53 protein-coding genes (2 of these 53 cut by a window edge) are annotated in these 57671 nt (G+C 63.9%); 35 read left to right on the forward strand and 18 right to left on the reverse strand.

Features of this window, described 5'->3' with window-relative positions; translation table 11 throughout:
- The 6 genes from F3H96_RS00570 to F3H96_RS00595 all read left to right on the forward strand — a co-directional run.
- Positions 1-564: the 3' portion of a glutathione S-transferase family protein gene (locus F3H96_RS00570; RefSeq protein ID WP_149789997.1), read on the forward strand. 198 nt of this gene lie to the left of the window's left edge; only the last 564 of its 762 coding nucleotides appear in the window; the start codon falls outside the window, past its left edge; its stop codon occupies positions 562-564.
- Between the two features lie 70 nt (positions 565-634).
- Positions 635-1198 (forward strand): urease accessory protein UreE, encoded by a 564-nt coding sequence (locus F3H96_RS00575; protein ID WP_149789998.1) that lies wholly within the window; start codon positions 635-637, stop codon positions 1196-1198.
- Complete coding sequence (locus F3H96_RS00580) at positions 1191-1862, forward strand: urease accessory protein UreF (protein WP_149790626.1); 672 nt, start codon at positions 1191-1193, stop codon at positions 1860-1862. The genes F3H96_RS00575 and F3H96_RS00580 overlap by 8 nt, the downstream gene beginning before the upstream one ends.
- Positions 1859-2299 (forward strand): DUF3995 domain-containing protein, encoded by a 441-nt coding sequence (locus F3H96_RS00585; RefSeq protein ID WP_149789999.1) that lies wholly within the window; start codon positions 1859-1861, stop codon positions 2297-2299. The genes F3H96_RS00580 and F3H96_RS00585 overlap by 4 nt, the downstream gene beginning before the upstream one ends.
- Positions 2296-2928 (forward strand): urease accessory protein UreG, encoded by a 633-nt coding sequence (gene ureG, locus F3H96_RS00590; RefSeq protein WP_149790000.1) that lies wholly within the window; start codon positions 2296-2298, stop codon positions 2926-2928. The genes F3H96_RS00585 and ureG overlap by 4 nt, the downstream gene beginning before the upstream one ends.
- Positions 2929-3063: 135 nt before the next feature.
- A complete protein-coding gene (locus F3H96_RS00595) occupies positions 3064-3831 on the forward strand; it encodes a class II aldolase and adducin N-terminal domain-containing protein (protein ID WP_149790001.1) in 768 nt (255 codons plus the stop codon).
- Between the two features lie 76 nt (positions 3832-3907).
- On the opposite strand, the gene F3H96_RS00600 is transcribed toward F3H96_RS00595, so the two are convergent.
- Positions 3908-4540: an HAD family phosphatase gene (locus F3H96_RS00600; protein WP_149790002.1), complete on the reverse strand. Its 633-nt coding sequence runs from the start codon at positions 4538-4540 to the stop codon at positions 3908-3910.
- 206 nt (positions 4541-4746) lie between these two features.
- Between F3H96_RS00600 and F3H96_RS00605 the strand changes: the two genes are divergently transcribed.
- Entirely contained in the window at positions 4747-5706 is a 960-nt protein-coding gene (locus tag F3H96_RS00605; RefSeq protein WP_149790003.1) for a sugar-binding transcriptional regulator, read from the forward strand.
- 39 nt (positions 5707-5745) lie between these two features.
- On the opposite strand, the gene F3H96_RS31475 is transcribed toward F3H96_RS00605, so the two are convergent.
- Entirely contained in the window at positions 5746-5877 is a 132-nt protein-coding gene (locus tag F3H96_RS31475; protein ID WP_280177765.1) for a hypothetical protein, read from the reverse strand.
- Between the two features lie 164 nt (positions 5878-6041).
- Here F3H96_RS31475 and F3H96_RS00615 point away from each other — a divergent pair, with 164 nt between their 5' ends.
- From F3H96_RS00615 to F3H96_RS00655, 9 genes are all read left to right on the forward strand, one after another.
- Positions 6042-6950 carry a LysR substrate-binding domain-containing protein gene (locus F3H96_RS00615; RefSeq protein ID WP_149790005.1) on the forward strand — a complete coding sequence of 303 codons (909 nt, stop codon included), beginning with the start codon at positions 6042-6044 and terminating at the stop codon, positions 6948-6950.
- Between the two features lie 172 nt (positions 6951-7122).
- Complete coding sequence (locus F3H96_RS00620; protein WP_149790006.1) at positions 7123-8433, forward strand: sugar ABC transporter substrate-binding protein; 1311 nt, start codon at positions 7123-7125, stop codon at positions 8431-8433.
- 143 nt (positions 8434-8576) lie between these two features.
- Positions 8577-9449 (forward strand): sugar ABC transporter permease, encoded by an 873-nt coding sequence (locus tag F3H96_RS00625; RefSeq protein ID WP_149790007.1) that lies wholly within the window; start codon positions 8577-8579, stop codon positions 9447-9449.
- 209 nt (positions 9450-9658) lie between these two features.
- A complete protein-coding gene (locus F3H96_RS00630; protein WP_149790008.1) occupies positions 9659-10483 on the forward strand; it encodes a carbohydrate ABC transporter permease in 825 nt (274 codons plus the stop codon).
- A gap of 46 nt (positions 10484-10529) precedes the next feature.
- Entirely contained in the window at positions 10530-11534 is a 1005-nt protein-coding gene (locus F3H96_RS00635) for an ABC transporter ATP-binding protein (RefSeq protein WP_149790009.1), read from the forward strand.
- Entirely contained in the window at positions 11531-12301 is a 771-nt protein-coding gene (locus F3H96_RS00640; RefSeq protein ID WP_149790010.1) for an L-iditol 2-dehydrogenase, read from the forward strand. Before F3H96_RS00635 ends, F3H96_RS00640 begins: the two co-directional genes overlap by 4 nt.
- Before the next feature lie 159 nt (positions 12302-12460).
- Complete coding sequence (locus F3H96_RS00645) at positions 12461-13939, forward strand: mannitol dehydrogenase family protein (protein WP_149790011.1); 1479 nt, start codon at positions 12461-12463, stop codon at positions 13937-13939.
- A 22-nt stretch (positions 13940-13961) separates the two neighbouring features.
- A complete protein-coding gene (locus F3H96_RS00650; RefSeq protein ID WP_149790012.1) occupies positions 13962-14645 on the forward strand; it encodes an HAD family hydrolase in 684 nt (227 codons plus the stop codon).
- Positions 14642-16228: an FGGY-family carbohydrate kinase gene (locus F3H96_RS00655; RefSeq protein ID WP_149790013.1), complete on the forward strand. Its 1587-nt coding sequence runs from the start codon at positions 14642-14644 to the stop codon at positions 16226-16228. The genes F3H96_RS00650 and F3H96_RS00655 overlap by 4 nt, the downstream gene beginning before the upstream one ends.
- Here F3H96_RS00655 and ugpC read toward each other — a convergent pair.
- From ugpC to F3H96_RS00690, 7 genes are all read right to left on the reverse strand, one after another.
- Positions 16221-17315: a sn-glycerol-3-phosphate ABC transporter ATP-binding protein UgpC gene (ugpC, locus tag F3H96_RS00660; protein ID WP_149790014.1), complete on the reverse strand. Its 1095-nt coding sequence runs from the start codon at positions 17313-17315 to the stop codon at positions 16221-16223. The genes F3H96_RS00655 and ugpC overlap by 8 nt on opposite strands.
- 3 nt (positions 17316-17318) lie before the next feature.
- Positions 17319-18365: an NAD(P)-dependent alcohol dehydrogenase gene (locus tag F3H96_RS00665; protein WP_149790627.1), complete on the reverse strand. Its 1047-nt coding sequence runs from the start codon at positions 18363-18365 to the stop codon at positions 17319-17321.
- Between the two features lie 14 nt (positions 18366-18379).
- Positions 18380-19192, reverse strand: a complete 813-nt coding sequence (locus F3H96_RS00670; protein WP_149790015.1) for a carbohydrate ABC transporter permease — start codon at positions 19190-19192, stop codon at positions 18380-18382.
- A gap of 11 nt (positions 19193-19203) precedes the next feature.
- The gene (locus F3H96_RS00675; protein ID WP_149790016.1) at positions 19204-20070 is read right to left on the reverse strand and encodes a sugar ABC transporter permease; all 867 of its coding nucleotides are present in this window, start codon (positions 20068-20070) and stop codon (positions 19204-19206) included.
- A gap of 114 nt (positions 20071-20184) precedes the next feature.
- Positions 20185-21459: an extracellular solute-binding protein gene (locus F3H96_RS00680; RefSeq protein WP_149790017.1), complete on the reverse strand. Its 1275-nt coding sequence runs from the start codon at positions 21457-21459 to the stop codon at positions 20185-20187.
- 227 nt (positions 21460-21686) lie between these two features.
- Positions 21687-22604 (reverse strand): AraC family transcriptional regulator, encoded by a 918-nt coding sequence (locus tag F3H96_RS00685; protein ID WP_149790018.1) that lies wholly within the window; start codon positions 22602-22604, stop codon positions 21687-21689.
- A gap of 55 nt (positions 22605-22659) precedes the next feature.
- A complete protein-coding gene (locus F3H96_RS00690) occupies positions 22660-23004 on the reverse strand; it encodes a hypothetical protein (RefSeq protein WP_149790019.1) in 345 nt (114 codons plus the stop codon).
- 129 nt (positions 23005-23133) lie between these two features.
- Between F3H96_RS00690 and F3H96_RS00695 the strand changes: the two genes are divergently transcribed.
- Entirely contained in the window at positions 23134-24537 is a 1404-nt protein-coding gene (locus tag F3H96_RS00695) for an MATE family efflux transporter (protein ID WP_149790020.1), read from the forward strand.
- A gap of 418 nt (positions 24538-24955) precedes the next feature.
- On the opposite strand, the gene F3H96_RS00700 is transcribed toward F3H96_RS00695, so the two are convergent.
- On the reverse strand, positions 24956-26818 hold the full coding sequence (locus F3H96_RS00700; RefSeq protein WP_149790021.1) for an adenylate/guanylate cyclase domain-containing protein: 1863 nt from the start codon (positions 26816-26818) through the stop codon (positions 24956-24958).
- Positions 26819-27063: 245 nt separating this feature from the next.
- Between F3H96_RS00700 and F3H96_RS00705 the strand changes: the two genes are divergently transcribed.
- From F3H96_RS00705 to F3H96_RS00715, 3 genes are all read left to right on the forward strand, one after another.
- Complete coding sequence (locus F3H96_RS00705) at positions 27064-28419, forward strand: epoxide hydrolase family protein (RefSeq protein WP_348530040.1); 1356 nt, start codon at positions 27064-27066, stop codon at positions 28417-28419.
- A gap of 638 nt (positions 28420-29057) precedes the next feature.
- Entirely contained in the window at positions 29058-29684 is a 627-nt protein-coding gene (locus tag F3H96_RS00710; RefSeq protein ID WP_149790022.1) for a L,D-transpeptidase, read from the forward strand.
- 802 nt (positions 29685-30486) lie between these two features.
- Complete coding sequence (locus F3H96_RS00715; protein ID WP_244619868.1) at positions 30487-32676, forward strand: adenylate/guanylate cyclase domain-containing protein; 2190 nt, start codon at positions 30487-30489, stop codon at positions 32674-32676.
- 43 nt (positions 32677-32719) lie between these two features.
- On the opposite strand, the gene F3H96_RS00720 is transcribed toward F3H96_RS00715, so the two are convergent.
- Both F3H96_RS00720 and F3H96_RS00725 read right to left on the reverse strand, forming a co-directional pair.
- Positions 32720-33232: a YHS domain-containing (seleno)protein gene (locus tag F3H96_RS00720; protein ID WP_149790023.1), complete on the reverse strand. Its 513-nt coding sequence runs from the start codon at positions 33230-33232 to the stop codon at positions 32720-32722.
- 22 nt (positions 33233-33254) lie between these two features.
- Positions 33255-33926 (reverse strand): ankyrin repeat domain-containing protein, encoded by a 672-nt coding sequence (locus F3H96_RS00725; protein WP_244619869.1) that lies wholly within the window; start codon positions 33924-33926, stop codon positions 33255-33257.
- 613 nt (positions 33927-34539) lie between these two features.
- On the opposite strand from F3H96_RS00725, the gene F3H96_RS00730 reads away from it, so the two are divergent.
- Complete coding sequence (locus tag F3H96_RS00730; RefSeq protein ID WP_149790024.1) at positions 34540-35364, forward strand: methyltransferase domain-containing protein; 825 nt, start codon at positions 34540-34542, stop codon at positions 35362-35364.
- Between the two features lie 474 nt (positions 35365-35838).
- Here F3H96_RS00730 and F3H96_RS00735 read toward each other — a convergent pair whose 3' ends face one another.
- The 4 genes from F3H96_RS00735 to speB form a co-directional block, all read right to left on the reverse strand.
- Positions 35839-36486, reverse strand: coding sequence for an amino acid ABC transporter permease (locus F3H96_RS00735; protein WP_149790025.1), 648 nt, complete (start codon positions 36484-36486; stop codon positions 35839-35841).
- Positions 36483-37151: an amino acid ABC transporter permease gene (locus tag F3H96_RS00740; RefSeq protein WP_149790026.1), complete on the reverse strand. Its 669-nt coding sequence runs from the start codon at positions 37149-37151 to the stop codon at positions 36483-36485. The genes F3H96_RS00735 and F3H96_RS00740 overlap by 4 nt, the downstream gene beginning before the upstream one ends.
- A 77-nt stretch (positions 37152-37228) precedes the next feature.
- On the reverse strand, positions 37229-38029 hold the full coding sequence (locus F3H96_RS00745; protein WP_149790027.1) for a transporter substrate-binding domain-containing protein: 801 nt from the start codon (positions 38027-38029) through the stop codon (positions 37229-37231).
- 116 nt (positions 38030-38145) lie between these two features.
- Positions 38146-39201, reverse strand: coding sequence for an agmatinase (gene speB / locus F3H96_RS00750; protein WP_149790028.1), 1056 nt, complete (start codon positions 39199-39201; stop codon positions 38146-38148).
- Between the two features lie 226 nt (positions 39202-39427).
- Between speB and gcvA the strand changes: the two genes are divergently transcribed.
- From gcvA to F3H96_RS00795, 8 genes are all read left to right on the forward strand, one after another.
- Positions 39428-40411: a transcriptional regulator GcvA gene (gcvA, locus tag F3H96_RS00755; protein ID WP_149790029.1), complete on the forward strand. Its 984-nt coding sequence runs from the start codon at positions 39428-39430 to the stop codon at positions 40409-40411.
- A 269-nt stretch (positions 40412-40680) separates the two neighbouring features.
- Complete coding sequence (gene pncB, locus F3H96_RS00760; protein ID WP_149790030.1) at positions 40681-41985, forward strand: nicotinate phosphoribosyltransferase; 1305 nt, start codon at positions 40681-40683, stop codon at positions 41983-41985.
- Between the two features lie 195 nt (positions 41986-42180).
- The gene (locus F3H96_RS00770) at positions 42181-43620 is read left to right on the forward strand and encodes a hypothetical protein (protein WP_149790031.1); all 1440 of its coding nucleotides are present in this window, start codon (positions 42181-42183) and stop codon (positions 43618-43620) included.
- Positions 43621-43766: 146 nt separating this feature from the next.
- Positions 43767-45071, forward strand: coding sequence for an ABC transporter substrate-binding protein (locus tag F3H96_RS00775; RefSeq protein WP_149790032.1), 1305 nt, complete (start codon positions 43767-43769; stop codon positions 45069-45071).
- A 160-nt stretch (positions 45072-45231) separates the two neighbouring features.
- Complete coding sequence (locus F3H96_RS00780) at positions 45232-46113, forward strand: branched-chain amino acid ABC transporter permease (RefSeq protein ID WP_149790033.1); 882 nt, start codon at positions 45232-45234, stop codon at positions 46111-46113.
- Positions 46110-47072: a branched-chain amino acid ABC transporter permease gene (locus F3H96_RS00785; protein WP_149790034.1), complete on the forward strand. Its 963-nt coding sequence runs from the start codon at positions 46110-46112 to the stop codon at positions 47070-47072. Before F3H96_RS00780 ends, F3H96_RS00785 begins: the two co-directional genes overlap by 4 nt.
- Positions 47069-47797, forward strand: coding sequence for an ABC transporter ATP-binding protein (locus tag F3H96_RS00790; RefSeq protein WP_149790035.1), 729 nt, complete (start codon positions 47069-47071; stop codon positions 47795-47797). The genes F3H96_RS00785 and F3H96_RS00790 overlap by 4 nt, the downstream gene beginning before the upstream one ends.
- Positions 47790-48503 (forward strand): ABC transporter ATP-binding protein, encoded by a 714-nt coding sequence (locus tag F3H96_RS00795; protein ID WP_149790036.1) that lies wholly within the window; start codon positions 47790-47792, stop codon positions 48501-48503. Before F3H96_RS00790 ends, F3H96_RS00795 begins: the two co-directional genes overlap by 8 nt.
- Positions 48504-48660: 157 nt before the next feature.
- Here the strand turns inward: F3H96_RS00795 and F3H96_RS00800 are convergent, their stop codons facing one another.
- Together F3H96_RS00800 and pncA are read right to left on the reverse strand one after the other, a co-directional pair.
- Complete coding sequence (locus F3H96_RS00800) at positions 48661-50061, reverse strand: sodium:proton antiporter (protein WP_244619890.1); 1401 nt, start codon at positions 50059-50061, stop codon at positions 48661-48663.
- Between the two features lie 58 nt (positions 50062-50119).
- Positions 50120-50734, reverse strand: a complete 615-nt coding sequence (gene pncA, locus F3H96_RS00805; protein ID WP_149790038.1) for a bifunctional nicotinamidase/pyrazinamidase — start codon at positions 50732-50734, stop codon at positions 50120-50122.
- Between the two features lie 247 nt (positions 50735-50981).
- On the opposite strand from pncA, the gene F3H96_RS00810 reads away from it, so the two are divergent.
- The 6 genes in view from F3H96_RS00810 to F3H96_RS00835 are tightly spaced (at most 44 nt apart) and all read left to right on the forward strand, a layout consistent with a single transcriptional unit that may run on beyond the window.
- The gene (locus F3H96_RS00810; RefSeq protein WP_149790039.1) at positions 50982-51839 is read left to right on the forward strand and encodes a xanthine dehydrogenase family protein subunit M; all 858 of its coding nucleotides are present in this window, start codon (positions 50982-50984) and stop codon (positions 51837-51839) included.
- A gap of 44 nt (positions 51840-51883) precedes the next feature.
- A complete protein-coding gene (locus F3H96_RS00815) occupies positions 51884-54631 on the forward strand; it encodes a molybdopterin-dependent oxidoreductase (protein WP_244619891.1) in 2748 nt (915 codons plus the stop codon).
- Positions 54628-56169, forward strand: a complete 1542-nt coding sequence (locus F3H96_RS00820) for a 6-hydroxynicotinate reductase (RefSeq protein WP_149790041.1) — start codon at positions 54628-54630, stop codon at positions 56167-56169. The genes F3H96_RS00815 and F3H96_RS00820 overlap by 4 nt, the downstream gene beginning before the upstream one ends.
- Entirely contained in the window at positions 56169-57050 is an 882-nt protein-coding gene (locus F3H96_RS00825) for a UPF0280 family protein (RefSeq protein WP_149790042.1), read from the forward strand. The genes F3H96_RS00820 and F3H96_RS00825 overlap by 1 nt, the downstream gene beginning before the upstream one ends.
- Entirely contained in the window at positions 57043-57627 is a 585-nt protein-coding gene (locus F3H96_RS00830) for an amino acid synthesis family protein (RefSeq protein WP_149790043.1), read from the forward strand. The genes F3H96_RS00825 and F3H96_RS00830 overlap by 8 nt, the downstream gene beginning before the upstream one ends.
- Positions 57624-57671, forward strand: partial view of a MarR family transcriptional regulator gene (locus tag F3H96_RS00835; protein ID WP_149790044.1) — the beginning only. It continues 414 nt past the right edge of the window; only the first 48 of its 462 coding nucleotides appear in the window; the start codon lies at positions 57624-57626; the stop codon falls past the right edge of the window. Before F3H96_RS00830 ends, F3H96_RS00835 begins: the two co-directional genes overlap by 4 nt.

Raw genomic sequence — 57671 nt, forward strand, 5'->3', positions numbered from 1 at the left:
TGGGAGTTCGGCCTCTACGCCATCGAGAGCTCGCCGGAGGCGTTTGCGCTGAACCCGTCGGGCAAGGTGCCGATCCTGATCGACGGCGACCTCAAGGTTACCGACTCGGCGGCGATCTGCGTCTATCTGGCGGACAAGAATGCGGAGCATGGCATGGGCGCCAATCCCGGCCTCGCCGGCCGCGCCGAGATGGATTCCTGGATGCATTTCGCCCAGAGCGAGCTGGAAGCGCCGCTTTGGAACAAGTTGCGCCATCGTTTCCTGCTGCCCAAGGCGGTCCGCGTTGATGTCGGGCCAGCCGCGGCCTATGACTTCGCATCCGAAATAAAGGCGTTGGACCGCCGGCTCGGTGACAGGCTTTTCGCGCTCGGCGCGCGCTTTTCGGCCGTCGACGTCCTGCTCGGGGACATGGGCGGCTGGGCCCGCGCCGGACGGTTTGCGATCGAGTCCGAACGGGTAAATACCTATTTCGACCGTGTGCTGTCGCGACCCGCCCGGGCAAGGGCGCAAGCCAATGCATCGGCCCGAAAATCGGAATCGATTTTCGGAAAGCACGATGCATAGATGCAAAAGTGTTAGAGCGTCCTTTGCGCGTCCATGAGGACGCGCTGCGCTCTAATGGTGGAGCCATGAAATGAAACTCAACATCACAACCGATTTCACCAAATTCCCGCGCGCCGTCTCGGTTGTTCCAGCCGGCGGGGCCGGATCGACGGCGCCTTACGACAAAGCGGTGCTCGCCCATGACGAGCGGCATCTGCGCCGTCGCGCCATCGAAACCGCCGGCGGCGAAAAGGTGCTGGTCGACCTGCCCGAGCCGGTAGCGCTTGGCAATGGCGACCGGCTGGTGCTGGAGGACGGCCGCCAGATCGAGATCGTCGCCGCGCCGGAGGAAGTCTACGACATTCGTGCCCGCGATGGCGTGCATCTGACGGAACTGGCCTGGCACATCGGCAACCGCCACCTAGCCGCGGCGATCGAGCCGGACCGCATCCTCATCCTGCGCGACCATGTCATCAAGGCCATGCTGGAAGGCCTGGGCGCCACGGTGAATGAGGTCTTCCAACCGTTCAGCCCGCTGCGCGGCGCCTATTCCGGCCATGGCCACGACCATAGCCATGATCACCATGCGCATGATCATCATGGTCACGACCATCACGATCATCATCACTCGCACGACCACGGTCACCATGATTGAACAGCGATCCGGCATGGCGCTACTGCGGCTGATGGCCTGGCTGTCGCCGTCCTTTCCCGTTGGTGGCTTCTCTTACAGCCATGGTCTCGAGCGCGCCGTGCATGACGGGCTGATCGCCGATCGCGAAGATCTTGGCGGCTGGCTGGAGACGCTGGTCGAGATGGGTTCCGGCTGGAACGACGCGGTGCTGTTTGGCGAAAGCTGGCGGCGCGCGCATGGCGGCGGTGATCTCGACGAGGTCGCCGCGCTCGCCGAAGCGCTCGCCGGGTCGCGGGAACGACATATGGAAACCATGCTGCAGGGCGCGGCCTTTCTCCAGGCGGCCGCCGCCTGGCCGTGTCCGGTTCTGGAGCGCCTACCTGAGGATTGCCCCTATTGCGTCGCCATCGGGGCGGTCGCCGGCAGTCACTGCTTCGATTTGGCGGAGGCGCTGTCCGCCTTCCTGCAGGCCTTCTTCTCCAACCTCGTGCAGGCGGCGATCCGGCTCGGTGTGATCGGGCAGACAGACGCAACGGCATTGTTAGCCGGCTTTGAGCCATTGGCGCTCGCGACAGCGGCCCGGGCCGCGAACTCCTCGCTCGACGATCTCGGCGGCGCGGCCTTGATGTCCGACATCATGGCGATGAGGCATGAAACCCAATATTCGCGTCTGTTCCGCTCATGACCATTCTTGCCTTCGCCCTTTCTGTCGTGCTGCTCCTGATCACCACGCTGCATGTCTATTGGGGCATCGGCGGCATCTGGCCAGGGACTGACGCAAAATCCTGCGCGCACGCTGTTGTCGGCTTTCGCGGCGTGGACGAGATGCCGTCGTCATTCGCGAGCTTCGCCGTCGCAGCTTGCCTCGCGCTCGCGACGCTCTGGCCGCTGGCGCTGGCTTGTGTCTTTGCCACGCCCTTTCCAAGGGAAGGCCTGGCCGCCACGGCGTTGATGATCGGCCTTGTCTTTCTCGGCCGCGGCATCGCCGGCTTCACGCCCTTGTGGCGCCGGCTCGCGCCCGAGCAGCCTTTCGCGCGGCTCGACCAGCGCCTTTATTCGCCGCTCTGCCTGTTGATCGGGCTGGGCTTCGCAATCCTTGCCATCATGGAGTTTCCGGCATGACGTCGAAAAACGGTCCCCTTCGCATCGGCATCGGCGGCCCTGTCGGTTCCGGCAAGACAACGCTCACCGAAAAGCTCTGCAAGGCGCTGCGGGACGACTTCTCCATCGCCGTCGTCACCAACGACATCTACACCAAGGAGGATGCGCTGATGTTGGCGCGCCTGCAGGCGCTGCCGGAGGAGCGCATCGTCGGCGTCGAGACCGGCGGCTGCCCGCACACGGCCATCCGCGAGGATGCCTCGATCAATTTGCGCGCCATCGCCGAACTGAACAAGAAATTCCCCGACCTCGACATCATCTTCATCGAATCCGGCGGCGACAATCTCGCCGCCACCTTCTCGCCCGACCTTGCCGACTTGACCCTCTACGTCATCTCGGTCTGCCAGGGCGAGGAGATCCCGAGAAAGGGCGGCCCGGCCATCACCCGTTCCGATTTCCTCATCATCAACAAGAGCGATCTGGCGCCCTATGTGAACGTCAACCTGGACGTCATGGAGGCCGACGCTGCCCGCATGCGCGGCAAGCGGCCGTTCGGCTTCACCGATCTGTCGCGCGGCAAGGGCCTCAAGGAGGTTATCGATTTCATCGTCGAGCAGGGCGGACTGCAATCGGCTCGCTCGGCCGCCTGAGGGCGGTCTGACCCATTAGTTTGCGGTTGCTGGCAGCGGCCGTGCACGGCATTGTCTGGGGCAATTCCGGGAAAAGTGCGCAGCGGTTTTCCGTCCGGAATTGCGTAGAACAAGACCCAAGCGGAGGATTTCTCGATGAGCCTTGCCCGCCTGCATAAGGAACCGCTGAGCAACCTGCCCTATTACGAGGAGCGGGTCGATCTTGCCGCCGCCTTCCGCTGGACGGCGCGGCTCAACATGCACGAGGCGGTGGCCAACCACTTCTCGCTGTCCGTCAACGAGGAAGGCACCAAGTTCCTCATGAACCCGAACCAGGTGCATTTCTCCCGCATCAAGGCAAGCGACCTGCTCTTGATCGACGCCAACGATCCCGCAACGCTGTCCGGTCCCAATGCGCCCGACCCGACCGCCTGGGGACTGCACGGCGCCATCCACCGCAACGTGCCGCATGCGCGCTGCGCCATGCATGTCCATTCGATCCACGCCACCGTGCTCGCCTCGCTGGCCGATTCGACGCTGCCGCCGATCGACCAGAACTCTGCCATGTTCTTCAACCGCCATGTCGTCGACGCCAATTATGGCGGGCTGGCCTTCGAGGAAGAGGGCGAGCGCTGCTCGCAGCTTCTCACCGATCCCAAGGTCAAGGTGATGGTCATGGGCAATCACGGCGTGATGGTCATCGGCGACACCGTCGCCGACACCTTCAATCGCATGTTCTATTTCGAGCGCGCCGCCGAGACCTATATCAAGGCGCTGTGGACCGGCCGTCCGCTGCGCACGCTCTCCGACGAGATCGCCGAGAAGACCGCGCGCGAAATGGACGATTATCCCGGCCAGGCCGAGCGTCATCTTGCCGAACTGAAAGCGATCCTCGACGAGGAAGAGCCGGTCTACCGGAACTGAGCTGCCATTCCCTCGCCCCGTTCACGGGGAGTTGAGGCAGGCGGATGAAGGGCGGAGCCGACCTTGGTGGTTGCGTTCAGAGTCCGAGTTCTCTGCGCAATTCCTCGGCGCTGTTGATTGCGATGGCACCTGGCGGGCCTTCCATCGGCGCTTCCGGCCAGAAGATCGTCTTCATGCCCGCCGCCAGCCCGGCCATGGCGCCGGTGCGGCTGTCGTCGACCGCGACCGCATCCGCCGGATCGACGCCGGCCAGATAGGCCGCGCGCAGGAAAGGCTCAGGGAACGGCTTGCCTTCGATAACGTCATTGCGGCTCACCGTGCGCATGCCGGGGTAGGTGAGCCCGACGGCGGTGAGATTGGCGTCGACGATCAGCCGGTCGGAATTGGACACCACCGCCTGCTCGACCCCGAGCGCCCGCAATTCGTTGAACACTTCGATGGCGCCGGGCCGCGGTTTGAGCGTTTCGGCGAGCGGCAGGTAGTGATCGTATTTGCGCACGATCCAGTCGTCGAAGGGCAGGCCGAGGCCGAACTCGTCGCGCAGCATCTCGTAGACCGGCCACGCGGCGACACCAAGGACGCGCTGGTGCAGGTCGACCGGTGGAGCGACGCCGACGCTGCGCAGCGCCGCCACCAGCGCTGCCTCATGCAGCGGCTCGCTGTCGACCAGCGTCCCGTCCATATCCCAGAAAACGGCTTTCGGCGTCATGCGAGACTCCCTTCGCCGATCCCCTTAATGGGTTTCCCGGTCGAGATAAACCGCCCCGGCGGCAAATGATTGGCGGCGCGACGAATTGATCCGTCGGGCGCCCGTCAAGCTTCCAAGCAATTGCTCTTTCGATAGACAATTGCGCGCTGGCGTAATCGCTGTAAGCTATGGTGCTCGTGTATATCGCGCGGGCCGGGAGGCAAAAAGTGAATTCGCGACAGGAGACTGGCAGCACCAGGTTGGACGACGCCGCGCGCGCCGGCTGGCTTTATTATGTTGCCGGCAACACGCAGGACCAGATCGCCGCCAAGCTAGGCATCTCCAGGCAGACCGCGCAGCGGTTGGTATCGCTGGCCATGTCGGAGGGCCTGATCAAGGTGCGGGTCGATCATCCGATCGCCAACTGCCTCGATCTTGCCGCGCGGCTGAAGTCACGCTTCGCGCTCGATCTTGTCGAAGTGGTGCCGAGCGACCCGACGTCGAATTCGACGACGATCGGCATCGCCGAGGCGGCTGCGGCCGAGATCGAACGCCGGCTGCGCTCGGAGGCGCCGATCGTTATGGCGATCGGCACCGGGCGCACGCTGAAGGCGGCGATCGAGCAACTGCCGCCGATGGAGTGCCCGCAGCACAAGGTGGTGTCGTTGACCGGCAACATCTCGCCCGACGGTTCGGCGGCCTTTTACAACGTCATTTTCACGATGGCCGACCGCGTCAAGGCGCGCTCCTTCCCGATGCCGCTGCCGGTCATTGCGTCCTCGCCCGCGGAACGCGAGATGCTGCTCAACCAGCCGATGATCCAGCCGACGCTGGCGCTGGCGGCGGAAGCCGACGTCACCTTCGTCGGTATCGGCGACCTCGGCCCCAAGGCGCCGCTCTATGAGGACGGCTTCATTTCGGAAAGCGAGTTGAAGGCGCTGCAGAAGGCCGGCGGCATCGCCGAGATCGTCGGCTGGGTGTTCGACCGCGAAGGTCGCATGATCGAGGGCATCACCAACGACCGCGTCTCCTCGGCGGCGCTGCCGTCGCGCGAAAGGTCGCTGGTCATTGCTTTAGCCATGGGCGAGCGCAAGCTGCCGGGCATCCTGGCGGCCGTCAACCGGCGGCTGGTCAACGGCCTCATCACCGATGAACGGACGGCTGAAGCCCTGCTTGCCGGCGCATGATCGAGCCGAACGCTGCGCCCGACCGATAAAAAGCGCCGGCTATAGGGAGCGGCCGCGCGGATCGTTGCCGTCGAGAAAGCCCATGTCGCGCTGCAGATGCTCCGGCAATTCCCGGACATTGACATAGCCGCGTCTGCGGCCCGAAAACCGTGAGAACTCCCGGGCCAGCATGAAAAGCCAGCCTCGTACCGGGGTTGAAACGAGTTTTTCGTGGACCGTGACCATGATCGTCAGCCTTCGCCATGCTTGAACTGGATTGATCGTCGACCCCAAATATCGGGTTGGCCGGTTCGTGCTTCCAATTAAACCTCGATCATGACCCATAAGGAGGCCTTATGCCCGATCTGAGCTCTCCACAGCTTGCGCCGCTGCCGCCGCTGCAGGCGATCCGGGTGTTCGAAGCGGTGGCCCGGCACCTGTCCTTCACCAAGGCGGCGCAGGAACTCGGCATGACGCAGGCCGCGGCCAGCTACCAGATCAAGGTGCTCGAGGAGCGCATCGGCGCGCCGCTGTTCCTGCGCAGACCGAGGCAGATCGAATTGACCGAGCCCGGCCAGCGCCTGGCGCCTGCCGTCAGCGAGGCCTTTTCCATTCTCGGGCAAGCCTATGCCGCGGCGCGCGGCGGCGCCGACGGCCTGCTCTGCGTCACCACGGTGCTCACCTTTGCCTCGAACTGGCTGGCGCAGCATCTGGGCGCCTTCCAACTCGCTCACCCGGCACTTGCCGTGCGGCTCGACACCTCGAGCCGCCTGACCGATTTCGCGCGCGAGGATGTCGACCTTGCCATCCGTTCCGGCGGCGGCAAGTGGCCGGGCCTGGAGGCGCATAAACTGCTCGACGCCGATTTCACGCCGATGCTCAGCCCGAAGCTTGCGGCGAGCATCGGCGGCGTCAAGGAGCCGGCCGACCTGTTGCGCCTGCCGATCCTCGATCCGGGCGACATCTGGTGGGCGCAATGGTTCGAGGCCGCCGGCGTCGGCGCGCACGACCTCGCCAAACGGCCCGGCTCCAGCATGGGCGCGCAGGCCTATGAGGCGAACGCGGCGATGGCCGGCCACGGCGTTGCCATCCTGACCAGGGCGCTGTTCAAGAACGAGATCGCCGATGGCCGCCTGATCCAGCCTTTCGACCTGGTCGGCGATGACGGCCATGCCTATTGGCTGGTCTATCCGACGGCGCGCCGCAACGTGCCGAAGATCCGTGCCTTCCGCGACTGGATCCTGGCCGAGATCGCCTGCCCGTAAGCGGGCTGCCCAGGCTTCTATCCTAAAGATATCTCCCGCATCGCCGGATCGGGTTCACGTAGCCGCATTTCTGCTGCGCTGCAGCATCGATTCCGCTTGACATAAATCACGCCAAGTGAGTAATTGCCCAAAGCAAAGGCAAATGCTCATCTTGGTTTATGGGAGGAATTTGATGAAACTTCGCACGCTCACCCTGGGCCTGTTGTCGGCCAGCGCCCTCGCTTTCGCCGCGCATGCCGAATCCATCACCATCGCCACCGTCAACAATGGCGATATGGTCCGCATGCAGAAGCTGACCGACGACTTCACCAAGGCTAACCCCGACATCCAGCTGAACTGGGTGACGCTTGAAGAGAACGTGCTGCGCGAGCGCGTCACCACCGACATCGCCACCAAGGGCGGCCAGTACGACGTCATGACCATCGGCACCTACGAGGTTCCGATCTGGGCCAAGCAGAGCTGGCTCCTGCCGCTCGACAAGCTCGGCGACGACTACGACGTCAAGGACATCATCCCGGCCATCGCCGGCGGCCTTTCGGTCGACGGCAAGCTCTATGCCGCGCCCTTCTATGGCGAGAGTTCCTTCGTCATGTACCGCAAGGATCTGATGGAGAAGGCCGGCTTGAAGATGCCCGACGCGCCGACCTGGGACTTCGTCAAGCAGGCCGCCGACAAGATGACCGATCGCGCCAACGGCGTGAACGGCGTGTGCCTGCGCGGCAAGGCCGGCTGGGGCGAGAACATGGCCTTCCTGACCGCCATGTCGAACTCCTTCGGCGCCCGCTGGTTCGACGAGAACTGGAAGCCGCAATTCGACCAACCGGAATGGAAGAACACGCTGCAGTTCTATGTCGACCTGATGAAGGCCGACGGTCCGGAAGGCGCTTCCTCCAACGGCTTCAACGAAAACCTGGCGCTCTTCCAGCAGGGCAAGTGCGGCATGTGGATCGACGCCACCGTCGCGGCGTCCTTCGTCTCCGATCCGAAGGCCTCGCAGGTCGCCGACAAGGTCGGCTACGCGCTGGCGCCCGACAACGGCCTCGGCAAGCGCGGCAACTGGCTGTGGGCGTGGTCGCTCGCGATCCCGGCCGGCACCCAGAAGGCCGATGCAGCCCAGAAGTTCGTCTCCTGGGCTACCAGCAAGCATTATGCCGAACTGGTCGCCTCGAAGGAAGGCTGGGCAAATGTTCCGCCCGGAACGCGCTCCTCGCTCTACGCCAATGCCGAGTACCAGAAGGCAGCGCCCTTCGCCAAGATGACGCTGGACTCCATCAACGCCGCCGACCCGACGCATCCGACCGTCAAGCCGGTGCCCTATGTCGGCGTGCAGTTCGTCGCCATTCCTGAGTTCCAGGGTCTCGGCACCACCGTCGGCCAGCTCTTCTCGGCCGCCCTTGCCGGCCAGTCGAGCGTCGACGATGCGCTGAAGCAGGCCCAGGACGCGGCCACCGCGGCGATGACCGAGGGCGGCTACATCAAGTAAGGCTCCTCCCGGCGCCGAAGGCCGGTCGCCTATCGTGACCGGCAAGCGGCCGCCCGAAACCCAGTTCGGGCGGCCACTTTTCAAAATCGGGAAAATTCTGGCACGACACTGAAAATCCGGCTGACCTTGGGAGGGTGACCGTCATGGCTACTCAGCAAACCCGTTCGCTTGCCCGTTTCATGATGGCGCCGTCGGTGGTGCTGCTGTTCGTCTGGATGATCGTGCCGCTGCTGTTTACGCTGTGGTTCTCTTTCCAGCAGTACAACCCGCTCAACCCGATCCGCGACGGCTTCGTCGGTTTCTCGAACTACGCGCTGTTCTATTCCAACCCGGCCTTCCTGCAGTCGATCCTCAACACGCTCGCCATCGTCGTCAGCGTGCTGGTCATCACCGTGGTCGGCGGCATTCTGCTCGCGCTGCTCATCGATCAGCCGATGTGGGGCCAGGGGATCGTGCGTATCCTGGTGATTTCGCCCTTCTTCGTCATGCCGCCGGTCGCCGCGCTGGTGTGGAAGAACATGATCATGCATCCGCAATACGGTGTCTTTGCCGACATTGCGCGCTTCTTCGGCGCCGAGCCCATCGATTGGTTCGGACAGCATCCGCTGACCGCCATCATCATCATCGTCGCCTGGCAATGGCTGCCCTTCGCGACGCTGATCCTGCTGACATCGCTGCAGTCGCTCGACGGCGAGCAGAAGGAGGCGGCCGAGATGGACGGCGCCGGGTTCCTCAGCCGCTTCATCTATCTGACGCTGCCGCACATGTCGCGCGCTATCACCGTGGTCATCCTGATCCAGACGATCTTCCTGCTCTCGGTCTATGCCGAGATCCTGGTCACCACCAATGGCGGTCCGGGCTACGCCTCCACCAACCTGCCCTTCCTCGTCTACCAGAAGGCGTTGCTGGAGTTCAAAATCGGCCAGGCGTCCGCCGGCGGCGTCATCGCTGTCATTCTCGCCAACATCGTCGCCTTCTTCGCCATGCGCGCCGTCGGCAAGAACCTGGACAAGTAAGGGGGTGAGACGATGCCACGTGCGCTGAACAACCCCCACTCCGTCCCGCTGCGCGGGACACCTCTCCCCCTGCCGGGGGTAGAGGAAACGCCTGCATCGAAGCCGCGCCTTTCCTCTACCCCGTCGATCGGGGGAGAGGTGGTTTGCGCAGCAAACCGGAGTGGGGGTCGACCCTGCCGCCAACACCGCCGATACGGGAGGACCTGACCATGGCACGCGCAGTCACCACCCAGCACAAGACCATCGCCACGGCCGCGGCCTGGATCGTCGCCCTGCTGATCTTCTTTCCGATCCTCTACACGATCATCACCTCGTTCAAGTCGGAACAGGAAGCGATCCAGGGCTTCAACCTGATCCCTTCCGGAACCTTCGAGAGCTATACCGAGGTCCAAGCGCGAAGCGGCTACTTCAAGTTCTTCTTCAACTCGGTGCTGCTCTCGGTCGGCTCGACCATCCTGGCCTTGCTCGTCGCCATCCCGGCGGCATGGTCGATGGCGTTTTCGCCGACCAAGCGAACCAAGGACATCCTGATGTGGATGCTGTCCACCAAGATGATGCCGGCGGTCGCGGTGCTGTTCCCGATCTACCTGATCTTCCGCGACTCAGGGCTGCTCGACAGCCGCATCGGCCTGATGATCATGCTGATGCTGATCAACCTGCCGATCGTGGTGTGGATGCTCTACACCTACTTCCGCGAGATCCCGGGCGAGATCCTCGAAGCGGCGCGCATGGACGGCGCCTCGCTGTGGAACGAAATCATCTACGTGCTGACGCCGATGGCCGTGCCGGGCATTGCCTCGACCATGCTCTTGAACATCATCCTGGCCTGGAACGAGGCGTTCTGGACGATCCGGCTCACCACCACCAACGCCGCGCCGCTGACGGCCTTCATCAGCTCCTTCTCCAGCCCGCAAGGCCTGTTCTGGGCCAAGCTCTCGGCCGCCTCGACGCTGGCGATCGCGCCGATCCTGATCATGGGCTGGTTCAGCCAGAAGCAGCTGGTGCGCGGCCTGACCTTTGGCGCCGTGAAGTAGCAAGACCGCAAACGGCGGACGACGAAAATACCCCCGGGAGGAAACCATGGGAAACATCACGCTCCACAACGTCTCCAAGTCCTTCGGGTCGACGACGATCATTCCGAACATCGACCTCAACATCGAGGATGGCGAGTTCGTCGTGTTCGTCGGTCCGTCCGGTTGCGGCAAGTCCACGCTGCTCAGACTGATCGCTGGACTGGAGGACACCAGCGGCGGCACCATCAGCATCGACGGCCGCGACGTCACCGGCGAAGCGCCGGCCAAGCGCAAGCTTGCCATGGTGTTCCAGTCCTACGCGCTCTACCCGCATATGACCGTCGCCAAGAACATCGCCTTTCCGCTGAAGATGGCGGGCGAGGACCAGGCGACGATCGACAAGAAGGTGAAGGACGCCGCGCGCATCCTGAACCTCACCAACTATCTCGAGCGCCGGCCCGGCCAGCTTTCCGGCGGCCAGCGGCAGCGCGTCGCCATCGGCCGCGCCATCGTGCGCCAGCCCTCGGCCTTCCTGTTCGACGAGCCGCTGTCCAACCTCGACGCGGCACTGCGCGGCACCATGCGGCTGGAGATCAGCGAGCTGCATCACCAGCTGAAGACGACGATGATCTATGTCACCCACGACCAGGTCGAGGCCATGACCATGGCCGACAAGATCGTCGTCCTCAACGCCGGCAACATCGAGCAGGTCGGCTCGCCGATGGAGCTCTACAAGACGCCTAAGAACCTCTTCGTCGCCGGCTTCATCGGCTCGCCCAAGATGAACATGATCCAAGGCGCGCCGGCGGAAAAATACGGCGCCAAGACCATCGGCATCCGGCCCGAGCATCTCAACATCTCGACCTCGGCCGGCGACTGGAAGGCGACGGTCGGCGTTGCCGAGCACCTCGGCTCCGACACCTTCCTGCACGTCCAGGCGGACGGCATCGGCACCGTCAATGTCCGCGCCGACGGCGAGGTTGCGGTCAAGCATGGCGACACCGTCTATCTGACACCCGACAGGACCAAGCTCCATCGCTTCGGCACCGACGGCAAGGCGCTGGCGCAGTGAGGCTGGAGGGCAAATCGGCGCTGATCACCGGATCGGCGCGCGGCATCGGCAGAGCCTTCGCCGAAGCCTATGCGCGCGAAGGCGCGACGGTGGCGATCGCCGACATCGACCTGGAAGCAGCGGAAGCGACGGCGAAGGCGATCGGTTCCGCCGCTTACGCGGTTAGGCTCGACGTCACCGACCAGGCCTCGATCGAGGCGGCGGTGAAGGCGGTCGAGGCAAGGACCGGCGGCCTCGACATCCTGATCAACAACGCCGCGATCTTCGACCTCGCGCCGATCGTCGAGATAACAAGGGCGAGCTACGAAAAACTGTTCTCCGTCAATGTCGCCGGCACGCTGTTTATGCTGCAGGCGGCTGCCCGTTCGATGGTCGCGCGCGGCCGGGGCGGCAGGATTATCAACATGGCGAGCCAGGCCGGCCGGCGCGGTGAGCCGCTGGTCGCGGTCTATTGCGCCACCAAGGCCGCCGTCATCTCGCTGACGCAGTCGGCTGGGCTCGACCTCATCAAGCACCGCATCAACGTCAACGGGATCGCGCCTGGTGTCGTCGACAGCGACATGTGGGACCAGGTCGACGCGCTGTTCGCCAAATACGAGAACCGGCCGAAGGGTGAGAAGAAGCGCCTGGTCGGCGAAGGTGTGCCTTACGGCCGCATGGGCAAGCCAGAGGACCTCGCTGGCATGGCCGTGTTCCTGGCCAGTGACGAGGCCGAATACATTGTCGCCCAGACCTACAATGTCGACGGCGGACAATGGATGAGCTGACGGGCTGCGTTGAGGGGAGGCGCTTCTCTCTTTCCTCCGGAGAAGACGCCGCGGGGCAGGTGAGGGGCGGCATGCTGGAACACCAGTACCGCCCCTCACCGTCGCTCCCCTAAGGAGGCGGAACAGTCGGGCTGCGGATCGGCCAAAGGGTAAAATGAGATGACCGTGAAACTCTCCTCTTCGAACCTCGCCAGGCTCCCGGCCAAGGTCGCCGGGCCGAAATATGACCGCTCCGCCCTGAAGGCGGGCATCGTCCATTTCGGCGTCGGCAACTTCCACCGCTCGCACCAGGCGGTCTATCTCGACGATCTGTTCGGCACCGGAGAGGGTCACGACTGGGCGCTGATCGGCGCCGGCGTGTTCGAAGGCGAGAAGATCGGCCGCGCCAAGCTGCAGGAACAGGATTGGCTGACCACAGTGGTCGAGCAGGACCAGGGCCACATGAGCGCCCGCGTGACCGGCGCCATGATCGATTTCCTAACACCTGGTGACGCGGCCGCGATCATCGACCAGCTCGCCGATCCGGCCATCAGGATCGTGTCGTTGACCATCACCGAGGGCGGTTATTTCATCGACCCGGCCTCGGGCAAGTTCAACCCGGCCCATCCCGACATCGTCGCGGATGCGCAACCGGGAGCGGTGCCGAAAACCGTCTTCGGCATCATCCTTGCCGGGCTGCTGCGCCGGCGGGCCGACGGCATCGTGCCGTTCACCGTCATGTCCTGCGACAACATCCCCCACAACGGCCATGTCACCTCCGACGGCGTCATCGGCCTTGCCCGGCTGATCGACGAGGACCTGGCCAACTGGGTCGGCGACAAGGTCGCCTTTCCGAACGGCATGGTCGACCGCATCACGCCGGCGACCACCGATCGGGAACGCAAGATCCTCGCCGACGATTTCGGCCTGGAGGACAACTGGCCGGTGTTCTGCGAACCGTTCAAGCAATGGGTGCTGGAAGATCATTTCACCGCCGGCCGCCCGGCGCTGGAGAAGGTCGGCGTGCAATTCGTCAAGGATGTCTCGCCCTACGAGCTGATGAAGATCCGCATCCTCAATGGCGGCCATGCGACGATCGCTTATCCGGCCGGGCTGATGGACATCCATTTCGTCCATGAAGGCATGCAGGAACCGCTGGTGCGCGCCTTTCTCTCGAAGCTCGAGCATGACGAGATCATCCCGACCGTGCCGCCCGTGCCGGACACCGACCTGGAGGACTACTACCAGCTCATCGAGCGCCGCTTCTCCAATCCCAAGATCGGCGACACCATCCGCCGGCTCTGTCTCGACGGCTCCAACCGCCAGCCGAAATTCATCATCCCGACAATCGCCGACCGGCTGAAGGCGGGCAAGGGCGTCGCCGGCCTCGCGCTGGAATCGGCGCTCTGGTGCCGCTACTGCTTCGGCACCACGGACAGCGGCGCCGTCATCGAGCCGAACGACCCCAGTTGGGACCGCATGCAGGCGACCGCCGAGGCGGCGAAGGACGATCCGAAGGCCTGGCTGGCGATGGAGGACATCTATGGCGATGTCGGCCGGTCACCCGTCTTCGCCGCGGCCTTCGCCCATGCCTTGAAGGTCCTGTGGGCGAACGGCGCGCGTGAAACCTTGACACGCTATCTCGCCGGCAAGCTCTGAAGTGCGCTGAGATCACGTCGCGATGACGCCTGAACTGGTCATCTTCGACTGTGACGGCGTGCTGGTCGACAGCGAGGCGCTTTCGGTCTCGGCGCTGCTTGGCATGATCGAGCTCGCCGGCGGCACCGTCAGCGAGGACGCCGCCTACGAGCATTTCCTCGGCAAGAGCATGAAAAGCGTGCGCGAAATCCTCGGCCGCGATTTCGGGCTCGAGATCAGCGACCGGCATCTCACCGCCATGCGCGTCGACCTGATGCGCAAATTCCGCGAGGAGTTGAAGCCGATCCCCGGCGTCGAGGAGGTGCTTGCGAAGCTCGGCCGGCCTCGCTGCGTCGCTTCGTCCGGCACGCTGGAGCGCATCCGCTACGCGCTCGACGTCACCGGCCTGTTGCCCTTGCTGGAGCCGCATCTCTTCAGCGCCACCATGGTCAAGCGCGGCAAGCCGGACCCGGATCTTTTCCTTCATGCCGCCGAAAGCATGCGGGTCCAACCGCGCGACTGCCTGGTGATCGAGGACAGTCCCGCCGGCATAGCCGCGGCCCGCGCCGCCGGCATGCGCGTCTTTGCTTTCATCGGTGGCTCGCATGCGTCCAATCCGGCCCTCAGGGCGCGGCTTGCGTCGACGGAACCGGACTTTATATTCGCTGACATGCTGCAATTGCCCGATCTGATTGCAGGCCTGGGAGCGAGAGTAAGAGCATCTTGACGAAAAGCTTCGTTTGCGCGGTCGATGTCGGCACCGGGAGCGCTCGCGCGGGCATTCTCGATTCGGAAGGCAACCTGCTCGGCCGCGCCGATCATCCGATCGCGATGCATCAGCCCAAGCCGGATCATGCCGAGCACGATTCGCAAGATATCTGGTCGGCGGTGTGCAAGGCCGTGCGGGCCGCTCTCCAAAAATCCGCCGTCGCCGCCCAGGATATCGCCGGCATCTCTTTCGACGCCACTTGCTCGCTGGTCGCGCGCGACTGGCAAGGCGGCCAGCTCAGCGTCTCGGTCACCGGCGAGAAGCGCTGGGACACGGTCGTCTGGCTCGATCACCGCGCCATCGCCGAGGCCGATGAATGCACGACGAGCGGCCATGCCGTTCTCGATTACATAGGCGGCGTGATGTCGCCGGAGATGGCGACGCCGAAGCTGATGTGGCTGAAGCGCCATTTGCCAACAACATGGAGTGAAGCCGGCTATCTATTCGATCTGACCGACTTCCTGACCTGGAAGGCGAGCGGCTCGCTTGCCCGCTCGCAATGCACGCTGACGGCCAAATGGACCTATCTCGCCCATGAGGAAAAGAGCTGGCGGCGCGACTTCTTCGAGCTCGTCGGGCTCGGCGATCTGTTCGAGCACGGCAATCTGCCGGAAAAGGCAAGTCCGGTCGGCACCGACATCGGCCCACTGACGGCGGCGGCCGCGGCCGAACTCGGCCTCAGCGAAAAATGCCGCGTCGGCGCCGGTGTCATCGATGCCTATGCCGGCGCGCTCGGCGTTCTGGGCGGCTTTGCCGGCGACGAGAAGAACATCAGCCGGCATCTGGCGCTGATTGCCGGCACATCGTCCTGCGTCATGGCAATGTCGCTCGACCCGCAGCCCTTTGCCGGGGTGTGGGGGCCTTATTACGGCGCCGCCTTGCCGTCGCTATGGCTCTCGGAAGGCGGCCAGTCGGCCACCGGCGCGCTGCTCGACCACATCATCCGCTGGCACGGCACCGGCGGTGAGCCGGACGCGGCCATGCATATAAAGATCGCCAGGCGCATTGCCGAGCTGCGCGCCGAGGACGGCGACGCGCTGGCCGCAAGGCTGCATGTGCTGCCGGATTTTCACGGCAACCGCTCGCCGCTCGCCGACCCGCATGCGGTCGGCGTCATCAGCGGCCTGACGCTCGATTCCTCCTTCGACAGCCTGTGCAAGCTCTACTGGCGCACCGCCGTCGCCATTGCGCTGGGCGTGCGCCATGTGCTCGAGGCGCTGAACGAGAACGGTTACCTGATCGACACGCTGCACGTCACCGGCGGCCACACCAAGAACCCGCTGCTGATGGAGCTCTACGCCGACGCCACCGGCTGCACGGTAGTCGAGCCGCTGGCCGACGAGGCGGTGCTGCTCGGCACCGGCATGGTGGCGGCGACCGCCGCCGGCCTCTACCCCAACCTCAACGCGGCCTGTGTCGCCATGCAGCAGGGCGGCAAGACCCGCGCGCCCAACAAGGCCGCCGGCGCCCGCTTCGACCGCGACTACCGGATCTTCCTCGAAATGCACCGCCAGCGGCAGGCGCTCGACGCGATCAATTAGCCCGCTTGCGCAGGGACATGCCCGTCGACACGTCGAACAGGTGGATGCTTTCCTCGTCGAACGCATAGCGGACAGGCGCCCGCAACTCCGGGCATTCGCGGGCCGGCACCAGCGCGCTGATCTCCTTGCCGCCCGAGCCGAACGTCACCAGCGCATCATTGCCGTGGAACTCGATAAGGTCGGCCGTGCCGAGCAGCAGATTGCCGCCCGCATCGCCGCTTGCCGTCTTCAGGTCTGGAGGCCGGATGCCGAGCACGGCGCGTTCGCCGTGCTGCAGATCGAATCCTCTGCCCTCGATCGAAATCACCGTTCTAGCACCGTTCAGCGTCCACCCGTTCTCTGCCCGGCTAACCGTGGCCTCGATGAAGTTCATGTTCGGCGTGCCGATGAAGCCGGCCACGAACAGATTGCCGGGCCGGCGATAGATTTCCGCCGGTGAGCCGATCTGCTCGATCACCCCGTCCTTCAAAAGCACGATGCGGTCGGCCAGCGTCATCGCCTCGAGCTGGTCGTGCGTGACGTAGACGGTCGTCGTCTTCAACGCTTGGTGCAGCCTGGCGATCTCGACGCGCATATGGTTGCGCAGCTTGGCGTCGAGATTGGACAGCGGCTCGTCGAACAGGAACACTTTCGGCGTCTTGATCATGGCGCGCGCGATCGCCACGCGCTGCTGCTGGCCGCCGGAAAGCTCGGTCGGCTTGCGTCCGAGATAAGGGTCCAGGCCGAGTGTCCTGGAAACCGCCTCGACCCGCTTCCTGATCTCGGCCGCCGGCACCTTTTGCCGCTTCAGGCCGAAAGCGATGTTCTCGAAGATCGTCATATGCGGATAGAGCGCGTAATTCTGGAACACCATGGCGATGCCGCGATCGCCTGGGTCGAGATCGTTCACCACCTTGCCGCCGATCGACACCTCGCCGCCGCTGATGTCCTCCAGCCCGGCCAGCATCCGCAGAAGAGTGGACTTGCCGCAGCCGGACGGGCCGAGGAACACGACGAATTCGTGCTCCTCGATCGAGAGGTTGAGATCGCGGATGACGCTCGTGGCGCCATAGGCCTTGTCGACATGGGAGCAAACGATCGCGGACATCTATTATCCCTTCTCGCCGGTCAGCAGGATCTGCAGCTTGACGTCCTGCGGCTTGCCTTGGGCGGCGCGCTCGAACGCCTCGATGCTCTCGGAAAAATCATAGGTGCCGGTGATCAGCGGCTTGAGGTCGACCTTGCCGGAGGCGATCAGCTGCAGGGCGCGGTCGAAGATGTTGGCATAGCGGAACACCGTTTCGATGCGCACTTCCTTGGAGATTGCCGCCGGCACGTTGAGCTCGACCGGTTCCACCGGCAGCCCGACCAGCACCACCGCGCCGCCCGGCCGCACGATGTCGAACAGGTTGGTGAAGGCCCTCGGGCTGCCGCTCGCCTCGAACACGATATCGGCGCCCCAATCGTCGGTCGCGGCCAGCACGGTGTCGACCAACGACTGCTTGCCGATATTGACCGGCACGATGCCGGGATATTGGGCGGCGATCTCCAATTTCGGTGCGGAGAAATCGGAAATCAGCACTTTTGCGCAGCCGCCTGCCAGCGCCGCCAAGGCGATCATGATGCCGATCGGGCCGCAGCCGACGACGACGGCGACATCGCCGGGCACGATGCGGGCCCGCGCTGCCGCCTGCATGCCGATGGCGAAGGGCTCGACCATCGCGCCCTCGGCGAAGGAGACATTGTCCGGCAGCTTGTAGGTGAAGGCCGCCGGGTGAACGGCGTAGGGCGCGAGCACGCCGTGCACCGGCGGCGTTGCCCAGAAGCGGACGTCCGGGTCGACATTGTAGATGCCGAGCTTCGTCGCCCGCGACGAAAGATTCGGTACGCCGGGTTCCATGCAGACGCGGTCGCCGACCTTCAGGCTTGTGACATTGGCGCCGACCTCGACGATCGTTCCCGAGGCCTCATGGCCTAGCACCATGGGCTGTCGCACGATATAGCTGCCGATGGCGCCGTGCGTGTAGTAGTGCACGTCGCTGCCGCAGACGCCGACGGTGTGGATGGCGATCCTGACATCGTCCGGCCCGACATCGAGCGGCAACGCGATCTCGCGCAGCGACAGTTCGCCTTTTTTCTCAAGCACCAGTGCCCGCATCGGGTATCCTCGCATCAACTTTTCTTTTGCCGGAAAACGGAATTCAGGAAGCCGCTCAGAACGCCGAGGAACAGCAGCGGCGGCAGCGACAGCAGCACCACCGAGGCGTTGAGGATGCCCCAGGGCACGTTCATGCCTTGCTGCGACAGCTCTGAAGCGACGATCGGCAGGGTTTTGGCGTTGGAGCTCGACAGCATCAGCGCGATCAGGAACTCGTTCCAGACCAACACGAAGCTGAAGGCGATGGCGCCTATGAGCGAGCGCGCCGCCACGGGAAGCGCGATCCGCCAGAAAACCGAATAGGCGCCGTAGCCGTCGACGAAGGCCGCTTCCTCGATTTCCTTCGGCACGCCCTGGAAGGCCGGGATGGCGAGCCACATGATCACCGAGATGGTGAGCAGCGAGTAGGTGACGATCAAAGCCGGCAAAGTGTCGTAGAGCCCGACCTGCAGCCATATCACCATGAGCGGAATAGCGACCGCCACCGGCGGCAGGAAGCGCAGCGACAGCACGAAGAACTGGATGTCGCCCGCGAAGCGGTTGGGATAGCGCGCCACCGCATAGGCTGCCGGCAGGCCGAGCGCGACGCCGATCAGCACCGCCGAGCCGCAGGCGACGACCGAGTTGCAGAGGCCGGTCAGCACGCTGTCGCGGCCGAGGATGTAGCTGATGTTGGCAAGCGTCGGCGAAAACACCAGGCGCGGGACGCGCGTGATGATGTCGACATTGTTCTTCAGCGCGTTGAGCGCCGTCCAGACCAGCGGGAACACGGCCAGGAATCCGGCAAGCGCCAGTATGGCTTTGGCGATCAGGCGGCCCGGTCTCATCCGATATGGCTTCATGCCTGCACCCGCTTCCACAGCATGGTGAAGGTGATGACGGTCGCGATCATCATCAGCACCGCCATGGCCGAAGCGTAGGAGACCTTGCCGGACTCGATAAAGCCTTGCGAGAAGGCATACATGTCGAGCGTCTCGGTCGCGACGCCGGGCCCGCCGCGCGTCATCACATAGATGAGGTCGAAGGAGCGCAGCGACTCGATCATCTTGACGAACATCAGGCTGATCAGCGGCGCTTTCAGCATCGGTAGGGTGACATAGGCATGGATCTGCCAGCGCTTGGCGTGGTCGAGCCTGGCCGCCTCGATCGGTTGCGGCGGCAAGGTTTCCAGGAGCTTCAGCACGATGACGGCGAAGAACAGCCCCCATTGCCAGACATCCACCGAAGCCACGGCAAACAGGGCGGTCGAGGGCTTGGACAGCGGGTCGAAGATCAGCCCGCCGGTGATGAGCCGGTAGGGATAGGTGGCGATGCCGTAGAGCGGGTGATAGGCGAACTTCCATACGAAGGCCGCCGAGACGCGCGGCAACAGCACCGGTATGATGAACAAGAGGCAGTAGACATTGCGCAGGCGCGGGCCGGCGACCTCGAACATCAGCACGCCGAGCCCGATGGCCACCGCCATCGTCGCCACGACGGTGACGATCTCCCATTTGACCGACACCCAGACGGCATTGAGGAAACGGCGGTCGAAGAAGAGGTCGGCGAAATTCGCGCACCAGACCCAGGAATAACCGGTCGTGCTCAATTCGCGGTTCTGCAAAGCGATGACGATGGCGTAGAGCGTCGGCACCATCGACAGCACCAGAAGGATGACGAGGGTGGGAACGAGAAATGTGACCGGCAGGGAAGAGCGTCGGCGCATTGCCTATCCTCGGGTTTGTCGCGGATGCCTTGGAATCGCTGGCATAAACCCGCGGCGCACGGGTCCCGGCATTCCGACGAATGCCGTGGACCGCGCGCGCCACGGGCGGGAGGATTACTTCTTCTTCACCAGCTCGTCGGCGTAGGCCTCGAGCTCGTTGAGACCGCCCTTGATGTCGGTGCGCGTGCCGGTCACCAGCTCCTCGAGGATGATGCCCCAGCGGTCGCCGAGATCGGGCCAGCGCGGATCCTGCCAGAAGTTCACCGCCGTCACTTTGCCGGTGTCGGCCAGGGCCTTGCCGAGATCGGCGCCGTAGATATCGGCGAATTCCTTGCTGGAGAGGATGCTGGTGCGGTTGAGCTCGCCGAACTGGTGCGCGTCGAGCCGGCGCTTCTCGTTCTCCTTCGAGGTTGCCCAGGCGATGAACAGGCCGGCGCACTTCTTCGAGGCGTCGTCCGCATTGGCCTTGGTGCCGATGGCGAGGCCGTGGCCGTAGCCACCGCCCGGCAGCGGCGAGGGTGGCGGCAGGAAGCCGACCTTGCCGACCACCTGCGAGGTCTTCGGGTCCACCGCCATGCCTGACAGCGGCGTCGATTCGACCAGGATGGCGACTTGGCCGGAGAGGAAGGCGCCGGTCGATTCATCCCAGCTGCCGGTCTGTGTGCCGGGCGCCGAGTCCTTGAACAGCTTCAGATAGGTTTCCGTCGCCTTCACGGCGGCATCCGAATTGAAAGCCGGCTTGTCGCCGTCGAACCACGTGCCGCCATAGGCCTTGAAGAACGGCATCCAGCGCCAGACATTGGCGCCCGAGCCGCGCGCGCCGCGCAGCGCGATGCCGTACATGCCCTTGTCGGGGTCGTTCAGCTTCGCCACGTCGGCGATCAGCTCGTCCAGCGTCTTCGGCGGCTGGATGCCGGCGGCCTCGAGCACGTCCTTGCGGTAGACCATCAGGTCGCCGCCGCCGGTCAGCGGCGCGAACCAGACCTTTCCGTCATAGGTGGCGACCTTCTGGCGGCCCGGATCGAAATCGGCGAAATCGTATTCAGCCGGATAATAATCGGTCAGCGGGGCGATCCAGCCCGAGGAGGCGAACAGCGCGACATTGGCCTCGTCGACATAGTAGACGTTGTAGTTGCCGACGGTGGAAGCGTCGGCGCGCGACTTCGCGCGGCGGTCGTTCTCGTTGAGATAGTCGATCTGGAACGAGGCGCCGGAGAGCTTCTTGAACTCGTCCTTGGAGTCCTCGAGAAGCGTCAGCCCGTCGCGGGGCTGCGCCAGCACCTTGACCGGCGCCGAGCAGGCCGGCGCCTGCGCCAGCGCCGCGGTTGATACGGAAGCGGTAAGCACGAATGCTGCGCCGAGGCCGGCAGCGAGCCGATATGATGTCATTGATTTTCTCCTCCAGGAAACTCGCGGGAAGCAGTGGTCCTCGGGCTAGGCGACCCTCACCGTCGCCCGGGTGACCTGCCACCCGATGCCAAAATGAGGAGTTGGAAGGGACAAGGCTAGAAGCCCCGTTGCAGCAGACCTGTACTTTTATGCATTGTGCGGCGCAAAAAATGACGCCGGCAGAGTCTGTCCGTCACATGAGTATCAGTACTATCGGGGGTGGCTGATCAGGCCCGCAGCGTCAGCCGTTGCCGCGACAGCTTGCGATAGGATGACGGCGTCATCTTGTGCTTGCGCAGGAAGGCGCGGTTGAAGTTCGAGATGTTCATGTAGCCGACCTGGAAGCAGATCTCGGTGATCGGAATCTCGGTATCGGCGAGCAGCTTGCAGGCCTGCCAGAGTCTCAGCTTGGCAACATGGTCGCTGAAGGAGTTGCCGGTGTTCTTCTGGAAGAAGCGGGAAAAAGTGCTTTCGCTCATGCCGGCCAATGCCGCGACGTCAGGCAGCTTCAGGTCCTCGGCGAAATGCTGGAACAGATAGGTCAGCGCGCGCTGTATGATGTCCAGCGACTCGGCATCGAGAAGCGGCGAGAAATCCGGCGACGATAAAAGCTCGTATTCGTCGGTGGCGGCCAGGAGGTCCAGCAGTTCAAGGAACAGGCGGAACCTTGCCAGCCCGTGCACCTCTCCCATTCTTTCCATCAGCTCGGCGCCGTCGAGCGCGGTCCGGCCGTGGAAGACCATGCCGCGCAGCGACCGTTCCAGGAACGGTTCCAGCTCGCGCAGCTCCGGCAGCAGCCCGGCCGAGCCGCGCAGCCGCTCGGGATCGAACTGCAGCACGATATCGCGGCCTTCGATCAACTCGCCGGGCTGCACCGCCGTCACCCAGTCATGCGGCAGGCCGCCGCCGACAATGGTCAGGTAGCCCGGCCCGAACTCACCGATATGGTCGCCGACCAGCGCCACGCCGGACGATTTCCGCAACAGGTGAATTTCGTATTCCGGATGGAAGTTCCAGACATTGCGTTCCCACGGATAATCGTCCAGCCGCCACAGAAAACTGTCGCTGGCCTCGGTCACGATGTGCTCGAAGGCGGGCGCCGTGCGCGGTATCGCGGCCGTGTTCTTCCTGCGTCTGAACGGCATCCATTCCTCCCGGCATGGTGCGCCGGCTGTCCGCATCTGCGCCATGCGTAGCAGGCTAGAGCAATTCCAGGAAAGGTGTGACACGGTTTTCCATCCGCAATTGCGTGACGACAATGCGCTGCAGCAGCTTGCTGTTTTCGTGAACGATGAATTGCTTGAGCTCAGGCAAGTGAACGAGCCGTTTGTGCCCAACCCGAGCTGCCGGCCCGAGCGCACGAGGCGCGCCGCGCGGCGTTTGACTTGAGGAGACCGCTCTAGCTTTTGCCACCCGGTCGCAGACGATGCCGTTGCGCTGCACGGCGTTGCGCGTGTCGCACGCTGTCCAATCGCCTGTGTCGTTGTAGAATTTTGTCGGGACGTGGAGGCGATCGCCGCAGGCCGCGGCATGTGGCTGGATCAATCGCTCCCCGACCCTCCTCCCTTGCCAACATGTCGCATTTCGTTCACAAGGCGACGCAAATGGCGCCATCTTGCGCCGTGCGGCTTCCGGCCCTTTGGCCGACGCGCCTTGGTCTGAAAGAGCGGAACAATGTCTGCGATCGAAGCCGGCGCTCGCGCGCCGGAAAATCTTTGGCGTCAGGAAATCAAGGCGACGGTGGCGCTCGCCTGGCCGATGGTGCTGACCAATCTCGGTCAGACCGCCATGACCGCGACCGACGTCATGATGATGGGCCGGCTGGGCCCGGACACGTTGGCCGCCGGGGCGCTCGGCTCCAACCTCTATTTCATGCCGATGATCTTCGGCCTCGGCCTGATGCTCGCCACCTCGCCGATGATGGCGACCGAGCTTGGCCGCCGCCGCCATTCGGTGCGTGACCTGCGCCGCACCGTGCGCCAGGGCCTGTGGCTGGCGATCCTGATCTCGATCCCGATCTGGATATTCCTCTCGCATGGCGCGGAGGTGCTTTTGGCCATGGGCCAGAAGCCGGAACTCGCGCATCAGGCCGGCATTTACCTGCACTGGCTGCAATGGGCCGTGTTGCCCTTCTATGGCTACATCGTGCTGCGCTCCTTCATCTCGGCCCTCGAACGGCCGGGCTGGGCGCTGATCATCGTTTTCGTCGCGGTTGCCTGCAACGCCTTCTTCAACTGGGTGTTCATGTTCGGCAATCTCGGCGTCGGATCGATGGGCATTGCCGGCTCGGGCCTGGCCACCACCTTGTCCAGCATGCTGATGTTCGTTGGCCTGGCGGCGGTGGTGATGCTGGAGAAGAAGTTCCGCCGCTACCACCTGTTCGGCCGCTTCTGGCGCGCCGACTGGCCGCGTTTCCGCGGGCTGCTCAGGCTCGGCCTGCCGATCGCCGGCATCCTCGCCTTCGAGGTGACGATCTTCAATGCGGCCGCTTTGCTGATGGGCCTGATCGACGCCGAGTCGCTGGCCGCGCACGCCATCGCCATCCAGATCGCCTCGATCTCCTTCATGGTGCCGCTCGGCCTCAACCAGGCGGTGACCGTGCGCGTCGGCCTGGCGCACGGCGCCGGCAATCCGGAAGGCGTTTCGCGCGCCGGCTGGACCGCCTTCGTCATCGGCGTCTCGTTCATGGCGCTGATGGGCCTGGTGATGATCCTGTGGCCGCATCTTCTGATCAGCGCCTTCATCGATCTCGCCGACCCGGCCAATGCCAGGGTGATCACGCTTGCCGTGTCGTTCCTGGTCTTCGCCGCACTTTTCCAGATTTTCGACGGCGCGCAGGCGGTGGCCGCCGGCATGCTGCGCGGCCTGCACGACACCAAGGTGCCGATGATCTATGCGGCGATCGGCTATTGGGGCGTCGGCCTGCCGCTCGGCGTGCTGCTCGCCTTCCATTTCGGCTTGAACGGCGTCGGCATCTGGATCGGCCTGGCCTCGGGGCTGGCCGTGGTGGCGGCACTGCTGCTGGCACGCTGGCTCAGGCGGGACCGCATCGCGCCGGCGCTGGCGTTCGGGCATTGAAAGCAAGGCGGCCGCCGGTCCGGCGGATGTTATGTCCCAACATTGGGCGTATTGGACGTTGCCTTCGGAACTGTCCCCAAGCGCCATCTCCGGACGCTTGGCATCGAGGCAATGAACATCGCATATTGCGCCGTCAGCAGACGGGCAGCTTTAGGGCCACAAAGCTAGTGCGGACCCCTCCTGTTCGACTGGTGGCTTGATCTGACCTGACGCAGACCCTCAAGCGCACTGAGGCGATGGTCTGCGTCGGGACCCAAAGATAACCCTAGGTCGGCAACTACCGCGGCGGCGCCCCGGCTTCGGCCGCTCACGAAGGGGCCGTCACGGTCTGTACCCTCACACGTTTTTGACCTGTTAGTCTGGCAACACCTGGAAAGCTTGCCGCTTCGGTGCGCTCGATCATCGCCGATCAACCGTATTAGGTGGTGAGATCGAGCACCTTCTGCCAGCGTGGATCGTTGTGAAGCAGGTCGAAATCGGAGTCGTGCAGAACCCAAGCCTTCATTTCATGGTGGGCCCGCGGCATCACCCTTTCGAGCAAGTCGAACGCCCGATCGCGATCGCCAAGCATGCTATGAAAGCAAGCAAGGTTGTATTGGGTCAGGACGTCGTCGGGATCGATGGCCTGCGCGCGCGCCGCCCACTCCTTTGCCCGATCGAACTCTCCCAATTCTAAGAGTGCGTTGGCGCCGAGATAGGCGGGCCGGGCATTTTCAGGGTTCCTCGCCAGTTGCCGCTCCGCGCGCTCGAGGGCTCTGCGAGCCGTCTCCAATCTGTCGACATTTCGCCCGAGCGAGCGATAGACCTGCACGAGCAACATCGATGACTGATAGTCATTGGGGTCGATCTCGGCCGCGCGCTCCCAGTGAGTGGCGGCCGTCTCCAGCTTACCCTGTGCGAAGCAGCAGCGGGCGTAGAAGTAATGCGCTTCGAACAGATTGGGATTGCCTGCGATCGCCCGTTCAAACGCCGTTTCGGCCTCCTTGTAGCGTTGGCCGACCGCCAAGGCGAGTCCGCGGGAGGCGTGCGCTTCGGCCAGACCGCTGTCGATCTCGAGCGCCCTCGCAGCGTTGGCGAGGATGCCCTCGAGCGAAACCTCCTCGCTATAGTCGAGAAAGAGGAACGAGTCGCAATCGGCGGTACCGGCATAGGCGCGCGCATAGAGCGGGTCGAGTTCGATCGCCATGGCGAACATTCGCCTGCCCAGCCTGTAATATGATTTCGAACCGCGGTGGAAAAACTCCCGCCCCCTGAGATAGTAAGTATAGGCCTCGACATTCTCAGTCGGCGCCAGCTCGATCGCCTCTTTTTCTTCCGGCAGCAGCTTGACCTTCAGCTGGTCGACGATGGTGTGAGTGATCTCGTCCTGGATCGCAAAAATATCGGTCAGATCGCGATCGTAGCGGTCGGCCCAGACGTGCCCGCCATCCGCACCGTCGATGAGCTGTCCGGTGACGCGCACGCGCGACCCAACCTTGCGCACGCTACCCTCCAGAACAAATCTGACGCCGAGTTCCTGTGCTGCCTGCTGTACTCTGATAGGCTTGCCCTTGTAGGTGAACACCGTGTTGCGGGCGATGACGTGCAGCCCCGAGATCTTCGACAGGTCGGTGATGATGTCCTCGGTGATGCCGTCGGAAAAGTATTCCTGCTCGGGGTCGCCGCTCATGTTGTTGAAGGGAAGGACGGCGATCGACGGCTTTTCCTTCGCCGGCCCCGACTTGGGTTGCGCAGCGCCGCTCGTCACGCGTGGCGGCGGAGCGGCCTGGAAGAGGTTGACGTTGTAGACCCTGACCGGCCGGTCGATGTTCTTGAGCGCCTGCTCGCCGGTGTCCTCGAACGTCAGATCGAGCCGGTTGCCGACATTGTCGCGGACCGACCCGGACACTGCGACGCCGCCCGGCCTGGCGATGCTTTCGATGCGCGCCGCGATGTTGACGCCGTCGCCATAGATGTCGTTGTCCTCGAAGATGATGTCGCCGAGATGGATGCCGATGCGGAACTCGATGCGACGATCCTCCGCCACTTCGACGTTGCGCTCGCGCATCTTGCGCTGGATCTCCGTGGCACAGGCAACGGCGTTCACCACGCTCGGAAACTCGACAAGCATGCCGTCACCGGTGAGCTTGACGATGCGGCCCTGGTGCTCGGCGATCTTGGCGTCGGCCATCTCGCGCCGATGCGTCTTCAGAGCCGACAGCGTTCCAGCCTCATCCAGCCCCATGAGGCGGCTGTAGCCAACCACATCGGCGGCGAGGATCGCAGTAAGCCGGCGCTCCATGAGGAAATCCGGATTTTCAGAGAAGCCTAGAGTATCAGGTTCAGCAGTACGTGCCATATGTAAATCCCGCTGGCGCGCCGCCCTGGGTATCACCAGGAGGGATTTGTGGTTCGGAAACGGTTCGATTAACCGAACCTGCGCCTCCGCCGGAACCGCTTGGCTCTTTTGGCAGGCCGACCGCGCCTGCGTCCAAAACTGATGTCCGGAATTGGCAGTGCTAAAAACCGACACAGGCGCCACGATCTGTGCAGGTCCGCAATGGCGCAACCTTGCCCTACAGTTTCACTGTCGGCGACGACTGCTCTTGGGCAGTGGAAAAGGTGTCCTCAACGGCCGACATCGGCGCAAAGCTGCCGCTATCTTGTTACGAAAACAAGCGTCCGCTTTTGGGTCAGAACCCGCTCAATTGGACGCCATTGACCGGAGCAACATCCATGGCCGTGCATTCCTTCCACATCCACATCCCCGATGAACAGATCGAGCACCTGCAGCGTCGTATCCAATCGGCAAGGTGGCCATCGTCGATCTTCGCATACGGATGGGAAGACGGTACCGACATCGATTTCCTCAGAAAGCTTTCGCTTTATTGGGAACATGATTTCAGGTGGCGCGATCACGAAGAACGTCTCAACCTGTTGCCTCAGTTCAAGGTCACGATAGACGGGTGCGACATCCATTTCGTTCACCGGAAAGGCAAGGGGCCAGCGCCGTTGCCGTTGATCCTCACTCATGGCTGGCCCGGCTCCTTCGCCGAGTTCGAGCATGTCATTCCGCTGCTCACGGATCCTGCCAAATATGGCGGGGATGCCGAGGACGCCTTCGATGTCGTCGCACCATCGCTTCCGGGTTTCGGCTTCTCGTCCCCGCCGCATCAGGCCGGCGTCAGCTCAAAACATGTCGCGAAGCTGTGGCGCGGCCTGATGCGCGAACTGGGATATGATCGCTTCGCCGCACAAGGTGGCGACATCGGCGCCGGCGTCTCGACCTGGCTCGCTCGGCTTTATCCGGGGGACCTTATCGGATTGCACCTGAATTACATTCCGGGCAGTTTTCGCCCGACCCTCGGTCGCCACGACCCACCTGTCACGCCGGAGGAGAAGGCATTCCTCGACGCTGCGGCAAATTTCGCCGCGACGGAGGGGGCCTACGCTTTTCTGCAGGGGACCAAACCCCAGACGCTGGCCTTTGCACTGACAGATTCCCCAATCGGGCTGGCCGCATGGATTGCCGAGAAGTTCCGCAGCTGGAGCGACTGCGGGGGCGAACTCGAACGCGCGATCCCTCTGGACACGCTGCTGACCGACATCTCGCTCTACTGGTTCGGCAACACGATCGAAGCCTCGCTCAGGATTTACAAAGAAAACCGCCTCTGCCCCCTGATCTTCGGCCCAGGGGAGCGAATTGCACCGCCCCTCGGCGTTGCAGTCTTCCCCCGAGAGCTTCCCATGCCACCTCGCTCCTGGGTCGAGCGAGTCTTCCGTATCGATCGCTGGACCGACATGCCGAAGGGAGGTCATTTCGCGGCGATCGAGCAACCCGAACTCCTGGTCGAGGACATCCGAGCCTTTTTTCGGCCGCTAAGGCCCAGGCCGGCAAAGTAAAGGAACGAAAGACCGCGCCTATCGCCACGGCCCGGAAGTCCTGATGAGGCAGGAGCAGGAGCCTCCGCTTTCGCTCCACTACGGCTGCTTCTTGCACGTTCCTGCGGTACGGCTTGCGTGGGGCCGAGGACAGACCCGCAGTTTGGACCTGCTAACCTGCAAGAGCGGAAATTCAAGTCGAGCACAGGGATGGTCGTGAGACCGGAAACAAACGGTTGCTCCTCAAGTCTCCTCCGATAATCCAAGACGTCATTCAATGTTCCGGTTCCGCTAGCCGCGTCGCGGATGAAACTGGCACGCCACGGGCTTTTTTCCTGACCCCTCAATCGCTAACCCTGTAGCACATGACGGTGCCGACTGCTAAATTAGCACATAGGCATATGCTACTGGGGTGTTTTCCTCTGAGATCCAGGCATGGTCGAAAAGCACGTTCAGCGTCGACTTGCTGCGATCATGACAGTGGATTCTTCCATCCGACCACGACGTAGAACGCCCAGCGGCTACGCAGTCGAGCCCAATGCGGCGGCCGGCTTGGTCGCGCCAGAAGCGGCCGTTGGACTTTCAGCTCCGGATGGAGAACCTGTGTCGTCTTGTGATAGAGACGTGCTATAATTGGTTAGGCTACCGGGCTTCTTCTCATGCGCGCGAAACCGCTCCTAATCGGGATAGGGCTCCCCGTGGCGGTCGCACTTTCCGGCTGTGTCACCGGCGGAGCCTACAAAGTCTTCTCGTCGGACTATGGCGGCATCACCGATGCCGGCTATCGCATACCCCCGGTCCCGATCTACAGGGTCGACCGCAAGTACATTCGTCAGATCGTGCCTTATGAGACTGGCGAACAGCCCGGCACCATGATCGTCGATACGGGGGCGAAATTTCTTTACTACGTGTTGGGGGACGGCAAGGCTCTTCGCTACGGCATCGGTGTCGGCAAGCAAGGCTTCGAGTGGCACGGCACGGCGCATGTCACGAGGAAACGCGAATGGCCTGACTGGCATGCGCCGCCGGAGATGATCGTGCGCGAGAGGAGGGAGAACGGCCGCGTCATACCGGCCTATATGGGGAGCGGGCTCAAGAACCCACTAGGCGCCCGGGCGCTCTACCTCTTCAACGAAGGCGGCGACACCGGTTATCGCCTGCACGGAAGCCCTGAGTGGTGGTCGATCGGCAAGGCCGTCTCGGCGGGCTGCATCCGCCTTATGAACCAAGACATCATCGACCTCTACAATCGCGCCGAAATCGGCGCCAAGGTGATCGTCATCTAGTGGCGAAAATCTAACGCTTAGTACCTTCAACAAACTACCGCTTCGGGTGGAGTATTGCCATTCGTCTCGTCGATCGGAACGAGCAGGTAGCGCCATCGGTGCCGGTTGCCGCGAATGTGTAGGGTTTCGGGCAGCGAAATGGGCTGATGGAGGGCAGTTCAGGGTCAGAAGCTGACGAAGCCTGATGCCATCAGGAAATGGTGGCGAGATCGGTCCGATCTCGAACACATAACCGATGGTATGCGCAAGGCGGGACTAGAGTAACCGGTCCTGCGGAGCTCCCAAGCGACGCCCAATGTGAGCACGTAACCGCTTCTGGCACTAGTTGGTCCTTCCGATCGCTAGGACGTAAGACAGAAAACCAATCTTTCGCGACGTTGCCACCATGCAGGCAATCTGCCACGCTCAACTTGGCCGGGTATCCGAGGCCAACGCCGAAGTCGCGCGCGCTCGACATTCGACCGAATACAACCGTTAGTGACACGATGAAGGGCGAACCCTACAAAAACCCGGCGGACGCCCAGATCATGATCGAAGGGATGCGCACTGCCGGACTGCCAGAGTCCGCTTCCAGGCGGTGTAAGAGCTCACTTCAACGACCGAGTTGCGCCAGGAGCCGACATTCCGTCGAACATCACCTTTGCGGAATTCAAGGCGAACGCTCGTAGCCGATTTTGTAACGTACCTAATCGGAGAAGGGACTGTTTGCTGCTAGCTCTCGTAGGCCGGTGTGTATGGTCTTGTCATTGGGCTTTCCATATAATTCTATCCAGTGGAACAGGCTCAACATCTGGAACGGAAGTTGGTCGCTATCCTCGCCGCCGACGTGGTGGGGTACAGCCGGCTGATGGGGCTGGACGAGACGAGCACACTCTCTCGGCTCAAGGCGCTCCGGCGCGAATTCATCGAACCCTCGATCGAGGGCTACCATGGCCGCATCGTCAAGCTCATGGGCGACGGCGCTTTAGTCGCGTTCGAGAGCGTCGTCGATGCCGTAGCCTGCGCCGTTGAAATCCAACGGGTCGCCGCGCAGCAGAACCTCGGTCTTCCCGAAGATACCCAACTCGTGTTCCGCATCGGGATCAACCTTGGTGACGTCATCATCGACCAGGACGATTTCTACGGCGACGGCGTCAACATCGCGGCCCGCCTGGAAGGACTGAGCGATCCTGGCGGCATTGTTATCTCGGGAACGGCCTACGATCAGGCTCACAACAAGCTCGGCCTGACCTTCAAGTCGCTCGGCGAACAGCGTCTCAAGAACATTCCAGAGCGGGTCCGCGCCTACCGGGTTCTGCTGGAACAGACCGGAGAAGCCAGCAAGTCGCGCTCTCGGCGATGGCCTGTGATGGGCGCCACGGCGCTCGTCCTGGCTCTGATAGCGGGGATTGCGGTGATGCTCTGGCCGCAAGCGATTGCCCTCCTGCCCGGTCACGGTTCAAACCCGGTCGGTTCGTCAGCCGGCAAGCCGTCCATCGCCGTGCTGCCGTTTGCCGATCTTAGCGAGAGGGCGGGCCAGGATTATTTTGCCGACGGGCTCGCAGATGATCTCATCACCGATCTCTCGAAGATCTCCGGGCTCCTCGTCATCGCACGCAACTCCGCGTTCTCCTTCAAGGATCGATCCCTCGACGTCGACGAGATCGCGGCGCAGTTGAACGTCCGTTACGTGGTCGAGGGCAGCGTCCGGCGGGAGGAAGATCTAGTCCGCATCAATGTCCAGCTCATTGATGCCCAAACGGGGAGCAACATCTGGGCCGAGCGTTACGACCGCGACTACTCCAGGATATTTGCAGTTCAAGACGAAGTGATCGGGCGGATCGTTGAGGCACTTTCGGTGCGTCTGACGGAAGGCGAAAGAGCGCAGATTGCTCGCCTCCCCACGCGAAGTCTGGAGGCATACGATTTCTACACCCGTGCCGAGCAGAAGGTTTATGTGGTCGACAACAGGTCTCTCGGAGAGACCCTGTCCCTGTATCAAAAGGCGATTAAGCTCGATCCTGCGTTTGCGGATGCTTACTCGGGCTATGCCCGTGCCACGGTGGACGTGCTCGGCTTCGACTACCAGGTGCTCATGCTCAGCGCCGTCGCTCGCCAGCGCGCCTACGAAGCGGCAGGGCGGGCGCTGGAGCTCAATCCGCAATCTGCGCGCGCCTATGCCGTGCTCGGCATCCTGCAGATGCTGGACGGCGCATGGGACCAGGCGATCGCGTCGGTCCAGAAAGCCGTCGCGCTGGACCCGAACGGCGCGGAGGCGGAGCTCAATCGGGCGATCGTGCTGACCTACGCAGGACAGAACGCGGAGGCGTTGGCAGCGATGGAACGCGTGTTGCGGCTCGATCCCAAGCCGCGCGCCCAGGTCTTCGACTACTACGGCTTCGTGCTCTACATGAACCATCAGTACGAGAAGGCCCTGAAGGCGCTGGGCGAGGTCCAGCCGGAAGAGCGCAGCGACCTTGGTCTCGAAACGCTGGCCATGGCAAATGCGCGGCTGGGCCGCATGGCCGAGGCGCACGATGCGGCTACAGCAATCCTGAAAAAGATACCCGAGCAGAACCTCGCTGGTTATCGTATCGTTTACGCCCACCATCGGCGGCAAGAGGACCTCGATCACCGGTTGGACGCCCTTCGCGCCGCGGGGGTTCCCGAGCGGAGCTTCGATTTTCGCGGGCGGGAGGAGGACCGTCTGGGCGCCGCCGCGATACGAGCCTTAGCGGGCGATCGTACATGGGTAGGACATCAATACAATGGCGCGGCGTTCGTCATGGAGCTGAGTGCAAATGGAGATTTCGCACTGAGCTCGCAAAGCAGCATCATCACCGGGGCGTACAGCGTGGATGGCGATCTCTTCTGCACGCAATCCACCGCGACCTTGCTCGGCCGCAAGTTCTGCGCCCCGGTCTATCGCAATCCCCGGGGGAGCAGCGAAACGCAGGACGAGTACGCTTGGCCGGACTCCGTCACCGTCTGGTATTTCTCGGTGTCTCCGTGACGGGCGTCATTCGACTTGCGGGGCTCGCGACATCGCGCCGGAGCTACTTGGAGGCCGCTCTAGCCTCGAATTCCTTCGCTTCGACCGCAGGCCATTCGGCTTCTGCCTTCGCAATGACAGGCGCCGGGTTGGCATCGAAGTCTTCCTCCAGGCCCTCCCTTCCGGAGAACAGGAAGAGCTTGCCATCGACGATGCGGAAGGCTTCCGGGTCAAGGTTCGCGGATGCCTCCTTCACTGACATTCCCGCGGTGCAGAAGCCGCCGAACTGAGGGGCATAACGCACCGGCTCGGAAACAAAGGCATCCCGGTGTTGCACGCTGGCGAAGTACCACGTCGCTCCCAGCCACTTCTTCGAGATCTTGGGCGAACCCATCGTCGCGCGACCGTCGGTGAAATATGCTACCGGATCATAACCCAGTATGGCGACGTTATCGAAGTATCCGGTATTCACCCCGTCGCCGGCGTAGGATCCACCGGTCCCGAAGAGCAGAAGGGAGGCGGCGGCTACTCCCGCACAAAGCAAACTTTCAAACGTTCTGGAACGGTTCTCTGTCATGGTTCGTATCCCCTTCTCGATGTCAGTTGCCGAGGGCAATGCACACCTTGTGCGACGACCCCATCGTTTCTTGGGATTGGCATTTTGCGCCGTGCTTCTTGAGCAGGACCATCACGTCGTTGCTCTGAAAGAATGTCGCGCGGCTGAGAGGCGTGTACCCGTATTCCTGGATGGCCTCGACCTGTGCACCGCGCGCGATCAACAGCTCGGCAATGGCCGTCTGATTCTCTTCCGCTGCCACATGCAGCGGCGTGATCTTGTGCGTGCTAAGCGCGTCGACCTCCGCCCCATGATCGAGTAGCAATTTTGCTATGTCCAGGCTTCCTGAATAGGCTGCCGCATGAAGCGCAGTGAAGCCGCGGTCGTTGCGGGCTTCGATGTCGGCCTTCGCCTCGATCAACACAACCGCGACCTCGGTCCTACCGGCGAGCGCCGCATCGATCAGCGGTGTCTGACGGCTCTCGTCGCGATCGTTCACATCGGCACCTTGTGCCAGGAGTTCGGCAACCTTGCCGGCATCGCCCTCCCGAGCAGCATCATGAAGCGGCCCTGCGGCCGCCACATCACCAGCAATTCCGAGCCAGAAAATGCACGCAACGAGCGCAGCAACGCAGACGAGCCAATTCGAGCCCATTCCGAGGGGCGTGACCCTCAGCGAGGCCATCAGCAACCGTATTCGCGTGGTGACGGTCACGACAAACCTCCGGGCGACGTTCGCTCGCAGACCGATTTATGAGACACACTACTCCATTCGGTGTGCGGAGGCTATGGATTCCGTCATTTCACCAAAGGTAGTCGGCGATGCGCTCTAGGAGATTCTTTGCTCTAGATGGGAAACGCAGCCTCGCGCGGTCTGCTTCTGAACCAGCGCATTGCGTCCGCGCGCCGCTTCCATGCGCCATGGCAATGTCCGCATTGGGTCAGAAGCTGACGAAGCCTGAGGCGGCACGCGGAAGCCCTCGAAGCGTTTCAGCATGTCGACCTCCTCCACTGGTGGTTACACTGCTACATCGCTTCGTGTCAGGCCCATCTCGGACAGATCGATCAGACGAAACGTTCGGCCGCAGACGTCCTACGGCTCAAGATTGTACCGTTTGAGCCGGCGACCGGAATGGACAGCTATCGCCATTTCCGGGCATTCGCCGAGACAGGAGTTGAGGTCTCGTCAGGGGTGGGTGAGCGGACGCTTCCAGCGTTCTGCTCTGTTTCCACACTGGTTGCCGGTTGACTTACACGCGCTTTATGATTGCTGTTTAAAGCTCTGGTCGGGCCCGTTGCCCGAGCGGCGGTTGTGCCGGAGGGACTCTATGGCCCAGCAGGAGCAGTGGCAGCTGGAAGGCAGCGCCGCGGAACTCTACGAGCGTTACTTGGTCCCAGCAATTACCGCCCGGTGGGCAGCCGACCTGGTGGATCGTGCTGCGCCTCAATCTGGTGAGCGGGTTCTGGACCTGGCCTGCGGCACCGGCGTGGTGGCACGCGTTGCGGCCGAGCGTATGGGAGGGGGGCAGGTCGTCGGCCTCGACATCAATACGGGCATGCTTGCCGTTGCTCGATCGCTCCCGACGGGCGCTGGACCGCGTATTGACTGGTGCGAGGGAAGCGCGCTCGAAATGCCGTTCACCGACTCCACCTTCGATCTGGTTCTTTGCCAACTCGGACTGCAGTTTTTCCCGGACCGATCGGGTGCGCTACGTGAAATGTTCCGGGTGCTGGTGCCTAACGGCCGATTGGCCTTAAGCGTTTTCAGCGCTATTGACCACACTCCTGCGGCGAAGGCTCTGGCAGATGCCTTGGACCGACATGTCGGGCCAGGCGCTTCGGCAACCAAACGGTCCGAGCATTCGCTCGCCGATGCTGACGAGCTTTACCGACTAGTGGCTGGCGCGGGCTTTCGCCATGTGACCGTCCACACGATTACCCAGAGCATCCGATTCCCCTCGCCAAAGGAATACGTGCGACTACAGCTAGCAGCAACTCCCCAGGCTGGACTGGTGAGCGGAATGGACGCCGGACATCGCGACGCAGTAATCACAGCGATCACGGGTGATCTAAGTTCCTCGCTGGCAATCTATTCAAGTGGAGGCGAGTTGACGTTCCCCCAAGAGGCTCATGTCCTGGTCGCTCGCAGGTAGCAGTTGTCTTTGCGGCGTGAGCATCGCTGTGATGCTCGGTTCCTCCTGACGGTCGGGATCCATCGACCGCACGCGATGCAATCGCTAAGCTGCGGGCGGCAAATCCCCGCGTCTCGATCGCCGTCATGAAGGCAAGCCACCCGCTGCGCCACAGTCCGCGACTGCTCGACATGTTTGCGGAAGGGTGGCGGCTGGCTGGCTGGCCCGAGGAATGAGCGGTTGCTGGGCTACGCCAAAGTGCTCCGCCCTTGAGGCGCGCAACCGGGCATCGAGCTTGGATCGACCATCCAAATGGCAGCTTTCCGCCGGCCTGACGTCCGGTCGAACTCGCCGTAGTCTATGACCGCTTAGGGTCAGAAGCTGACGAAGCCTGATGCCATCAAATGGCCGAAGGGACATTCGAACGCTGACCGCAGGGACAGCTTTCTGGCTTGTGGTCGGCGTCGATACCGGTCAACGCTCCATGCCCGCGGCTCAGCGCGCCGCCGCGCGCTTCTCCAGCGAACGTGCATATTGCGTTAGCGGAAAGCACATGACGAAGAAGATCAGCGCCACCAGTCCGTAGACCTTGAACGGTTCGAAGGTGGCGTTGTTGATGGCGTTCGAGGTCCTGACCAGCTCCTCGAAGCCGATGATCGAGGTCAGCGCCGTCGATTTGATCAACTGCACCAGGAAGCCGACGGTCGGCGCGCGGGTGATCGAGAACGCCTGCGGCAGGATGATCAGCCTGAGCTCCTGCAGGTAATGCAGCCCGAGGCTGGCGCCGGCGTCCCACTGTCCGCGCGGCAACGCGTCGACGCCGCTGCGCCAGATCTCGGCCAGATAGGCGCTGGCGAAAAAAGTCAGCCCGAGCGCCGCCGCCGTCCACGGCTCGATCCGCAGCCCAAGCATCGGCAGGCCGAAGAACATCAGGAACAGCTGCATCAGGAGCGGCGTGCCCTGGAACAGCGCGATATAGCCGGATGCGATCCGCTTGATCCATTTGGTCTTGGCGATGCGCAAGAACAGCACCACCAGCCCGACCAGCGCGCCGCCGACGAAGGCGGCAAGCGACAACAGCACCGTCCAGCGCGCGGCGAGCAGCAGGTTGCGCATTATGTCCCAGAAGGTGAATTCGATCATGACACGCCGGCCCCCAGAACGCGGCGTCCGCCGCCGACCAGCAGCCGGCGCAACCCCATCGACAGGCCGAGATAGACCATGGTCACCACGAAATAGGTTTCGAAGGCGCGAAAGGTGCGGGCCTGCAGCATGTCGGCCTCGTAGGTCAGCTCGCGCACCGCAATCTGCGACACCACGGCCGATTCCAGCATCATGATCACGATCTGGCTGGTCAGCGCCGGGTAGATCACCTTGAGCGCTTGCGGCAGCACGATCTTGACGAACACCTGGCGCGGCCTGAGGCCAAGCGCCAGCGCGGCTTCCGTCTGTCCGCGCGGCACGGCGTCGAGCCCGGCGCCGACGATCTCGATCGTATAGGCCGCCATGTTGAGCGTCATCGCCAGCATGGCGGCCAGGATCGGATCGAGCCTGATGCCGAGGCTTGGCAGGCCGAAGAAGATGAAGAACAGCTGCACCAGGAACGGCGTGTTGCGCATCACCTCGACATAGGACGCGATCGCCAGCCGAAGCGGCTTCGGGCCGTTTCTTTTGCTGGCGGCGCCGAGGATGCTGAGGAAGGTTCCGGCCAGCGTGGTGACGGCGATCAGAAGGATCGTCGTCGCCGCGCCGCGCGCTATCGCGCCCACGGCACCCGCAAGCCAGCCGAAGTCGAGGCTGTAGCCCATGGCGATTGACCTTGTTGGAAGCGCCTGCCGAAAAAGAGCGGTTCAGTGCTTCTTGGGTGCCCGAACCGCTCCGAGGATCAATCCTTGAGGTTGTCAGGATTGAGCGGCGTCTTCAGCCAGGCCTTCGAGCTTTCGTCCAGCTTGCCATCGGCCAGCATCTTGGCGACGGCGTCGTTCACCGCCTTCTTCAGCCGGTCCTCGTTCTTGTTGAGGCCGATATGCGAGGGCGAGGTGAGCAGTTGGAATTTCTGCTCAGGTGCAAGCGCGTCCTGCTTGGCCAGCACCTGTGCGCCGACGTCGTTGCCGACCACCATCAACTGGGTCTGGCCCGAGATGAAGGCCTGGATGACGGAATTGTAGTTGTCGAAACGGCGGATGTCGGCCGAAGCCGGCGCCGCTTCGGTGAGCGAGGTATCCTCCAGCGTGCCGCGGTTGACGGCGATCGACTTGTCGGCGAGGTCTTCCTTGCCTTTGACCGCCGTTGCTTTCGGGCCGATGACGGCGATGTAGTAGGGCGCGTAAGCGGCGGCGAAGTCGATCACCTGCTCACGCTCCTTGGAGTAGCCGACGCTCATCAGGATATCGACGCGCTTGTCGGTGAGGTACGGAATGCGGTTCTGGCCGGTGACGCTGACCAGGTTGAGCTTCACCTTCAAGGAATCGGCGATCGCCTGCGCGACGTCGATGTCGTAGCCCTTGATGCTCATATCGGCGCTGGCCGAGGAGAAGGGCGGGAAGTCCGAGAAGATGCCGACATTGATGGCGCCGGCCTTGGTGATGTCGTCGACGGCGTCGGCCTTGGCCTGCGTGGCGAGGGCGGCGGCGCCGAGCATTACGGCTGCCGTGATGGCGGATTTCAGTGCGTTACGAAGAGTCATTGTCATTCCCCTGCTGGAAGCTTGTTGTTGAAACCGGCCGCCGGCTCCAGCGCGGCGGCCGTATTGGTAGAGCAATTCCAGGAGACGCGGTTTTCCGTCCGGAATTGCGTGAGGCATCAGCCCTTCCTGATCGCCGGGCTGAACACCATCAGGCTCAGGATCTCGAACAGCACCTGGGCGCCGACATGGGCGGTGTTGGTGGTCGCGTCATATTGCGGCGCCACCTCGACGACGTCGCCGCCGACGATGTTGAGGCCCTTGAGGCCGCGCAGCAATTCAAGCACCTCGCGCGTCGTCAGGCCGCCGACCTCGGGCGTGCCGGTGCCCGGCGCGAAGGCTGGATCGATGCTGTCGACGTCGAAGGAGATGTAGGTCGGACCGTCGCCGACGATCCTGCGCGCCTTCTCGATGATGGCGGGGATGCCGAGTGCGGTCACTTCCTCGGCGTGCACGACGGTCATGCCGGACTCATAGGTGAACTCCCACAGATATTCGGCCGAGCCTCGGATGCCGATCTGGATGGTGCGTGAGGGATCGAGCACGCCGTCCAGCACCGCGTTGCGGAACGGCCCACCGTGGTGGAACTTGGTCATATCGAACAGCCCGCTGGTGTCGCAGTGGGCGTCGATATGGATCATGCCGACCGGCGCCTTTTTGCCGACCGCCTTCAGGATCGGATGGCTGATCGAATGGTCGCCGCCGACCGAAAGCGGCAACACTCCGGCATCGACGATCTGGTTGGTGCGCTTTTCGATGTCCTCATGGCTGATCTCCAGCCGGTAGCGGCTGCGGAACGGCGTGTCGCCGATGTCGGCGACGCGAAGCTCATGCGTCGGCGCGCATTCCAGCACATGATTGTAGGGGCCGATGCGTTCGATGGCGCGTAGCGCGCGTGGTCCGAAGCGCGAGCCGGGACGGTTGGTGACGCCGAGGTCCATCGGCACGCCGATCATCGCCACCTGCAGGTCGCCGAAGTCCGGATTGTCGGCGGCGATTTCGCGGTAAGGCGCGGCGAGGAAGGTCGGGATGCCGGCATAGGGCGCCAGCCGGGTGCCCGACTTGTTGAAGATCTTGTCGGCGACCTTGCGGAATTTCGGGTCGAACATCTCGCCGCCATGGCTCTCGCCATATTTGCGGCGCAACGCTTCGAGCTTGCCGCGATCGTAACCCATATCCGGTCCTCCTCTGTGACTGCTTGCGGCGCTGTTCGCGTGGATGGTTGCCAAGCCGGCCGCTGTCCAAGCCATTTGTTCGGCCGGATGTTTATCCCGCTGGCGCCTGCGGATTCCACGTCTCTTGAAGCTGTTCCGGCAAAAGTGTCGGGCAGCGGCATTGAAAAATCAATTGATATTGTTAGGGTCTTTGTTGTGAGAAAATCTCACAAAGTAGGAGCCCTTCATGGCCAAGCGCCTGCCGCCTTTGAATCCGTTGCGCGCCTTCGAAGCCACGGCGCGGCATGCTTCGCTGACCAAGGCGGCGGGTGAGCTCAATGTCACCCACGGCGCCGTCAGCCACCAGATCAAGGCGCTCGAGCAGTCGCTCGGCGTAAAGCTCTTCGAGCGCACCGGCCAGCGCGTCAAGCTGACGCCGCACGGTGCCGAGTTCCTGCCGGCGGTGTCGGCCGCCTTCGAGGGCATCGCCGCCGCCACCCAGCGCATGACGCGGCCGGCGAGCGCCGGCGCGCTCTCGGTGTCGTGCGTGCCGGCGCTGCTGCTGCTTTGGATGACGCCGCGGCTCGGTTCCTTCACCGCGCAATATCCCGACATACAGCTCACCCTTATCCCATCCAACGACGCCCGCGATATTCGCGCCCCGCAGATCGATGTCTGCGTGCACTATGGCGACGGCGGCTGGACCGATTGCTGGATGCGCAAATGGTCCGGGCTGGAACTCTTTCCCGTGGTCAGTCCGACATTAATCAACAATCGCCCGATCCGCAGTGTCCGCGACCTCGTCGACCACGTCTTCCTGCATGGCGACGACGGCCGCGAATGGCACACCTGGCTGGCCGCCGCCGACGCGCTCGATCTGGAGCGCGGCCGCCGCCACCATCTTGGCGACGCGCGCATGGCGACGGAAGCCGCCGTGCACGGCCATGGCGTGGCGCTCGGCGATTCCGTCACCGCGCGCGCCTTGCTCGCCAGGGGCATGCTCGTCGCGCCCTTCACCTTGTCGGTGCCGGCGGTCGATGATTTCTACGTCGTCTGTCGCAACGAGATGCGTTCGGCGCCGATCGTGCAGCTCTTCATCGACTGGCTATTCGCCGAGAAGGAGAAGGACGAGGGGCGCGCCGACGCGCCGGTGGCCGGTCGCGTGCCAAGCCGCAGGAAGCGTCCAGCCCTCAAGGTCGTCGGGGCCAGAGCAATTCCAGGAAAAATGTGAACGGTTAGGCTCGGCGACTTCGCCGCAGCCGCCGTCCGGGATTGCGTTAAAAAACGATAGGCCGGCGTCTTGATGGCTGGACTTGCGTCGCCGCTTTTTGTCGGGCCAGCTTGCAAAGCAGGAAGCGCGTTCGAAAATACAATGCTAAGAGGCAGTTGGCTGAAGCAATTCCTGGAAAGCCGCGCGACGGTCTTCCATCCGGAATTGCTCAAAAGGACTTGAAGCGTCGCGCCTGCGTTTGCGTGGGTTGTGCTTTTGGATGAGCAAGCATGACAAAAACCGATATAGCGCGACGCGTCTACAACCACACCTGGAAGCTGGACCCGATCGTCCGCAGCCTGCTGGACACCGATTTCTACAAGCTTCTGATGCTGCAGATGATCTGGGGCATGTATCCCAAGGTCGACGCCACTTTCACGCTGATCAACCGCACCACCTCGGTGCGCCTCGCCGACGAGATCGACGAAGGCGAATTGCGCGAGCAACTCGACCATGCCCGCACCTTGCGGTTTTCCAAGAAGGAAATGATCTGGCTGGGCGGCAACAATTTCTACGGCCGCAAGCAGATTTTCGAGCCGGAATTCCTCGCCTGGCTGGAGGATTTCCGCCTTCCTGGTTACGAACTCACCAGGCGCGACGGCCAATACGTGCTCTCCTTCCCCGGTCCGTGGATGTACACCACGCTGTGGGAAATCCCGGCTTTGGCCATTATCAACGAACTGCGCTCGCGCGCGGCGATGCGCTCCTTTGGCCCCTTCGCGCTCGACGTGCTTTATGCCCGCGCCAAGGCCAAGATGTGGGCCAAGACCGAACGGCTGAAGGCGCTGCCCGGCATCCGTATTTCCGATTTCGGCACCCGCCGCCGCCACTCCTTCCTGTGGCAGCGCTGGTGCGTCGAGGCGCTGAAGGAAGGCATCGGCGACGCCTTCACCGGCACCTCCAACGTGCTTCTGGCTATGGACAACGATCTGGAAGCCCTCGGCACCAACGCACACGAATTGCCGATGGTCTTCGCGGCGCTTGCCAATTCCGAGCAGGAGCTGCGGCAGGCGCCCTATAAGGTGCTGCAGGACTGGCAGCGCTATTATGGCGGCAATCTCTTGATCGTGCTGCCGGATACCTTTGGCACGGCTGCGTTCCTGCGCGATGCGCCGGACTGGATCGCCGACTGGACCGGCTTTCGCCCTGACAGCGCGCCGCCGATCGAAGGCGGCGAGAAGATCCTCTCCTGGTGGCGCGAAAAGGGCAAGGACCCGAAGCAGAAGCTGCTTATCTTCTCGGACGGGCTGGAGGTTGAGACCATCGAGGAGGCCTACAGGCATTTTCGCGGCAAGGTGCGCATGTCCTTCGGCTGGGGCACCAACCTCACCAATGATTTCGAAGGCTGCGCGCCGACCGAGACCAACAGCCTCGACGCCATCTCGCTGGTCTGCAAGGTCAGCGAAGCCAATGGCCGCCCTGCGGTGAAGCTCTCCGACAATCCCGCCAAGGCGACCGGGGATGAGAAGGAGATCAAAAGGTATCTGAGGATTTTCGGCGAGAAGGGGCGGGTGGAGCAGTTGGTGAAGGTGTGAGGGCTGCGTAATCCGGCATCGCACTAAGTGGTTCGAAGTTTGGATAGGCTGAGTTCCTTCGCGCCCCCCTCTGTCCTGCCGGACATCTCCCCCACAAGGGGGGAGATTGTTCTGTCATCTCCGCCTTCGCCAATCTTCAGCGTCGCAAGAGAAGGGCCGGCGGAGGAACTGCCAATCTCCCCCCTTGTGGGGGAGATGTCCGGCAGGAGAGAGGGGGGCGCCGTAGAGTGCAGTCGTTACAGATTAGTCTTTGTAGCTTCCGTCCTGGGTATCCTCCCCACCCCAGCCTTCGCCCATGCCTCCGACCGCGGCCACGTCCTGCTCCTTCCGACCGGCTACTATCTCGCAGGCGGCGCGCTGGCGGTTGCCGCCAGCTTCCTCGTGCTGGCGCTGCTGCCGCCGGCCGCCCTCGACCGCTTCTGGCGCCGGCGTCTCTCGTTGTTTGCCTTCAGCGATGCTCGACGCACCGGCATCAGCGTGCTTTCTTTTGCCGGCTTTGCGCTGCTCGTCGCCGCCGGTCTTTTCGGCAGCCGCGACCCTCTTTCCAACCCGCTGCCGCTGGTGATCTGGACGCTGCTCTGGGCCGGCTTCACGCTGCTTCAAGGCATCTTCGGCGACCTTTGGTCATGGCTGAACCCGTGGTACGGACCTTGGCGCGTCGTCTCTCGCGCCTTAGGCCGGCATGCCGACGGAAAGCAGCCTCCGCGCCGTCCCAATTGGCCCGGCTTCTGGCCGGCCTTCGTGCTGTTCTTCGCCTTCGCCTGGTTCGAACTGATCGATCCTGCGCCCGACGATCCGGCGCGGCTGGCCCATGCCGCCGGCGTCTATTGGCTGGTCAGCTTCGTCGCCATGCTGGCATTCGGTTATGAGGAGTGGCGCCGGCGCGGCGAGTTTCTGACGGTCTTCTTCTCGATGGTCGCCCGCTTCGCGCCTCTTGGGCGACATGGAACTCGCCTCTCGCTGTCATGGCCGGGCTCCAAGCTGCTGGCGGCCGAGCCGCTGCCGCTGAGCGGCACAGCCTTCCTTCTGCTGACGCTGTCATCGGTGTCCTTCGACGGCCTGTCCAAGACCTTCTTCTGGCTTGGCCTGTTCGGCGTCAATCCACTGGAGTTTCCCGGCCGCACGGCGCTGATAGGCATCGGCAGCTTCGGCCTCGTGCTCACCTTCGTTCTGCTGGCGGCGGTGTTCGCGCTTGTCGTCTTTCTCGGCCAGCGCCTTGCCGGCGATGAAAATTCCTTCGGCGAGGCCGCCGGCCTTTTGGTCTGGTCGATCGTGCCGATCGCGCTTGCCTATCACATAGCGCATTACCTCACCGTGCTGTTGGTCGACGGCCAATACGCGTTGGTCGCCCTTTCCGACCCGTTCGGGCTCGGCTGGAACCTTTTCGGCACCGCCGACATGATGGTCGAGGCGGGCGTTGCCGCCGGGTCCGTATCGGCCTGGTGGCTGTGGAATGTCCAGGCCGGCGTCATCGTCGCCGGGCATGTGCTGGCGGTGCTCGTCGCGCATGGTCTCGCCTGGCGTCTCCACCGGCAGCCGTCGCGCACAGCACTCAGCCAGCTACCGCTCACCCTGTTGATGATCGGCTATACGGTCTTCGGTCTGTGGTTGCTTGCCACGCCGACCGCCGGATGACACAAGAACAATGCCCCTGGGGAAGCTCGCTTGCCACGTCGGGGCTTTGATGATTTAGTTTGTACACATGCAATTTTCGCATCCTCCGGCTGAGGAGGATCGAGCCGCCTTATCGCTGGTCAGACTGAAAAAACAGGGGAACGGACATGGCTGACAAGAACGGATTTTTCGACCTCTCAAAAAAAGAGCTTTCGCGCCGCACCGCGTTGAAAGGGATAGCCGCCGGCACCGGCCTCGCGCTGGCGCCCGGCTTCGTCCGCTACAGCCAGGCGCAGAGCTCGGCGCCGATCAAGATCGGTTTCCAGTTGCACCGCACCGGTATCGGCGCCGCTTATGGCCGCTGGTATGAGAAGACGAGTGCTGCCGCCGTCAAGGCGATCAACGATGCCGGCGGCATCGGCGGCCGCAAGGTCGAGCTGGTGATCGAGGATGACGGCACCGATCCGGCCCGCGGCGCCGAAGTGGTGGCCAAGTTCGCCAAGCAGCACAAGACCGACATCGTCTTCGGCACTTTGTTCTCGCATGTCGTGATCGGTTCGGCGCCCGCCGCCGGCGAGAACAAGATCCCCTATTTCGTAGTCAGCGAAGGCCATCACGTCGCTTCTACCAAGCTCAACCGCTACGTCTTCCAGCCGGGCATCACCGACGTGAAGAGCCAGATCCAGTCGATGGCGCCGTGGATCGCCGCCAATGCCGGCAAGAAGGTGACGCAGATATTCCCCGACTTCGCCTTCGGCTACGACCATCGCGACTACTTGCCGCCGGCCCTGAAGGCGCAAGGCGCCGACGTTATCGCGCAGATCGCCATCCCGCCGACGGAGAGTTCCTTCACCAAATACTTCCCGCAGATTCCGGCCGAGACGGAAGTCATCTACCATGTCATGGTCGGCCCGGCCGTGCTGACCTTCGTCAAGGAACTCGGCGAGTTCTACGGTTCGCAGCGGCCGCAGCTCTTCGGCTTCATCGATTCGCTGGAGGCCGTCGACATCAACAGCCCCGGCCTGGAATTCCTCGACGGCAGCCATTTCTGGGAAGGCTCGCCGCGCTACGCCCAGCCCGATGACTCCGCCGCCCAGAAGGCCTACCGCGCCGCCGTCGGCATCGACGACAATGGCGCCGCCGTCGGCGACCCCAAGGACGTCTCCACCGCCGCCCACATGTTCGGCTGCTGGGAGACGCTCTATGTCGTCAAGAAGGCGATGGAGGATGCCGGCTACAAGGGACCCGAAGACCGCGCCAAGCTGGTCGAGGCCACCGAGGCGCTGAAGGAATTCGCCGAGGGGCCGGAGCATCCGCAGGGGCCGAAGAGCTTCAACGGCAAGATCCACCAGTGCTTTGGCATCCAGAACATCTCCAAGGTCGAAGGCGGCAAGCTCAAGGTCGTGCACAAGACCAAGATCGAGGACGGCCTCTACGAGCCGGAAGGGGATTACACGACGCAGGCGCTGTGAGTGCCTTACCCTCCCCCTTGTGGGGAGGGTCGGCGAATTGGCTTCGCTATATTGCGAAGCCAATGAGACGGGGTGGGGGCTGCGACGGCCCATGCCCCACCCCCCACCCGACCGCTGCGCGGTCACCGTCCCCACGAGGGGGAGCGTAAGGGCGCACTGAATGCATTTCGGACCCCACCTGCTCCTTGCCGCCCTCGAAGGCCTCGTCACCTCGGCAGTGCTGGCGCTGACGGCACTTGGCCTGTCGCTGGTCTTCGGCGTCATGCGCGTCGTCAACGTCGCCCATGGCGAGTTCTTCATGCTCGGCGCGGTGCTTGCCTGGGCGATCTCGACGGCGATCGCGGGTCATCCGGCGATCGGCTTCGCGGCGGCCCTCGTGATCGCGCCGTTGCTGGTCGGGCTGGTTGCGCTCGTCGCCGAGCGCCTGGTGCTGCGCCGGCTGAACTACAATCCGGAAGGCACCATCGTCGCCACCATCGGCATGCTCTACATCATCCAGCAGCTGGCGCTGACCTTCTACGGTCCAGAGGCCCGGCCGGTCGAGCCGCCCTTCAGCTACCGCATCCTTTTGCCGTGGTTCGGCTATTCCGGCTACAAGCTGTCGGTGGTTGCCGCCTCCGCTATTCTGCTCGTGATCACCTGGCTGGTCCTGACCCGGACCAAGATCGGCCTGATCATGCGCGCCACGCAATATGACCGCGAGACGGCACAGGCCTTCGGCATCCCGGTCGACCGTGTCTACGCAGGCGTCTTCGCCGTCGGCACCATGCTGGCGGCGATCGCCGCGGTGCTGATCGTGCCGATCAGCCAGGCGCATTACCTGATGGGGCAGGACCCGCTGCTCCTGTCCTTCATCGTCGTCATCATCGGCGGCCTCGGCTCGCTGCGTGGTACCGTGGTCGCGGCCATCCTGATCGGCCTCTCCGACGGCATCATCTCGATGTTCTTCTCACCGACTTTGGCCAAGATCGTCGCCACGCTGGTCGTCGCCATGGTGCTGGTGTTTCGGCCGCAGGGCCTGTTCGGGACCACGCCGCGATGAGGGATGCTTCGCCGGCAAAGACCTACGCCTTGCATGTCGGCGTCATCGCGCTTCTGTTCGTGCTGAACTTCGTCCTGCCGGACTATCACCAGGGTTTGTTCGCCCGCATCATGGCGCTGGCCGTCTTCGCCATGGGCTACAATCTGCTCTTCGGCTATGTCGGCCTGCTCAGCCTCGGCCACGCCATGTTCTTCTCCGCCGGGCTCTATGGCGCCGGGCTCACCGTCTATCATCTCGGTTGGGGCGTGCCCGAAGCCTTCGTTGCCGGGGTTGCCTGTGGCGCGCTGCTCGCTTTGGCCATCGGCCTGCTGGCGCTGCGTACCTCGGGTGTGGCGTTCATGATTGTCACCATGATGTTCGCGCAGGTGTTCTACCTGCTCATTCTCTATTTCGCGGCCTGGACCGGCGGCGATCAGGGCCTGGTCATCCAGCAGGCATCGCGGGTGATCTCGATCGGCGGCGCCTCGCTCGACCTGACCAATTCGACCGTGCGCTACATGAACGCGCTGGCGCTGTTCTCCGTCGTGCTGCTGATCACGCTTGCCATCGTCCGCTCCCGCTTCGGTCGCGTGCTGGTCGCGATCCGCGAGAATGAGGAACGGACCAAGATGCTGGGCTACGACACGGTTGCCAACAAGCTCGCCGCCGTCGTTGCCTCCGGCGCTATCTGCGCGGCATCGGGCGCGGCTTATGCTTTGCTGTTCGGCTATGTCGGCTCGAGCTTCGCCTCGGTGCAGTATTCGATCCTGCCGCTCCTCTGGGTGCTGCTCGGTGGCGCAGCGACGACGCTCGGGCCGCTGGTCGGCACGCTGTTCATGTACTACGTCACCGACATCGCCAGCGGCTTCACCTCCGCCTATCTGTTGATCGTCGGCGTCGCGCTCATCCTGCTGGTGCTGTTCTTCCCGAAGGGGATCCTGGGCACCATCCGTGAGCGCTGGCTGGGATGGCTGCCATGATGCCGTTGCTCACCACCAAAGGCCTGTCCCGTCATTTCGGCGGTCTTCGTGCCGTCGATGGCGTCGACTTCGCGCTGATGCCGGGCGAGATCCGCGCCATCATCGGCCCGAACGGCGCCGGCAAGACCACCTTCGTCAGCCTGCTCTCAGGCCGCATCCGGCCGTCCTCCGGCATGATCGTGTTCGACGGCGCCGACATCACCGGCATGCCGGCTTACCAAAGGGTTCGCCTCGGCGTCGCCTATACCTTCCAGATCACCAGCGTCTTCGCCAACCTCACCGCTTTCGACAATGTCGCGCTGCCGGTGCAGCGCACGCTGACCGACGGCCGCTCCAAGGGCGCGGTCAGAACTGGCGTCATGGAAGCGTTGGCGCGCACCGGCCTAGCCGACCGCGCCGGCACGCCGGCCGGGCAATTGTCCTATGGCCACCAGCGCCTGCTGGAAGTGGCCATGGGCCTGGCGCTCAAGCCGCGTCTGCTCATCCTCGACGAGCCGACCCAAGGCCTGGCCGACAGCGAGATCGACAATTTCATCGAGCTTGTGCACGAGATCGCCAAACGCGCAACTGTGCTTCTCATCGAGCACAACATGCCGGTCGTCATGCAGCTTGCCGATCGCATCACCGTCTTCAATTCGGGAAGGATCCTTGCCGAAGGCACGCCGGAGCAGATCCGCGCCAACACGGACGTGCAGGACGCTTATCTCGGAGCGACCCATGGCTGACGCGGGGCTGCTTGCGATTGCAGGTCTGGATTGCTTCTACGGCGAGGTCCAGGTGCTCTACGGCCTCGACCTCGTCCTCAACAAGGGCGAGGTGCTTTGCCTGTTCGGCCGCAACGGCGCCGGCAAGACGACGACGCTGAAGGCGATCATGGGCCTGGTGCCCGCGGCGGCCGGCTCGATCAGGCTGGACGGCAGCGAACTGACCGCGCTTGCCGCGCATGACGTGCCGAAGGCCGGCGTCGCCTATGTGCCGCAGGGCAGGCGGCTGTTCGCCGACATGACGGTTGCCGAAAACATCGAGATCGGCCTGATGGCGCGCGGCAAGGGCAAGGCCACGCGCGAAAAAGTGCTCGATCTCTTCCCGCTGCTGCGCGAGCGGCTGAAGCAGCGCTCGGGCACGCTGTCCGGCGGCGAGCAGCAGATGCTGGCCATGGCACGTGCGCTCTGCCTCGAACCGCAGGTGCTGTTGCTCGACGAGCCGACCGAAGGGCTGATGCCGTCGATGATCGCCAAGATCCGCGAGACGGTGGCGAAGCTGCGCGATCTCGGCGTCTCGACGATTCTGGTGGAGCAGCGCGTCGACGCCGTGCTGTCGGTGGCGGACCGCGTCTCATTCATCGAGAACGGCCGCAACCGCGAGACGGTCGATGTCGAGCAACTGCGCGCGGACCCGTCGGCGGTCAGGCGGTATGTCGGTGTAGGCTAAGGATTACCCTCCCCCTTGTGGGGGTCCGAAGGACGGGCGAGACCCGTGGCTCGCCCCGGCAAGTCGCTGCGAAGCAGCGGGGTGGGGGCGGCGCCGACCCCCACCCGGACCTTCGGTCCGACCTCCCCACAAGGGGGAGGTAAGGCGCCTCGCCGCCTCAACTGAAGAACAAAAACCCCGCGATCAGGAAAGTCGGGATCAGCACCAGGCCCGACCACATCATATAGCCGAAGAAGCCTGGCATCCTGAAGCCGCGATGTCGGGCGATGGCAAAAACCATGAAGTTGGGCGCGTTACCGATATAGGTGTTGGCGCCCATGAACACTGCGCCGGCCGAGATCGCCGCAAGCGTCGAGGCGGCCTCGGTCATCAGGTGTGTCGCGTCGCCGCCGGCAAGCTCGAAGAACACCAGATAGGTCGGGGCGTTGTCGAGGAAGGACGACAGCGCGCCGGTCAGCCAGAAATAAGCGAGGTCGTTCGGTTTGCCGTCGGTGGACGTGACCAGCGCAACCAGCGGCGCCAGCGCGCCGTCATGGCCTGCCCTCAAAATGGCGATGACCGGCACGATGCAGACAAAGATGCCAGCAAACAATTTCGCCACCTCGGCGATCGGCCCCCAGCTGAAGCCGTTCGCCTCGCGGTGGCTTTTGCAGGAAACGCGAAGCGACACAAAGGCAAGCACCAGGATGATAGCGTCGCGCACGAGGTTCTGCAGCTCGAGGCCGACACCCAGCACGGAGAAGCTCACGCCAGGCTTCCAGCTCGCCGAAAGCAGGATCGCGCCGATCACGCCGGCAAGCAGCGGCAGGTTGGCCAGCCCGCGCAGACGCACCTTCGTATCCGGCGTTGGATCCTTGATCTTCGGCATGCCGCCTTCGCGGCGATGCAGGACGATGTCGAGCGCCAGGAAGACGAGCAGCACCAAGCCGCCGACGAAGAGCGTGTCGGGCAGAATGTGCACCGTGGTCCAGAAGAAATCGACGCCGCGCAGGAAGCCGACGAACAGCGGCGGGTCGCCGAGCGGCGTCAGCGAGCCGCCGATGTTGGACACCAGGAAGATGAAGAAGATCACCACATGGGCGTTGAACGGCCGGTTGTCGTTGGCGCGCAGCATCGGCCGGATCAGGATCATCGAGGCCCCGGTCGTGCCGATGACCGAGGCAAGCAACGCGCCGACAAGCAGCATCCCGGCATTGACCAGCGGCGTGCCATGGATGTTGCCGGCTAGCAGGATGCCGCCCGAGATCGTGTACAGCGCGAACAAGAGGATGATGAAGGACATGTATTCGGTGAGCAGCGTGTGCAGCACCGCCTCGCCCGCCACCGGAATGCCGAAGGCAATTGCCAGCGGCACCACAACCAGCGCTGCCCAGGCAGCAGCAATCTTGCCGTAGTGATGTTCCCATACGTGCGGAAAAAGCAATGGACCTGTCGCGATGGACAGCAGCAGGCCGGCAAAGGGCAGTCCCCACCACAGCGACATCGCGGCGCCGGGCAGTTCGGGAGTTTCGGCGGCGAAGGCCGGTTGCGCAAGCGTGATCAGCGCTGCGGCAATCAGGCCCGCAGCCAACCTGCTCAGCGATGCCGGGAAGCCCCCTCGATGCCTCACAGTCCGGTCAGTCCGACAAATGGTCTTCGAGCGTCACGCCGGCTTCGCGCATACGCGCGATCATCGTTTCGAGCGAGCCGTTGAGGTCGATGCCGCGGCAGGCATCGAGCCGCACCGTTGTCCTGAAGCCCAGCTTGACCGCGTCGAGCGCGGAGAAGGCGACGCAGAAATCGGTGGCCAGCCCGACCAGGGTCAAGCTGTCGATGCCTCGCTCGCGCAGATAGCCGGCAAGGCCCGTCTGTGTCGTATGGTCGTTCTCGAAGAAGGCGGAATAGCTATCGATCGCGGTCCGAAACCCTTTGCGGATCACCAGCTCCGCCTTGGTCCACGCAAGCCCCGAATGGAAGTCCGAGCCCAGGCTGCCCTGGATGCAGTGGTCCGGCCACAGCGTCTGCGGCCCGTAAGGCATCTCGATCGTCTCGAAGGGCTGCTTGCCGGGATGGCTGGAGGCGAAGCTCGAATGGCCGGCAGGGTGCCAGTCCTGCGTCAGGATCACATGCTCGCTGCGGCGGATCAGGTCGTTGACCAAAGGCACGATCTCGTCGCCACCAGTCACCGCAAGCGCGCCGCCGGGGCAAAAATCGTTCTGCAGGTCGATGACGATGAGCGCTTCCTCGGCCATATGGCTCCCTTTCGTTGCGGCTCCAATCATGCCGCTGACGCGACCGGAGGCAGAACCTTGACCAGATGGCCGGTGGCGTCAACCTCTGCCGGCGTAACAAAGCTGTGGCGGCGCTTGCGGCGTCCCTTCGCGAACCTCCGCTTTGACAATTGCCGTGAACTTGATATCATTTGCATACGAATGAATTTGCTTGAGTTCGGAAGCCGGCAGATTCCCTCGGAAAGGCCCCTTTTCGGGAAGGCAAAGCGTGACGCGTTACGCGAAACCCACCACGATCGACGAGGCGCTCGCGCTGCTTGGCGAGGATCGCTGGCGCATTCTCGCCGGCGGTACGGATTTTTATCCGGCACAGGGCGCGAAACCTTTCCGCGACAACATCCTCGACATCAACGGCCTGGCCGAGCTGCGCGGCATCGAAGAGACGAGTGAGCATTGGCGGATCGGCGCCCGCACCACCTGGACCGACATTGTCCGCCATCCGCTCCCTGCGGCCTTCGACGCGCTGAAAGCGGCCGCGCGCGAGGTTGGTTCGGTCCAGATCCAGAACGTGGCCTCGGTGGCCGGTAATCTCTGCAACGCATCGCCCGCCGCCGACGGCGTGCCGGCGCTTATTGTGCTCGACGCCGATGTCGAATTGCGCTCGGCCAGGGCCAGCCGCCATATGCCGCTCGGTGAATTCATCCTGGGAAACCGCCGCACGGCGTTGCAGCCAGCTGAGATGGTCACCGCTATTCGTGTTCCGAAGCGATGCGCTGTCGGCACGTCGGCCTTCGTCAAGCTCGGCGCGCGGCGCTATCTCGTCATTTCGATCGCCATGGCGGCGGCGCGGCTCGTGGTCGAGAACGGCGTGATCGCCGATGCGGCGATCGCCGTCGGCTCCTGCTCGGCGGTCGCCCGTCGCCTTGCCGGTGTCGAGGCGGCCTTGCGCGGCCAACCCACTAAGGCTGCGCTTGTCGATGCAGTGCTGTCCGCGCCGATCGACGAACTGTCGCCGATCGCCGATGTGCGCGGCAGCGCCGAATACCGGCAGGATGCGGCCCGCGAGATCGTCGTCCGCGCGGTGCGCGCCGCCCTCGGCCAGCATGACGACAAGGTGGCGGCATGAACGAAGCGCGGCCCCACATCGGCACGGCCCGGCCATCCACGGGCATGGCGCCAGCCGGCATCACCTTCGAGGTCAACGGCGTAAGCGTCAGTGTCTCGGTACCGCCGGTGCGGCGGCTGTCGCAGGTCTTGCGCGACGAGTTGCGGCTGACCGGCACCAAGGTTGGCTGCGATGCCGGTGACTGCGGCGCCTGCACCGTGCTGGTCGACGGCAACCCGGTTTGCGCCTGCCTGGTGCCGGCGGCCTCGGCAGCGGGCGCTTCCGTCACGACAGTCGAAGGCCTGGGCAATGGCAGGCTCTCCGCCCTGCAGGCCTCGTTCCTCGAACATGGCGCCGCGCAATGCGGCATCTGCACGCCCGGCTTGCTGGTCGCGGCAACCGCTCTCCTGGCGCGCAATCCGACGCCAAGCGAGGCCGAGACGCAGGATGCGCTGGGCGGCGTGCTCTGCCGCTGCACCGGCTACCGCAAGATCGTCGCAGCGGTGATGGATGCCTCGCACCACTTGACTGGCGTCGATCTTCGCCTGCCGGAGAACGGCCGCGCCGTCGGGGCCTCACCGGTTCGCCTCGATGGCGTGCCGAAAGTCACGGGCGATGAGAAATTCGGCGGCGATTCCTTCCCGGCCGATGCGCTTTCCGTGCTCGTGGTCCGCTCGCCGCACTATCATGCCCGCTTCAGCTTCGGTGACCTGCAGGCATGGGCGGACGCGCATCCCGGCATCGCCGGTGTCTTCACCGCTTCCGATATTCCCGGCAAGAACTGCTTCGGCGTCATCGGTCCCTTTGCCGACCAGCCGGCGCTGGCTGAGAATTTCGCCCGCCTGCGCGGCGAAGCTGTAGCGCTTGTGGCAGGCGAGCGCGAGGCGATCCTCGATCTCGACCTGGCGGATTTCCCGATCACATGGACCGAGCTGCCGCATGTGCTGCAGCCGCATGAGGCGAAGGCCGACGGCGCCGCGCTGCTCCACCAGCACCGACCGGCGAACCTGCTCACCTCCGGCTATGTCGAACGGGGCGATCCCGATGGCGCGCTTGCCGGCGCGGCCGTCACCGTGTCCGGCGCCATCGAAACCTCTTTTGTCGAACACGCCTATATCGAGCCGGAAGCCGGCTATGCCTATTTGGACGGCGATACGCTGGTCGTCGTCGCCTGCACCCAGGCGCCCTATATGGATCGCGACGACACGGCCAAGGTGCTCGGCCTGCCCGTCGACAAGGTGCGCATCGTGCCGACCGCCACCGGCGGCGGCTTCGGCTCCAAGCTCGATGTCTCGCTGCAGCCTCTCGTCGGCCTCGTGGCGATGAAGACCGGGCGGCCGGTGGCGCTTGCCTACACGCGCAATGAATCGATGATGTCGACCACCAAGCGCCATCCCGCCGAGATGAAAGCGTCCATTGGCGCGGATTCTGAAGGTCGCATCACCGGCATGGTTTTTGCCGGCGATTTCAACACCGGCGCCTATGCGAGCTGGGGGCCGACGGTCGCCAACCGCGTGCCCGTGCATGCCTCCGGCCCTTACGTCACGCCAAACTATCGGGCAGCCGGCTATGCGATCCACACCAACGGGCCGATCGCCGGCGCCTTCCGCGGCTTCGGCGTGCCGCAGGCGACCATCATGCAGGAAACGCTTTATGACGAGCTCGCCGGCAAGCTCGGCATGGACCGGCTCGATTTTCGGCTGAACAATTGTCTTCGAAACGGCTCCGAAACGGTCACCGGACAGCGTCTGGAATCGGGCGTCGGCATCGGCGAATGCCTGGAGCGGCTTCGCCCGCATTGGGCGCGTGCGCTGGCAGACGCCCAGGCCTTCAATGCCGCAAACACGGCGAGCAAACGCGGCGTCGGCGTCGCCTCCTGCTGGTATGGCTGCGGCAATACCTCGCTGCCCAATCCCTCCACCATCAAGGTTGGCATCTCGGCCTCCGGTGACGCTGTCCTGCACCAGGGCGCAGTCGATATCGGCCAGGGCTCCAACACCGTCATCGCGCAGATCTGCGCCGACGCGCTCGGCCTGCCGCTGGACAAGTTCAAGCTGAAGAGCGCCGACACCGCCATCACGCCCGATGCCGGTAAAACATCCGCCTCGCGCCAGACCTTTGTCACCGGCAAGGCGGCGGAGAAGGCCGGCCGCGCCTTGCGCGAAGAAATCCTGCGCTTCGCCAATGTCTCCGCTCAGGCGACGATCGCGCTCGACGGCGCCAGCATCTTTATCCAGGAAGGCGACGCGGCGCGCCGCATCGATCTCGCGGCGCTGAAGGCCGACGCCGACGGCCTGGTCTTCGTCGCCGAGGAAACCTACGACCCGCCGACGCTGCCGCTCGACGCCAAGGGCCAGGGCAAGCCCTATGCTATCTATGGTTACGGCGCGCAGATCGCCGAGCTCGAGGTCGACCTGAAACTCGGCACCGTGAGGCTGATCAAGATCACCGCGGCACACGACGTCGGCAAGGCGATCAACCCGGTGCTGGTCGAAGGTCAGATCGAGGGCGGCATCGCGCAAGGCATCGGCATGGCGCTGATGGAAGAGTATATCCCTGGCCGCACCGAGAACCTGCACGACTATCTCATCCCGACCATCGGCGACGTGCCGCCGATCGAGACCATCCTGGTCGAAGTTCCGGATCCGGAAGGACCCTTCGGCGCCAAGGGCCTCGGCGAGCATGTGCTGATCCCGACCGCGCCGGCGATCCTCAACGCCATCCGTCATGCCACCGGCGTGCTGGTCACCAAGGTGCCGGCGACGCCAAGCCGCATCCTGGCGGCAATCCGCGAGAAGGAGGCGCGCCCATGAGCGAGCTTGCCGAACGTTTCGAAACCCACGATCCCGGCGAGAAGCAGGTGGCCGAGAAGATCCGCTGCGATGCCTGCCCGGTGATGTGCTACATCGCCGACGGCCGCACCGGCGCCTGCGATCGCTACGGCAATGTCGGCGGCCGCATCGTGCGCATGGATCCGCTGACTATCCTCGACCACGCGGCCGAGACCGGCGGCGCGGTCGTGCCTTTCGTCGCCGAGGGGGAAGCCTGGAATGGCGAACTGGTCAACACCGGCCATCGCTTCGTCACGGCAATAGGCGCCGGCACCACCTATCCCGACTATAAGCCGGCGCCCTTCATCGTCAGCCAGGAGGTCGAAGGCGTCGATCTCGTCACTGTGGTGACTGAGGGCATCTTCTCCTATTGCGGCGTCAAGGTGAAGATCGACACCGACCGCCATATCGGCGACGAGACCTCGACCGTGCGCTCGCAAGGCGAGGCGATCGGCCACGTCACCACGGGTGAGTACGGCTCGCAGATGCTGTCGCTCGGCGGCGTCCATCACCTGACCGGCGGCTCGAAGGCCGAGGGACGCGCCACCTGCGATGCGCTGCTCAATCTCTGCAACAGGAAGCCCGTCGAGTTGACCATCGACGGCGGCGCGACGGTCATCGTCGAGGCCGGCAAGGCGCCGGTCATCGACGGCAAGGTCGAGCACCGCATGCGCGTCGGCTGCGGTTCGGCCACCATCGGCATGTTCGCCACGCAATGGCGCGGGCTGGTCGACGAGGTGGTGGTGGTCGACGACCACATCACCGGCGTCGTCTCCGAGCACCAGGCCGGCAAGGTGCTGGGCTGGGAAGACACCGGCATCAAGATCATCGGCCGCCGCTCGACGCCCGGCCGTTATTTCAAGGTGTCGGAGCCAGGCCTGGGCTGGGGCGGCACCACGATCTCCGATCCGCTGTCGATCCTGGGCGACTGGAATGCCAAGAAGGGCGCGCGCCCCGGCCTGTCGCTCATGATGGTGTCGACCACCGGCGAGCAGTTCGCCTATTACGAGCTCGACGAGCAGCTGAGGCCGGTCGAAAAGCCGTTCCCCGAGCGGCTGCAGAAATCAGTCGGCCTGATCGAGGACAATTGCGAGCCGGCGCTGTGCACCGTTCTCTTCATCGGCGGGGCCGGCGGCTCGCTGCGCGCCGGCGTCACCGAAAACCCGGTCAACCTGACCCGCTCGGTGCAAGGCCTGAAGACCTATGTGACGGTCGGCGGCGCGCCGGTCTATGTCTGGCCGGGCGGCGGCATCACGCTGATGGTCGACGTCACCCGCGTGCCGGAAGGCGCCTTCGGCTATGTGCCGACGCCGGCCTTGGTGGCGCCGATCGAATTCACCATGCGGCGCGACGATTATGTGAGGCTCGGCGGCTACGAGAACGAGATCCGCAGCGTCGAGAATATCCTTGCCAAGGGCGGAGAATATCTCAATCCGCGCCGCGGCGCCGGCGCACCTGCCGGCAATCCCTGGCCGCCCTTGGCGCAACTGCGCCGCGACCGTGCCAACGGAGCCGGTTGATGCAGGGCCCGCAGGCGCACTGGCTTGCCGACGGCAGGCGGCTTCATCTCAACCACGGGCCGATCGACTTGATCGTCGAGACCTTTGGTGCCGCGGATGAACGCCGCGCCGCCTACGCGCAGGCCGTGGCGCGCTTCCAGACGATCCTGACCGAGCTGGTCGAGGAACTCCCTGAGTTGCGCCGTCCGGCGTCCTTGGAGCCACGCGCTTTCGCCGGGCCGACGGCGCGGCGCATGGAGGCAGCGGTTGCGCCGCTGGCGGAAAGATTTATCACCCCGATGGCCGCCGTTGCCGGTTCCGTAGCCGATGAAGTTTTGGCGGCAACGCTCGCCGGCCGCCGGCTCGACCGCGCCTATGTCAACAATGGCGGCGACAGCGCCATCCATCTTTGCAACGGCGAGTCGATGACATTGGCGATTGCCGGCACCGGGCATGGCATGGCCGACCGCATCACCATACGCGCCGGGGACGGCGTGCGCGGTATTGCCACCAGCGGCTGGCGCGGCCGGTCGTTTTCCCTGGGGGTCGCCGACGCCGTTACCGTTCTCGCGCGCAATGGTGCCGAAGCTGATGCGGCGGCGACGCTTATCGCCAACGCGGTCGATCTGCCCGGTAACCCCGCCATCGGGCGCGTCCCCGCGCGCGATCTGGCGCCCGACAGCGATCTCGGCCAGATGCTGGTGACGCAGAGCGTCGGCGCGCTCGCGCCCGGCGAAGTGGCGCGGGCGTTGGACAACGGTCTTGCGGTCGCCGAAGATTTTCGCCGGCGCGGCCTGATTGCCGCATCGGCGCTGTTCCTTGCGGGTCAGTCCCGCATCAGTGGTTCCGTGGCGCTGGCCGCGCCCAACAAGCATGCACAGGAGGAATTTGCCCATGCCTGACTTTCCGATTCGCAAGGTCGCGGTCCTGACCGAGGAAATTTTCCACGAGGGCGGGCCGGTGGCCAAAGAGCCGCGCCTGCGCGCCGCCGCCATGGCCCTGGTCGGGAACCCGTTCGCCGGCCGCTATGTCGAGGACCTGCAGGGCGCCATGGAGGATCTGAAGCCCCTTGGCCTGTTGCTGTCCGACAGGCTGATTGCAGCGCTCGGCGGTGACGTGAAGAAAATCGATGGCTACGGCAAGGGTGCCATCGTCGGTTCCGCCGGCGAGCTGGAGCATGGCGCGCTGTGGCACGTTCCCGGCGGCTACGCCATGCGCGAGCGGCTGGGCGACGCCAAGGCGATCGTGCCGTCGGCAAAAAAGGTCGGCGCCTTCGGCGCGCGGCTCGACGTGCCGCTGGGCCACATCAACGCCGCCTATGTGCGCAGCCATTTCGACGCCATGGAAATCGGCATCAGCGACGGCCCGCGTCCCGACGAGATCCTGTTCTGCCTCGCCATGACCTGCGGTCCACGCGTCCACAACCGCATGGGCGGCCTCGCGGCCGAAGACATCAGGGCATGGGATGGGTTGCGATGAGCGGCGAGGACAATCTGCTGCGGCTGGTCGAGGCCGAAGAGGGT

This window comes from Mesorhizobium sp. NFR06 (genome assembly GCF_900115245.1).
In the GTDB taxonomy this organism is placed as follows: Bacteria; Pseudomonadota; Alphaproteobacteria; order Rhizobiales; family Rhizobiaceae; genus Mesorhizobium.

Excerpts from the sequence above, each read along its gene's own strand:
- F3H96_RS00575 (WP_149789998.1), top strand. The coding sequence starts at position 635 with ATGAAACTCAACATCACAACCGATTTCACCAAATTCCCGCGCGCCGTC.
- F3H96_RS00580 (WP_149790626.1), top strand. The coding sequence starts at position 1,191 with ATGATTGAACAGCGATCCGGCATGGCGCTACTGCGGCTGATGGCCTGG.
- F3H96_RS00585 (WP_149789999.1), top strand. The coding sequence starts at position 1,859 with ATGACCATTCTTGCCTTCGCCCTTTCTGTCGTGCTGCTCCTGATCACC.
- ureG (WP_149790000.1), top strand. The coding sequence starts at position 2,296 with ATGACGTCGAAAAACGGTCCCCTTCGCATCGGCATCGGCGGCCCTGTC.
- F3H96_RS00595 (WP_149790001.1), top strand. The coding sequence starts at position 3,064 with ATGAGCCTTGCCCGCCTGCATAAGGAACCGCTGAGCAACCTGCCCTAT.
- F3H96_RS00600 (WP_149790002.1), bottom strand. The coding sequence starts at position 4,540 with ATGACGCCGAAAGCCGTTTTCTGGGATATGGACGGGACGCTGGTCGAC.
- F3H96_RS31475 (WP_280177765.1), bottom strand. The coding sequence starts at position 5,877 with ATGCTGGCCCGGGAGTTCTCACGGTTTTCGGGCCGCAGACGCGGCTAT.
- F3H96_RS00615 (WP_149790005.1), top strand. The coding sequence starts at position 6,042 with ATGCCCGATCTGAGCTCTCCACAGCTTGCGCCGCTGCCGCCGCTGCAG.
- F3H96_RS00620 (WP_149790006.1), top strand. The coding sequence starts at position 7,123 with ATGAAACTTCGCACGCTCACCCTGGGCCTGTTGTCGGCCAGCGCCCTC.
- F3H96_RS00625 (WP_149790007.1), top strand. The coding sequence starts at position 8,577 with ATGGCTACTCAGCAAACCCGTTCGCTTGCCCGTTTCATGATGGCGCCG.
- F3H96_RS00630 (WP_149790008.1), top strand. The coding sequence starts at position 9,659 with ATGGCACGCGCAGTCACCACCCAGCACAAGACCATCGCCACGGCCGCG.
- F3H96_RS00635 (WP_149790009.1), top strand. The coding sequence starts at position 10,530 with ATGGGAAACATCACGCTCCACAACGTCTCCAAGTCCTTCGGGTCGACG.
- F3H96_RS00645 (WP_149790011.1), top strand. The coding sequence starts at position 12,461 with ATGACCGTGAAACTCTCCTCTTCGAACCTCGCCAGGCTCCCGGCCAAG.
- F3H96_RS00650 (WP_149790012.1), top strand. The coding sequence starts at position 13,962 with ATGACGCCTGAACTGGTCATCTTCGACTGTGACGGCGTGCTGGTCGAC.
- ugpC (WP_149790014.1), bottom strand. The coding sequence starts at position 17,315 with ATGTCCGCGATCGTTTGCTCCCATGTCGACAAGGCCTATGGCGCCACG.
- F3H96_RS00665 (WP_149790627.1), bottom strand. The coding sequence starts at position 18,365 with ATGCGGGCACTGGTGCTTGAGAAAAAAGGCGAACTGTCGCTGCGCGAG.
- F3H96_RS00670 (WP_149790015.1), bottom strand. The coding sequence starts at position 19,192 with ATGAGACCGGGCCGCCTGATCGCCAAAGCCATACTGGCGCTTGCCGGA.
- F3H96_RS00675 (WP_149790016.1), bottom strand. The coding sequence starts at position 20,070 with ATGCGCCGACGCTCTTCCCTGCCGGTCACATTTCTCGTTCCCACCCTC.
- F3H96_RS00680 (WP_149790017.1), bottom strand. The coding sequence starts at position 21,459 with ATGACATCATATCGGCTCGCTGCCGGCCTCGGCGCAGCATTCGTGCTT.
- F3H96_RS00685 (WP_149790018.1), bottom strand. The coding sequence starts at position 22,604 with ATGCCGTTCAGACGCAGGAAGAACACGGCCGCGATACCGCGCACGGCG.
- F3H96_RS00695 (WP_149790020.1), top strand. The coding sequence starts at position 23,134 with ATGTCTGCGATCGAAGCCGGCGCTCGCGCGCCGGAAAATCTTTGGCGT.
- F3H96_RS00700 (WP_149790021.1), bottom strand. The coding sequence starts at position 26,818 with ATGGAGCGCCGGCTTACTGCGATCCTCGCCGCCGATGTGGTTGGCTAC.
- F3H96_RS00710 (WP_149790022.1), top strand. The coding sequence starts at position 29,058 with ATGCGCGCGAAACCGCTCCTAATCGGGATAGGGCTCCCCGTGGCGGTC.
- F3H96_RS00720 (WP_149790023.1), bottom strand. The coding sequence starts at position 33,232 with ATGACAGAGAACCGTTCCAGAACGTTTGAAAGTTTGCTTTGTGCGGGA.
- F3H96_RS00730 (WP_149790024.1), top strand. The coding sequence starts at position 34,540 with ATGGCCCAGCAGGAGCAGTGGCAGCTGGAAGGCAGCGCCGCGGAACTC.
- F3H96_RS00735 (WP_149790025.1), bottom strand. The coding sequence starts at position 36,486 with ATGATCGAATTCACCTTCTGGGACATAATGCGCAACCTGCTGCTCGCC.
- F3H96_RS00740 (WP_149790026.1), bottom strand. The coding sequence starts at position 37,151 with ATGGGCTACAGCCTCGACTTCGGCTGGCTTGCGGGTGCCGTGGGCGCG.
- F3H96_RS00745 (WP_149790027.1), bottom strand. The coding sequence starts at position 38,029 with ATGACTCTTCGTAACGCACTGAAATCCGCCATCACGGCAGCCGTAATG.
- speB (WP_149790028.1), bottom strand. The coding sequence starts at position 39,201 with ATGGGTTACGATCGCGGCAAGCTCGAAGCGTTGCGCCGCAAATATGGC.
- gcvA (WP_149790029.1), top strand. The coding sequence starts at position 39,428 with ATGGCCAAGCGCCTGCCGCCTTTGAATCCGTTGCGCGCCTTCGAAGCC.
- pncB (WP_149790030.1), top strand. The coding sequence starts at position 40,681 with ATGACAAAAACCGATATAGCGCGACGCGTCTACAACCACACCTGGAAG.
- F3H96_RS00770 (WP_149790031.1), top strand. The coding sequence starts at position 42,181 with ATGTCCGGCAGGAGAGAGGGGGGCGCCGTAGAGTGCAGTCGTTACAGA.
- F3H96_RS00775 (WP_149790032.1), top strand. The coding sequence starts at position 43,767 with ATGGCTGACAAGAACGGATTTTTCGACCTCTCAAAAAAAGAGCTTTCG.
- F3H96_RS00780 (WP_149790033.1), top strand. The coding sequence starts at position 45,232 with ATGCATTTCGGACCCCACCTGCTCCTTGCCGCCCTCGAAGGCCTCGTC.
- F3H96_RS00785 (WP_149790034.1), top strand. The coding sequence starts at position 46,110 with ATGAGGGATGCTTCGCCGGCAAAGACCTACGCCTTGCATGTCGGCGTC.
- F3H96_RS00790 (WP_149790035.1), top strand. The coding sequence starts at position 47,069 with ATGATGCCGTTGCTCACCACCAAAGGCCTGTCCCGTCATTTCGGCGGT.
- F3H96_RS00795 (WP_149790036.1), top strand. The coding sequence starts at position 47,790 with ATGGCTGACGCGGGGCTGCTTGCGATTGCAGGTCTGGATTGCTTCTAC.
- pncA (WP_149790038.1), bottom strand. The coding sequence starts at position 50,734 with ATGGCCGAGGAAGCGCTCATCGTCATCGACCTGCAGAACGATTTTTGC.
- F3H96_RS00815 (WP_244619891.1), top strand. The coding sequence starts at position 51,884 with ATGGCGCCAGCCGGCATCACCTTCGAGGTCAACGGCGTAAGCGTCAGT.
- F3H96_RS00820 (WP_149790041.1), top strand. The coding sequence starts at position 54,628 with ATGAGCGAGCTTGCCGAACGTTTCGAAACCCACGATCCCGGCGAGAAG.
- F3H96_RS00825 (WP_149790042.1), top strand. The coding sequence starts at position 56,169 with ATGCAGGGCCCGCAGGCGCACTGGCTTGCCGACGGCAGGCGGCTTCAT.
- F3H96_RS00830 (WP_149790043.1), top strand. The coding sequence starts at position 57,043 with ATGCCTGACTTTCCGATTCGCAAGGTCGCGGTCCTGACCGAGGAAATT.